At 55.5% G+C, this 49,753-nt stretch carries 60 protein-coding genes; 42 read left to right on the plus strand and 18 right to left on the minus strand.

What is annotated here, in order from left to right; genetic code table 11:
• The first annotated feature begins 76 nt into the window (after nucleotides 1-76).
• Nucleotides 77-334, plus strand: coding sequence for a hypothetical protein (locus ACYVG7_RS07620; RefSeq protein ID WP_460882586.1), 258 nt, complete (start codon nucleotides 77-79; stop codon nucleotides 332-334).
• Between the two features lie 253 nt (nucleotides 335-587).
• On the opposite strand, the gene ACYVG7_RS07625 is transcribed toward ACYVG7_RS07620, so the two are convergent.
• Nucleotides 588-2,312, minus strand: coding sequence for a proline--tRNA ligase (locus tag ACYVG7_RS07625; protein WP_460882587.1), 1,725 nt, complete (start codon nucleotides 2,310-2,312; stop codon nucleotides 588-590).
• 303 nt (nucleotides 2,313-2,615) lie between these two features.
• On the opposite strand from ACYVG7_RS07625, the gene ACYVG7_RS07630 reads away from it, so the two are divergent.
• The 3 genes from ACYVG7_RS07630 to ACYVG7_RS07640 all read left to right on the plus strand — a co-directional run bounded on the left by ACYVG7_RS07630 (nucleotide 2,616) and on the right by ACYVG7_RS07640 (nucleotide 5,023).
• Nucleotides 2,616-3,623 (plus strand): ABC transporter substrate-binding protein, encoded by a 1,008-nt coding sequence (locus ACYVG7_RS07630; protein WP_460882588.1) that lies wholly within the window; start codon nucleotides 2,616-2,618, stop codon nucleotides 3,621-3,623.
• 119 nt (nucleotides 3,624-3,742) lie between these two features.
• Nucleotides 3,743-4,483 carry a PHP domain-containing protein gene (locus tag ACYVG7_RS07635; protein WP_460882589.1) on the plus strand — a complete coding sequence of 247 codons (741 nt, stop codon included), beginning with the start codon at nucleotides 3,743-3,745 and terminating at the stop codon, nucleotides 4,481-4,483.
• 24 nt (nucleotides 4,484-4,507) lie between these two features.
• The gene (locus tag ACYVG7_RS07640; protein WP_460882590.1) at nucleotides 4,508-5,023 is read left to right on the plus strand and encodes a hypothetical protein; all 516 of its coding nucleotides are present in this window, start codon (nucleotides 4,508-4,510) and stop codon (nucleotides 5,021-5,023) included.
• 239 nt (nucleotides 5,024-5,262) lie between these two features.
• On the opposite strand, the gene ACYVG7_RS07645 is transcribed toward ACYVG7_RS07640, so the two are convergent.
• From ACYVG7_RS07645 to ACYVG7_RS07710, 14 genes are all read right to left on the minus strand, one after another.
• Nucleotides 5,263-5,517, minus strand: coding sequence for a hypothetical protein (locus tag ACYVG7_RS07645; RefSeq protein ID WP_460882591.1), 255 nt, complete (start codon nucleotides 5,515-5,517; stop codon nucleotides 5,263-5,265).
• A 43-nt stretch (nucleotides 5,518-5,560) separates the two neighbouring features.
• Nucleotides 5,561-6,268 (minus strand): tRNA (N6-threonylcarbamoyladenosine(37)-N6)-methyltransferase TrmO, encoded by a 708-nt coding sequence (tsaA, locus tag ACYVG7_RS07650; RefSeq protein WP_460882592.1) that lies wholly within the window; start codon nucleotides 6,266-6,268, stop codon nucleotides 5,561-5,563.
• Nucleotides 6,269-6,270: 2 nt separating this feature from the next.
• Nucleotides 6,271-6,642, minus strand: a complete 372-nt coding sequence (gene rcsF, locus ACYVG7_RS07655) for an Rcs stress response system protein RcsF (RefSeq protein WP_460882593.1) — start codon at nucleotides 6,640-6,642, stop codon at nucleotides 6,271-6,273.
• 154 nt (nucleotides 6,643-6,796) lie between these two features.
• Nucleotides 6,797-8,479: a heme ABC transporter ATP-binding protein/permease CydC gene (gene cydC / locus ACYVG7_RS07660; protein WP_460882594.1), complete on the minus strand. Its 1,683-nt coding sequence runs from the start codon at nucleotides 8,477-8,479 to the stop codon at nucleotides 6,797-6,799.
• The gene (cydD, locus tag ACYVG7_RS07665; protein WP_460882595.1) at nucleotides 8,472-10,271 is read right to left on the minus strand and encodes a heme ABC transporter permease/ATP-binding protein CydD; all 1,800 of its coding nucleotides are present in this window, start codon (nucleotides 10,269-10,271) and stop codon (nucleotides 8,472-8,474) included. The genes cydC and cydD overlap by 8 nt, the downstream gene beginning before the upstream one ends.
• A 904-nt stretch (nucleotides 10,272-11,175) precedes the next feature.
• Nucleotides 11,176-11,673, minus strand: a complete 498-nt coding sequence (ssb, locus tag ACYVG7_RS07670; protein ID WP_460882596.1) for a single-stranded DNA-binding protein — start codon at nucleotides 11,671-11,673, stop codon at nucleotides 11,176-11,178.
• Nucleotides 11,674-11,753: 80 nt separating this feature from the next.
• On the minus strand, nucleotides 11,754-12,203 hold the full coding sequence (locus tag ACYVG7_RS07675; RefSeq protein ID WP_460882597.1) for a hypothetical protein: 450 nt from the start codon (nucleotides 12,201-12,203) through the stop codon (nucleotides 11,754-11,756).
• An 85-nt stretch (nucleotides 12,204-12,288) separates the two neighbouring features.
• Complete coding sequence (locus ACYVG7_RS07680; protein WP_460882598.1) at nucleotides 12,289-12,504, minus strand: hypothetical protein; 216 nt, start codon at nucleotides 12,502-12,504, stop codon at nucleotides 12,289-12,291.
• A gap of 45 nt (nucleotides 12,505-12,549) precedes the next feature.
• A complete protein-coding gene (locus ACYVG7_RS07685; protein WP_460882599.1) occupies nucleotides 12,550-12,777 on the minus strand; it encodes a hypothetical protein in 228 nt (75 codons plus the stop codon).
• A gap of 76 nt (nucleotides 12,778-12,853) precedes the next feature.
• Nucleotides 12,854-13,444, minus strand: coding sequence for a hypothetical protein (locus ACYVG7_RS07690; RefSeq protein WP_460882600.1), 591 nt, complete (start codon nucleotides 13,442-13,444; stop codon nucleotides 12,854-12,856).
• Nucleotides 13,445-13,601: 157 nt separating this feature from the next.
• Nucleotides 13,602-14,549: a DNA cytosine methyltransferase gene (locus ACYVG7_RS07695; protein ID WP_460882601.1), complete on the minus strand. Its 948-nt coding sequence runs from the start codon at nucleotides 14,547-14,549 to the stop codon at nucleotides 13,602-13,604.
• Nucleotides 14,516-16,531, minus strand: a complete 2,016-nt coding sequence (locus ACYVG7_RS07700) for a phage N-6-adenine-methyltransferase (RefSeq protein WP_460882602.1) — start codon at nucleotides 16,529-16,531, stop codon at nucleotides 14,516-14,518. Before ACYVG7_RS07700 ends, ACYVG7_RS07695 begins: the two co-directional genes overlap by 34 nt.
• Nucleotides 16,528-16,833 carry a hypothetical protein gene (locus ACYVG7_RS07705; RefSeq protein WP_460882603.1) on the minus strand — a complete coding sequence of 102 codons (306 nt, stop codon included), beginning with the start codon at nucleotides 16,831-16,833 and terminating at the stop codon, nucleotides 16,528-16,530. Before ACYVG7_RS07705 ends, ACYVG7_RS07700 begins: the two co-directional genes overlap by 4 nt.
• 1,558 nt (nucleotides 16,834-18,391) lie before the next feature.
• A complete protein-coding gene (locus ACYVG7_RS07710; RefSeq protein WP_460882604.1) occupies nucleotides 18,392-18,544 on the minus strand; it encodes a hypothetical protein in 153 nt (50 codons plus the stop codon).
• Between the two features lie 319 nt (nucleotides 18,545-18,863).
• Here ACYVG7_RS07710 and ACYVG7_RS07715 point away from each other — a divergent pair, with 319 nt between their 5' ends.
• Nucleotides 18,864-19,085 carry a hypothetical protein gene (locus ACYVG7_RS07715; protein WP_460882605.1) on the plus strand — a complete coding sequence of 74 codons (222 nt, stop codon included), beginning with the start codon at nucleotides 18,864-18,866 and terminating at the stop codon, nucleotides 19,083-19,085.
• Here ACYVG7_RS07715 and ACYVG7_RS07720 read toward each other — a convergent pair.
• Nucleotides 19,082-19,405, minus strand: a complete 324-nt coding sequence (locus ACYVG7_RS07720) for a hypothetical protein (protein ID WP_460882606.1) — start codon at nucleotides 19,403-19,405, stop codon at nucleotides 19,082-19,084. The two genes, ACYVG7_RS07715 and ACYVG7_RS07720, sit on opposite strands and share 4 nt — an antisense overlap.
• 227 nt (nucleotides 19,406-19,632) lie before the next feature.
• Here ACYVG7_RS07720 and ACYVG7_RS07725 point away from each other — a divergent pair, with 227 nt between their 5' ends.
• Nucleotides 19,633-20,166: a hypothetical protein gene (locus ACYVG7_RS07725; RefSeq protein WP_460882607.1), complete on the plus strand. Its 534-nt coding sequence runs from the start codon at nucleotides 19,633-19,635 to the stop codon at nucleotides 20,164-20,166.
• On the opposite strand, the gene ACYVG7_RS07730 is transcribed toward ACYVG7_RS07725, so the two are convergent.
• Entirely contained in the window at nucleotides 20,161-20,907 is a 747-nt protein-coding gene (locus ACYVG7_RS07730) for a LexA family protein (protein ID WP_460882608.1), read from the minus strand. The two genes, ACYVG7_RS07725 and ACYVG7_RS07730, sit on opposite strands and share 6 nt — an antisense overlap.
• Nucleotides 20,908-20,936: 29 nt before the next feature.
• Here ACYVG7_RS07730 and ACYVG7_RS07735 point away from each other — a divergent pair, with 29 nt between their 5' ends.
• Both ACYVG7_RS07735 and ACYVG7_RS07740 read left to right on the plus strand, forming a co-directional pair.
• Nucleotides 20,937-21,125, plus strand: a complete 189-nt coding sequence (locus ACYVG7_RS07735; protein WP_460882609.1) for a Cro/CI family transcriptional regulator — start codon at nucleotides 20,937-20,939, stop codon at nucleotides 21,123-21,125.
• A 19-nt stretch (nucleotides 21,126-21,144) separates the two neighbouring features.
• Nucleotides 21,145-21,654, plus strand: a complete 510-nt coding sequence (locus tag ACYVG7_RS07740) for a phage regulatory CII family protein (protein ID WP_460882610.1) — start codon at nucleotides 21,145-21,147, stop codon at nucleotides 21,652-21,654.
• Here ACYVG7_RS07740 and ACYVG7_RS07745 read toward each other — a convergent pair whose 3' ends face one another.
• Nucleotides 21,655-22,110 carry a hypothetical protein gene (locus tag ACYVG7_RS07745; RefSeq protein ID WP_460882611.1) on the minus strand — a complete coding sequence of 152 codons (456 nt, stop codon included), beginning with the start codon at nucleotides 22,108-22,110 and terminating at the stop codon, nucleotides 21,655-21,657. It abuts the gene before it with no gap.
• Between the two features lie 275 nt (nucleotides 22,111-22,385).
• Here ACYVG7_RS07745 and ACYVG7_RS07750 point away from each other — a divergent pair, with 275 nt between their 5' ends.
• From ACYVG7_RS07750 to ACYVG7_RS07915, 34 genes are all read left to right on the plus strand, one after another.
• A complete protein-coding gene (locus ACYVG7_RS07750) occupies nucleotides 22,386-22,550 on the plus strand; it encodes a hypothetical protein (RefSeq protein WP_460882612.1) in 165 nt (54 codons plus the stop codon).
• Nucleotides 22,543-23,655 (plus strand): hypothetical protein, encoded by a 1,113-nt coding sequence (locus tag ACYVG7_RS07755; protein ID WP_460882613.1) that lies wholly within the window; start codon nucleotides 22,543-22,545, stop codon nucleotides 23,653-23,655. Before ACYVG7_RS07750 ends, ACYVG7_RS07755 begins: the two co-directional genes overlap by 8 nt.
• The gene (locus tag ACYVG7_RS07760; RefSeq protein WP_460882614.1) at nucleotides 23,633-24,118 is read left to right on the plus strand and encodes a hypothetical protein; all 486 of its coding nucleotides are present in this window, start codon (nucleotides 23,633-23,635) and stop codon (nucleotides 24,116-24,118) included. The genes ACYVG7_RS07755 and ACYVG7_RS07760 overlap by 23 nt, the downstream gene beginning before the upstream one ends.
• Entirely contained in the window at nucleotides 24,118-24,312 is a 195-nt protein-coding gene (locus tag ACYVG7_RS07765) for a hypothetical protein (protein WP_460882615.1), read from the plus strand. The genes ACYVG7_RS07760 and ACYVG7_RS07765 overlap by 1 nt, the downstream gene beginning before the upstream one ends.
• On the plus strand, nucleotides 24,305-24,634 hold the full coding sequence (locus ACYVG7_RS07770) for a hypothetical protein (RefSeq protein ID WP_460882616.1): 330 nt from the start codon (nucleotides 24,305-24,307) through the stop codon (nucleotides 24,632-24,634). Before ACYVG7_RS07765 ends, ACYVG7_RS07770 begins: the two co-directional genes overlap by 8 nt.
• On the plus strand, nucleotides 24,624-25,052 hold the full coding sequence (locus ACYVG7_RS07775) for a DUF4406 domain-containing protein (protein WP_460882617.1): 429 nt from the start codon (nucleotides 24,624-24,626) through the stop codon (nucleotides 25,050-25,052). The genes ACYVG7_RS07770 and ACYVG7_RS07775 overlap by 11 nt, the downstream gene beginning before the upstream one ends.
• 9 nt (nucleotides 25,053-25,061) lie before the next feature.
• The gene (locus ACYVG7_RS07780) at nucleotides 25,062-25,871 is read left to right on the plus strand and encodes a BRO-N domain-containing protein (RefSeq protein WP_460882618.1); all 810 of its coding nucleotides are present in this window, start codon (nucleotides 25,062-25,064) and stop codon (nucleotides 25,869-25,871) included.
• The gene (locus ACYVG7_RS07785) at nucleotides 25,868-26,038 is read left to right on the plus strand and encodes a hypothetical protein (RefSeq protein WP_460882619.1); all 171 of its coding nucleotides are present in this window, start codon (nucleotides 25,868-25,870) and stop codon (nucleotides 26,036-26,038) included. Before ACYVG7_RS07780 ends, ACYVG7_RS07785 begins: the two co-directional genes overlap by 4 nt.
• Before the next feature lie 208 nt (nucleotides 26,039-26,246).
• A complete protein-coding gene (locus ACYVG7_RS07790; RefSeq protein WP_460882620.1) occupies nucleotides 26,247-26,495 on the plus strand; it encodes a hypothetical protein in 249 nt (82 codons plus the stop codon).
• Nucleotides 26,458-27,456 carry a DUF968 domain-containing protein gene (locus tag ACYVG7_RS07795; protein WP_460882621.1) on the plus strand — a complete coding sequence of 333 codons (999 nt, stop codon included), beginning with the start codon at nucleotides 26,458-26,460 and terminating at the stop codon, nucleotides 27,454-27,456. The genes ACYVG7_RS07790 and ACYVG7_RS07795 overlap by 38 nt, the downstream gene beginning before the upstream one ends.
• Nucleotides 27,453-27,827 carry a RusA family crossover junction endodeoxyribonuclease gene (locus ACYVG7_RS07800; protein ID WP_460882622.1) on the plus strand — a complete coding sequence of 125 codons (375 nt, stop codon included), beginning with the start codon at nucleotides 27,453-27,455 and terminating at the stop codon, nucleotides 27,825-27,827. Before ACYVG7_RS07795 ends, ACYVG7_RS07800 begins: the two co-directional genes overlap by 4 nt.
• Nucleotides 27,824-28,402: a hypothetical protein gene (locus tag ACYVG7_RS07805; RefSeq protein ID WP_460882623.1), complete on the plus strand. Its 579-nt coding sequence runs from the start codon at nucleotides 27,824-27,826 to the stop codon at nucleotides 28,400-28,402. The genes ACYVG7_RS07800 and ACYVG7_RS07805 overlap by 4 nt, the downstream gene beginning before the upstream one ends.
• Before the next feature lie 325 nt (nucleotides 28,403-28,727).
• Nucleotides 28,728-29,543 carry a TIGR04255 family protein gene (locus ACYVG7_RS07810; protein ID WP_460882644.1) on the plus strand — a complete coding sequence of 272 codons (816 nt, stop codon included), beginning with the start codon at nucleotides 28,728-28,730 and terminating at the stop codon, nucleotides 29,541-29,543.
• A complete protein-coding gene (locus tag ACYVG7_RS07815; protein ID WP_460882624.1) occupies nucleotides 29,540-30,283 on the plus strand; it encodes a hypothetical protein in 744 nt (247 codons plus the stop codon). The genes ACYVG7_RS07810 and ACYVG7_RS07815 overlap by 4 nt, the downstream gene beginning before the upstream one ends.
• On the plus strand, nucleotides 30,264-31,175 hold the full coding sequence (locus ACYVG7_RS07820; RefSeq protein ID WP_460882625.1) for a hypothetical protein: 912 nt from the start codon (nucleotides 30,264-30,266) through the stop codon (nucleotides 31,173-31,175). The genes ACYVG7_RS07815 and ACYVG7_RS07820 overlap by 20 nt, the downstream gene beginning before the upstream one ends.
• 401 nt (nucleotides 31,176-31,576) lie before the next feature.
• Nucleotides 31,577-31,909 carry a phage holin, lambda family gene (locus ACYVG7_RS07825; RefSeq protein ID WP_460882626.1) on the plus strand — a complete coding sequence of 111 codons (333 nt, stop codon included), beginning with the start codon at nucleotides 31,577-31,579 and terminating at the stop codon, nucleotides 31,907-31,909.
• Complete coding sequence (locus ACYVG7_RS07830) at nucleotides 31,896-32,357, plus strand: glycoside hydrolase family 24 protein (protein ID WP_460882627.1); 462 nt, start codon at nucleotides 31,896-31,898, stop codon at nucleotides 32,355-32,357. Before ACYVG7_RS07825 ends, ACYVG7_RS07830 begins: the two co-directional genes overlap by 14 nt.
• A 318-nt stretch (nucleotides 32,358-32,675) precedes the next feature.
• On the plus strand, nucleotides 32,676-32,894 hold the full coding sequence (lysC, locus tag ACYVG7_RS07835; protein ID WP_460882645.1) for an Rz1-like lysis system protein LysC: 219 nt from the start codon (nucleotides 32,676-32,678) through the stop codon (nucleotides 32,892-32,894).
• Between the two features lie 103 nt (nucleotides 32,895-32,997).
• Nucleotides 32,998-33,288 (plus strand): HNH endonuclease, encoded by a 291-nt coding sequence (locus tag ACYVG7_RS07840; protein WP_460882628.1) that lies wholly within the window; start codon nucleotides 32,998-33,000, stop codon nucleotides 33,286-33,288.
• A gap of 95 nt (nucleotides 33,289-33,383) precedes the next feature.
• Complete coding sequence (locus ACYVG7_RS07845) at nucleotides 33,384-33,869, plus strand: phage terminase small subunit P27 family (protein ID WP_460882629.1); 486 nt, start codon at nucleotides 33,384-33,386, stop codon at nucleotides 33,867-33,869.
• A gap of 9 nt (nucleotides 33,870-33,878) precedes the next feature.
• Nucleotides 33,879-35,600, plus strand: a complete 1,722-nt coding sequence (locus ACYVG7_RS07850; RefSeq protein WP_460882630.1) for a terminase large subunit — start codon at nucleotides 33,879-33,881, stop codon at nucleotides 35,598-35,600.
• The gene (locus ACYVG7_RS07855) at nucleotides 35,594-35,785 is read left to right on the plus strand and encodes a hypothetical protein (protein ID WP_460882631.1); all 192 of its coding nucleotides are present in this window, start codon (nucleotides 35,594-35,596) and stop codon (nucleotides 35,783-35,785) included. Before ACYVG7_RS07850 ends, ACYVG7_RS07855 begins: the two co-directional genes overlap by 7 nt.
• A complete protein-coding gene (locus ACYVG7_RS07860; protein ID WP_460882632.1) occupies nucleotides 35,785-37,038 on the plus strand; it encodes a phage portal protein in 1,254 nt (417 codons plus the stop codon). Before ACYVG7_RS07855 ends, ACYVG7_RS07860 begins: the two co-directional genes overlap by 1 nt.
• Nucleotides 37,026-37,958, plus strand: a complete 933-nt coding sequence (locus ACYVG7_RS07865; RefSeq protein ID WP_460882633.1) for a S49 family peptidase — start codon at nucleotides 37,026-37,028, stop codon at nucleotides 37,956-37,958. Before ACYVG7_RS07860 ends, ACYVG7_RS07865 begins: the two co-directional genes overlap by 13 nt.
• Before the next feature lie 69 nt (nucleotides 37,959-38,027).
• The gene (locus tag ACYVG7_RS07870; RefSeq protein WP_460882634.1) at nucleotides 38,028-39,317 is read left to right on the plus strand and encodes a phage major capsid protein; all 1,290 of its coding nucleotides are present in this window, start codon (nucleotides 38,028-38,030) and stop codon (nucleotides 39,315-39,317) included.
• A gap of 58 nt (nucleotides 39,318-39,375) precedes the next feature.
• Nucleotides 39,376-39,702 (plus strand): hypothetical protein, encoded by a 327-nt coding sequence (locus tag ACYVG7_RS07875; RefSeq protein WP_460882635.1) that lies wholly within the window; start codon nucleotides 39,376-39,378, stop codon nucleotides 39,700-39,702.
• A gap of 3 nt (nucleotides 39,703-39,705) precedes the next feature.
• Nucleotides 39,706-40,041, plus strand: coding sequence for a head-tail connector protein (locus ACYVG7_RS07880; protein ID WP_460882636.1), 336 nt, complete (start codon nucleotides 39,706-39,708; stop codon nucleotides 40,039-40,041).
• 110 nt (nucleotides 40,042-40,151) lie between these two features.
• Nucleotides 40,152-40,589, plus strand: a complete 438-nt coding sequence (locus tag ACYVG7_RS07885) for a hypothetical protein (RefSeq protein WP_460882637.1) — start codon at nucleotides 40,152-40,154, stop codon at nucleotides 40,587-40,589.
• Nucleotides 40,589-41,149 carry a hypothetical protein gene (locus ACYVG7_RS07890; RefSeq protein WP_460882638.1) on the plus strand — a complete coding sequence of 187 codons (561 nt, stop codon included), beginning with the start codon at nucleotides 40,589-40,591 and terminating at the stop codon, nucleotides 41,147-41,149. The genes ACYVG7_RS07885 and ACYVG7_RS07890 overlap by 1 nt, the downstream gene beginning before the upstream one ends.
• Complete coding sequence (locus ACYVG7_RS07895; RefSeq protein WP_460882639.1) at nucleotides 41,146-41,562, plus strand: hypothetical protein; 417 nt, start codon at nucleotides 41,146-41,148, stop codon at nucleotides 41,560-41,562. The genes ACYVG7_RS07890 and ACYVG7_RS07895 overlap by 4 nt, the downstream gene beginning before the upstream one ends.
• Before the next feature lie 111 nt (nucleotides 41,563-41,673).
• On the plus strand, nucleotides 41,674-42,438 hold the full coding sequence (locus tag ACYVG7_RS07900) for a phage tail tube protein (protein WP_460882640.1): 765 nt from the start codon (nucleotides 41,674-41,676) through the stop codon (nucleotides 42,436-42,438).
• Between the two features lie 71 nt (nucleotides 42,439-42,509).
• A complete protein-coding gene (locus tag ACYVG7_RS07905; protein ID WP_460882641.1) occupies nucleotides 42,510-46,460 on the plus strand; it encodes a tape measure protein in 3,951 nt (1,316 codons plus the stop codon).
• Nucleotides 46,457-46,840 (plus strand): hypothetical protein, encoded by a 384-nt coding sequence (locus ACYVG7_RS07910; RefSeq protein WP_460882642.1) that lies wholly within the window; start codon nucleotides 46,457-46,459, stop codon nucleotides 46,838-46,840. The genes ACYVG7_RS07905 and ACYVG7_RS07910 overlap by 4 nt, the downstream gene beginning before the upstream one ends.
• A 40-nt stretch (nucleotides 46,841-46,880) precedes the next feature.
• Nucleotides 46,881-49,753, plus strand: a 2,873-nt coding sequence (locus ACYVG7_RS07915; protein WP_460882643.1) for a hypothetical protein, incomplete at its 3' end; no start/stop codon positions are given.

The following is a 49,753-nucleotide window of genomic DNA, read 5'->3' on the forward strand; positions in this document are numbered from 1 at the left end:
AGTAGGCAGAGAAAATCCAAGCAAAACAACACGTTAGACGGTATTATTAATTCGCTTGCCGCTTAAGGTTCTGTACATGAGCGGCGCTTACGGTATAAGTCAATACAAGGATTATATTGGAACAGTCCAAATTCCACATCATGGCTCCAAATGGAATTACATTGATGATATTAATATTAATGAGGGGATGTTCTCCATAATCTCATATGGATTAAACAATAAACATGGTCATCCTCATGCATTTACGACTGCGGGCATAGAAAAGAATGGAGGGAAGGTTTTTTATGTAAATGAACAGGCTGCTAGTCGATTGCACTTTAATATTCAAACTTAGATAAAATATTCCAATGTTCTGTGTCAGTTGAGTGTTGGATTTGAAGAATTGATTAATTATCTTTGATTTTTTATTTAATTTCGCATGTTTAATCCATCAATGTTTCTATACATAAACATCTATCTTTCCGGGCGATTACGCTTCGCTAATCGCCCCTACGGGGAAATAAATATTGATGATTAGAATCGATGAATCATCAGCAATAAAAAAGGATCCCGCAGGATCCTTTTTATTTAACTAAATAAACCCGGGATTAGCGGTTTAATTTGGCCTTGATGATGGATACGACTTCATCGATGGCGACTTCGCGTTTCTCGCTGCCACGGCGCTCTTTATATTCGACGATGCCGCTGTCGATGCCGCGCTCGCCGATGACGATGGCGTAGGGGATACCGATCAGTTCCATATCGGCAAACATCACGCCCGGGCGCTCCTTGCGATCATCGAACAGGACATCGACACCGGCGGCCTTGAGTTCGCTGTAGAAGCGCTCGGCCAGTTCAGCCACGCGATGGGACTTGTGCATGTTCATCGGGATGATGGCGACTTCGAACGGCGCAATGGCATCCGGCCAGATGATACCGGCGTCGTCATAGTTCTGCTCGATGGCGGCGGCCACCACGCGGGAGACGCCGATGCCGTAGCAACCCATCTCCATCACGGTAGACTTGCCACCTTCGTTCAGCACAGTCGCCTTCATGGCTTCGGAGTACTTGGTGCCGAGCTGGAAGATATGGCCGACTTCGATGCCGCGTTTGAGCAGCAGGGTGCCTTGGCCACAAGGGCTTGGGTCGCCTTCGATCACATTGCGCAGATCGGCCACTTCGTAACCGCTGATGTCCCGATCCCAGTTGGCGCCAGTCAGGTGCTTGCCGGTTTCGTTGGCGCCACAGATAAAGTCGGCCAGATGGGCGGCGGCGCGATCGACGATGATACGACCGGCAAAACCCTTGGGACCAATGGAGCCGGCATCACAACCGGCGGCGGCCTTGATCTGCTCGTCATTGGCGAAGGTCAGCGGCTTGGCGACGCCCGGCAGCTTCTCGGCCTTGACGTCGTTGAGCTCGTGGTCGCCGCGCAGCACCAGGGCGATGACCGCCTGTTGCTGCTTGTCGTCTTCTTCGCCCAGCACCAGCAGGGTCTTGGCGATTTGGCTCGGCGCCACCTGGAAGAAGGCGGCGACCTCGTCGATGGTGTGGACGTTCGGGGTGTCGACTGTGGCCAATGCGGCCGTGGCGGCCGGGCGTTCACCAGCCGGGGCCAGGGCCTCGGCCATTTCGATGTTGGCGGCATAGTCAGAGCCGGTGGAGAAGGCGATCAAATCTTCACCGCTGTCGGCCAGCACCTGGAACTCGTGGGAGCCAGTACCGCCGATGGAGCCGGTATCGGCCTGTACCGGACGGAAGTCCAGACCCATGCGGCTGAAGGCAGCGCAGTAGGCGGCGTGCATCTTGCCGTAGGTATCGACCAGACTGGCCTTGTCGATATGGAAGGAGTAGGCATCCTTCATCAGGAATTCACGACCGCGCATCACGCCGAAACGCGGGCGTACTTCGTCACGGAACTTGGTCTGGATCTGGAACAGATTCAGTGGCAACTGCTTGTAGCTGTTCACTTCATAGCGAACGAGGTTGGTGATGACCTCTTCGTGGGTCGGGCCCAGTACGAAAGGGCGGTTGTGGCGGTCGGTCAGGCGGCACAGCTCGGGGCCATATTGCTCCCAACGGCCGGACTCTTCCCACAGCTCGGCGGGTTGTACCACCGGCATGGAGACTTCGATGGCACCGGCATTGTTCATCTCTTCGCGAACGATGTTTTCTACCTTTTTCAGCACCCGCAGACCGGTCGGCAACCAGTTGTAGAGACCGGAAGCCAGTTTGCGGATCATACCGGCGCGCAGCATCAGCTGGTGGCTGATGACTTCGGCATCGGAGGGGGTTTCCTTCAGGGTAGAGAGCAGGTATTGGCTGGTACGCATGGATATCGGATCCTTGGCTTATGCCGGATGTGCGGCGAAGAGAAATTCAGTGGGGCGAAATTCTAACAGGCGGTACGGTTGAACTTAAGGGGAAAATGCGTTTGCCACAAAAAGCCTGCACTCTGGCATCGGGCTGGCTCCCGGGTAGCCGCCGGTGCCGGGGCCAGTTGAAAGAGATGTCTTTGGGCTATGGCTACGGGCTCTGGCAACGGGCTATGCTCAAGACAATCGGGAGTTGGAGATCAGTCTATGACTGCGTGTTGGGTAAATATACGAATCGTGGGCGTTTGCCTGGTATTGGTCATGGCCTTGTCGAGAGCGCATGCCGACCCGAGTTCAGTGCTGTTTCTCAATCCAGGTAAGGCTCAGGAGAGTTTCTGGGGGGATGTGGACGGCCTGATGGCCGCTGCCGCCGAGGATCTGGATCTGCGCTTGGAAGTATTCCACGCCGAGCGGGAACACTTTCGCATGGCCGAGTTTTTAGCGGCCCGCCTGAAACGACCGCCCTTGCCCGATTACGTGGTGCTGACCAATGAGCGACAGGTGGGGCCCAAGCTGTTGCAATTGTTGCACGCCTATCCCATCCCCGTGCTGTTTATCTTGAACGATATCACCCCGCAGCAGCGTAGCGAGTTGGCGCTGGACCCGCATTGGGCCCAGTATCTGCTGCCTGCGGTCGTGCCGGATAATAACTGGATTGGCGGACAAACCATGAGCAAGTTGTTGGCGCAGGGGGCGGCGGGCTCGCCCCAGGTGATCATGATATCCGGTGACAAGTCGACTCCAGCCTCGATGGCGCGGGATGCCGGGGCGAAGGAGGCGCTGGCGCAGCATAAGCCAGCACGCTTGTTACAACAGGTGTATGGCCAGTGGGATGAGCTGACGGCCTACGGCCAGATGCAGGTGCTGCTCCGGCGCTACCCTGATGTGACTCATATCTGGACGGCCAACGACCATATGGCCTTCGGGGCATTGCGCGCCCTCATCGAGGCGGGCCGGGTCCCGGGGCAGAATGTCTGGTTGAGTTCGATTAATATCTCCCCGCGGGTGCTGCAGTTGCGCCAACAAGGACGTATTTCTGTGCTGGGTGGCGGTCATTTTGTGGCGGGTGCTCTGGGGTTGTTACTGATCGATGAACACCGACAGGCGCGCTCTCTGCCTGCGGTCACTGATCTCTCCCTGTTTACCCTGATTGAGCCCGCAACGCCCCTGTTTAGCCGGTTGTTACGGCGGGAGTGGCGGGAGATCGAGTTCAAGCGTCAGAAGGCCCAGACCGAACAATGGACCCGCCTGGATAGCTGGCTGCAGTGAACAGAGCGCGGATATCTGGCCTGCTCCTGAGCGATGGTGCTGAGTTCAATCGGTTGGCAGTGCTTTATGGTATGCTGCCGCCAGTACCAAGGTCAGAGCGAATGGGAGTTTGAGACGTCATGAACTATCCAGTTGATATTCATAGCCACACCGTAGCCAGTACCCATGCCTATAGCACCATCCATGATTATGTGGCCGAAGCCAAGCGCAAGGGCATCCGGTTGTTTGCCACCACGGATCATGGTCCCGAGATGGCCGATGCGCCGCATTTCTGGCACTTTATCAACTTGCGGGTGTTGCCGCGGATCGTCGATGGCGTCGGCATACTGCGCGGTATCGAGGCCAATATTAAGAACGTCTTTGGCGAGATCGACTGCTCGGAGCGCATGCTCGAGGGTCTGGATATTGTTCTGGCCGGTTTTCATGAGCCGGTGTTTGCGCCGAGCGATCAGGAGACCCACACCCGGGCGATGATCAATGCCATTCGCAGTGGCACCGTCGATATCATTACCCATCCCGGAAACCCGGCCTATCCGATTGATATTCCGGCGGTGGTCGCGGCCGCGGTCAGCCATCAGGTGGCGCTGGAAATCAACAATTCGTCGTTTTGTCACTCCCGTCGCGGCAGCGAGGCCAATTGTCAGACCCTGGTCGAAGTGGCGCGGGATCTGGGGGCGACTCTGGTGCTGGGCTCGGATTCCCATGTCGCCTATAGCCTGGGCGATTTCTCCTATGCCCAGCAGTTGATTGAAAAGACCGGTTTTCCTCAGGAGCGACTGCTGAATGGCTCCCCCCAGCGTTTGCTGCAATTTTTGACCCAGCGTGGCCACCCGGAGATCCCGGAACTGATGGCGTGGTAATAGGGACAGGGAGCGGAGGATAGGATGAAAGCGTGGATCATGTGGGCTGGTTTGCTGTTGCTGCTGACCCTGAGCATTCGTCTGCTGGCCGACTATCAACAGCAACATCGCCTAGCGGAGATGAAAGTAGCCCCTGCGGTGCTCGATCATATCGACAGTGAGGCGGCGGACGAGACACAGCGTCCAGCGGATGACTGGCGCGGCAAAACCGGACTTCCCAGCGCCACCGAGGAGCAGCTGCTCGACTATCTGCACCTGAAGCTGGGGGAGTCGGATGATGATCCTTCTGCCTTGCAGGCCGAAGATCTGGTCTATCTGGGGGCGTTCGAGCAGGATGAAGGAGTAGTGCGATACTGGTTGCTGCCCCATGGCTACAGCATTCTCTATGGGACTGTGACCCTGGCCGGCGGCGATACCCCGGCGTTCGGGGTGGCCTCGACGCCGCCAACGGATCAGGATGCCATGTCGGAGTCACCCGAAGATGAAGGGCAACCCATGGAGCCTGATGACGATGAAGAGCGCTCCGATCTGCTGCCCTGAGCGGATAGCATGCTGAAAAAGGCCTCGTAAGAGGCCTTTTTTGTGACTCTATTCCAGTTAGCGGTTGGGAATGAAGAGGGATGGAGTCTGGACGAAAAGCAGACCGGATGCCGCCATCGAGCCTCCAGGGATGGATTTACGGCGTGTCTGCGCTCGATCAGACTCCAGCGCAACACCAAACTGGGATATCGCTTTTATGGGGTGTGGCGATTATGGGGTGTGGCAATAGGACCTGGGGATCAGCGTACTTGGTCATCAATTGCCGCTTGCTGGGCACTCGCCGCGTTCTGCAGCAGTTGTTCCACCTGCTTGGCTTTCTCCAACGCTTCGGTTTGGCTTTGCAGCAGGTTGGACTCTTTGGGTGCATCCTTGGGCGGTTCTGGCTGGGCGGGGGGCGTACAACCGCACAGGATCAGCAGCGTCAACAGTGATGCCAGCTTGCTAAGCGGGTGGCTTGTGGTCTGAATACTTGGAGTTTGGAGATGAGTGCGCATGGTGGTGTCCGGTTGGTGGCGAGGCATCAGTGTGCTGCAGGCATCAGGCTGGATCCAGCGCTATGACCCGATTGATGCCGTTAACCACGCGCCAGCGCACATTGAACTCATACAGATGCACACCATACTCCCGGTCATCATCGGCCTGCTGGCGATAAGCCGGACGTGGATCCTGGGCCAGCACTTCGGCAATAAAACTGCGCAGCTGCGGATAGCGCACCTGCTGCTGGAGCAGGCTGGCCTCGGCCTGGGGCTCGAACTCCACGGACATGAGCGTCGGAGCTTCGGGCGCAAAGCCACCATTGGCCAGGGGCAGGCTGTCGGCGTAGGGCACATAGGGCTTGATGTCGAGGATGGGGGTGCCATCGACCAGATCGACGCCGCCGAGCTCCAGCCACAGACGGGAGCCTTGCTGCTGGACGCCGCGCAACTCGACCACCGAGAGTCCCAGCCCGTTGGGACGAAACGGGCTGCGGCTGGCGAACACGCCAACCCGCTCGTTGCCACCCAGACGTGGTGGTCGTACGGTCGGATGCCAGCCCTGTTCGGCGCATTCATGAAACTGGAAGATCAGCCACAGATGGCTGAATTGCTCGATGCCGCGCAGGGTCTGCGGATCGTTGCAGGGCGGCAGCAATTCCAGACGCGCGCGGGCGCTCTTGACCAGCCCTGGCTGCCGAGGCACGGCAAATTTCTCTCGATAAGGAGAGCTGAGTATGCCGACCGGCTGCAGGGTAAGGGTGTTGGACATGCTTACTTGGGCTCGGCGATTTTCAGCGCCTGGCCGTAGCAGGTGATGCTGGCCTGACAGCCCGGCGTCTGCTCCAGCTCGATGCACTTGGAGATCAGCAACCCATTGCCCCCCAGATCGGCGGTACGCACCCGGGCATCGGTGCGGGCATCGCCGATCACCGGAACTGGCTGGGTGTTATCTTCCTGGCAGGAGTTGCCTTCCACTGTCCCCAGGATCTGGTATTGCAAACTATCCAGCTGCTCCTTCTCCACCAGGGTCACGGTGCCGGGTTTGAAATATTCGGTGAAGTTTTCTTTATCCAGATTGGTGTGGAAGCTGTAGGTGCTGCAACCAGCCAGTACCAGGGTGAGCAGCAAGGCAGAGAATTTCATCACGAGTCCAGTCGACATGCTTGAGAGGGAGCCATTATAGGCGGTTGCGGCCGCCCTCACCACACTCACGGCGCTCGTTGGCGGCATCTGGGCCGCCAACGGTTGGCTCTATGGAGATAGGAGCGCCTTATCGGATCCTCAGGATGGGGATGGTTTACACCGTGACAGGCTGCAGCTGGCCTTGCTCCAGGCGCAGTACCCGATCCATCTGCTGCAGGCCGGTCAGGCGGTGGGTGATCATCAACAGGCTCTTGTCGCGGGCATGTTCGAAGATCAGCGCCAGAATGGCCTGCTCGGTGGCTGGATCCAGCCCTTCGGTGGGTTCATCCAGCAGCAACAAGGGGCCGCGATGCAGCAGGGCGCGGGCCAGGCCCAGACGCCGTTGCTCGCCACCGGAGAGGGGACGGCCGCCATCGCCTAACCAGAGTTGCAAGGCCTTGCGCGGTGTATCCCCGAGCAGCAGGGCGTCCAGTCCGACCGCCTGCAGGATGGCCACCAACTCCTCATCGCTGGCGGAAGGGGCGGCCAGGCGCAAATTGTCGGCCAGGGTGGCGGAGAAGATATGCACGCGCTGGCTGACCACGGCCATGCTGGCCCGCAAACTGCTCTCATCCAGCTCGGCCAGCGGCCGACCGTTGAGTGTCAGCGCTCCTGCGCTGGCGCTCCACTCCCGGGTGATGAGGCCCAGCAGGGTGGATTTACCGCAGCCGGTGGGGCCGACGATGGCCAGCTTCTCCCCCGCGGCCAGCTGCAGGCTGAGGTCAGATAACACCTCGGGCTGCCCTGGATAGCCAAAGTGGACCTGCTGCAGACTCAGCGCCAGGCTGGTCGCAGCGGGATCAAGAGTGGCCGACCCATACCGCAGGGGTTCGGCCTCCTGAAGTACCTCGTTGAGGCGGCGAGCCGAGGCGAGCGTGCTGGCCAGATGCTGAAACGCGGCGACTAGCGGATTGATCGCTTCAAAGGCGGCCAGGGTGATAAACACCATCAGGGCGATCAGCGGATCGGCGTGACGATCGCCAACCCCATCGGCACTGAGCCACAAGATCACCAGCAGCAGCACCCCGGCGCTTAGAGTCAGCAGGGCAGTGGAGAGGCCGCTGAGCAGGTTCATCCGGCGTTGGGCGGCAATCATCCGGCTTTCTGCCAACTCCAGGTGCTGCCGTTGTTCGGCTTCGGCACCGAACAGTAACCACTCGGCCTGATTTTCCACATAGTCCAGGTAGCGGATCCGCAAGCTGGCGCGGCTCTGGGCTAGCTGGCGGCCCGGCGTGCGGCCGAGACGATAGAGCAGGGCGGGCAGCAGCAGTCCAATCAGCAGCAGGCTCAGGGTCAGCGTTTGCGCCAGTTGCAGATCGAAGCGCTGCAGGAAGACAAAGATCGCCAGCAGGGTCAGCAAGGCGGTGATCAAGGGGGTGACCAGACGCAAGTAGACATGGTCCATGGCGTCGATATCGGCCACCAGACGGTTGAGCAGATCCCCCTGGCGGAACCCTTGCAGACGGGCGGCGGGTAGCGGGGCCAATTTTTCCCAGAACAGGATGCGCAACCGGGTCAGCAGGCGGAAGGTGGCGTCGTGGGTCACCACCCGATCGCCCCAGCGGCTGGCGGTACGGACTATGGACAGAAACCGCACGGCTCCGGCGGGGAACAGATAGTTGAAATTCTGACGGCCGACCAGGCTCAGGCCCGCCACCGCAGCGGCGGAGAGGAACCAGCCGGAGAGGGAGAGCAGGCCAATCCCGGCCAGCAGGGTAAACAGCGTCAGCGCCAGGCCACAGCTCAGCAGTAGCCAGTGGCGACGGTACAGGCGCAGAAATGGGATCAGATCACGCATCGGCAACTCCGGTTTCGGTGGTGGATGGGCCGACTGATGCCGGTGTGTTCTGGTGTCCCAGCAAGCGTTGCAGTGGACTATCCGGTTGATTCAGCTCGGCAGCGGTGCCGTGGGCTCGCAGTTGGCCCTGTTCCAGCAGCAGGATCTGATCGGCATTGGCCAGTTGATCGGCTCTATGGGTGACCATCAGCGTGGTGCGCCCTTGCTGCAGCGGAGCCAGGGCGTCCAGGATGCGCTGTTCGTTCTGCCGATCCAGACTGGCGGTGGGTTCATCCAGCAGCAACAGCCGCGACGGGCAGACCAGCGCCCGGGCTAACGCCAGCCGCTGCGCCTGACCGACCGATAATCCGGCCGAGCCATCCCCGATGCCATAATCCCACCCCTTGCTGGCGAGAATATCGCTGGCTCCGGCTTGTGCCACCGCCTGCTGCAGTTGGGCGTCGTCCACCGCGCGGCCCATGCGCAGATTGTCGGCCAGGGTGCCGTGGATCAGCTTGGGATTTTGCCCGAGCCAGGCGATCTCGCGACGCCACAGGCCCAAATCCAGTTGTTGCAGCTCCTGGCCATTGATGCGCAGGCTGCCCTCATAGGGCAGAAAACCCAGCAAGGCGTGGAGCAGAGAGCTTTTCCCCGAGCCAGTCTTGCCGACCAGCACGGTGCGCTGGCCCGCCTGCAGGGTAAAGGAGAGGGGGCCGACCAGGCGTTGTCCTTCCGGGCTCAACACCATCAGATTTTCGGCCACCAGGGTCAGGGGCTCATCGGCAGCCAACTGGCCGCTACCGGACTGGATGGCGGTGACCGGTTCATTCAGGAATTGCTCGATGGCATCGGCGGCCCCCAGGGCCTGCGCTTTGGCATGATAGTGGGCCCCGAGCTCGCGCAGCGGCATATAGAAATCGGGAGCCAACAGCAGCACGAACAGACCGACGAACAACGTGACCTTGGTGCCGTAGTCCCCGAAGCTCAGGTGCTCCAGATAACTGAAACCGAAGTAGACCGCCAGGATGGCAATCGAGACCGAGGCGAAAAACTCCAGCACGGCGGAGCTCAAAAACGCCATCCGCAACACTTCCATGGTGCGTTCGCGAAAGTCTTCCGAGGCGCGGGCTATGCTGTCGCGCTCGGCGTCGGCGCGGCGATAGAGGCGCAAGGTGGCCATGCCACGCAGGCGATCGAGAAAATGGCCGGACAGGCGGCGCAGCGCCTCGAAGTTGCGGCGATTGGCATCGGCGGCGCCGATACCTGTGAGGATCATAAACAGCGGGATGAGGGGGGCTGTGCCGAGCAGTATCAGCCCTGCGGTCCAGTTGACGGGGAACACCGCCAGCAGGATGAGAAACGGCTGCAAGCCGCTCAGCTGGGTCTGGGGCAGATAGCGGGCATAGAAGTCATGGAGGTTTTCGACCTGCTCCTGCAGCAGACTGGCCCAACTGCCGGCCGGTTGGCGTTGCAGATAGGCGGGGCCACGGCGCGCCATCTCCTCTTGCAGTTGGCGACGGATCTGGCGTCGCACCCGGGTCGCTCCGGTGAAAGCGCTCTGCTCCCGGGCCATGGCCAGCAGGGACCGTAACAGCACGATACCCAGCAGCAGCACAAAGGCCATGCCCTGTTCGCGCTTGGGCATGCCGTCGAGAATAAAACCATGCAGCAGGGAGGCCAGCAGCCAGGCCTGGCCAATCAGCAGGCCCGCCGAAAAACCGCCGAGAAGAACCGTGATACTGAGCCAGGGTTTGGCCAGACGGCGTTGCTGACGTAACCAGGTCAGAAGAGTGCGTTGCCGGAGTTTGTCCATATCAAGAATCAGCTACCGAGATAAAATTCAGGGCAAATCTATCTTTACGTTCCAGGCTTGGCAAATGTTCATCGTCCGGTTGGGCGTTTAATTGGTGAAGAGCCTATTTGGGGAGTGCAATAGGGCCAGAATCTGCGGGAGGGGGATCGGGGTCTATTTTGTTCCTGCGGTTGGCCGACCATCAGCTCCGCAAGGGCTGCCGGACGACTTTGGGCGGCGCCCAGATCCGCGGCCGGATTTTCTAACCTCCCGGATCGGCGTTGAAATCACCTGCCATTGTTCAAAGCTTGTGCAAACGCACCGGAATGTGATGCTTCGACCGCTTTGAGCGTTGATTCAGATAAAAAAACGCATATAGTAGTGCCCACACCAAGCGGGTGTAGTTCAATGGTAGAATCCGCACTTCTGCAAGTAAAATCATCTGCAACATATTGAAAATAAACATATAAACAATTCGGCAAAAATCTCAAAAAACTCTAATTTTCGATTCTGTGGCTAGTCTGTGGCTAATTGGCGACTGCTTAAGTATGCGCTCATGCTCCGTGATCAGCGTAACCGTCAGATCACAGGCGAAAAAAAACCGGCTTTCGCCGGTCGGTTTTACTATCTCTCACTCTGCTGTTTCACTGCACCGATGTGCTCCATCGGCAATTCAATAGGCGCTCGTTCCAGGCTCTTGAACCACTCGATAATCTGCTCGGCAGAATAGAGGCTGGGTTTTCCGCGCCCGCTGATCACTGGCTTCACTGGAAAAATTGCGGGCTTCCCATCCTTCCCTGGCTTTGACCACTCGAGCAATGTTCGGTCTGAGACAGCAGCCAAGCGGCAGACTGTCTTTTTAGGGATCAGACCAACTCTTGGTATTTCCAGTGTAACGATTCGAGTTGTTGTTCCCATAGACACCTCACATTGAAAGCAGCAGAGCTCTGCAGCTGATACCGATATAGCCGAACGGCAGATCGTCATCGAAGTCCATTGGCGGCGGTTCGCTGGTGGTCCGGCCGTTCGCCTCTGGTGATGGTGCTGCAGGGGTGTTTGACTGGGCAGGTGGACGCCCGCCGGCTGGCCGTCCATCAAGCATCTGCATTTCACCGACGATGATTTCTGTGGTGTAGCGTTTGACGCCTTGCTGATCCTGCCATTCGCGAGTCTGCAGGCGACCTTCCAGATAGACCTTGGAGCCCTTCTTCAGGTATTCACCCGCAATCTCCGCCAGACGGGCATACATGGTGCAACGGTGCCATTCAGTACGCTCTTGCAGCTGGCCTTGCTGGTCTTTCCATGTTTCGGAGGTAGCCACGGTGATATTGGCCACCGCTTTGCCGCCCGGTGTGTATCGCACTTCTGGGTCTTGGCCCAGGTTGCCGATCAGGATTACTTTGTTAACGCCGCGTGATGCCATTTTTATCACCTTGGTCTTTATCGCGGCGCTCCATCTCGCGCCACTGTTCATCGAAGTTAAACATCGGTTTGAATCCTTAATTACTCGGCATCCACAGCTTTCGCAGCTGATCTTATTAGGTTTTGCAAATTGCAGTGATCGTCATATGTGATGGGCTTTATATAACCATCGCTTCCGGAGCCGCTAAATGCCTTGAGCTCATAGTCAAAAGCAGAGACTTGAATTCCAGATAGGCATTCCAAGATGGATCCGCTGAAGAATTCCATGTCTGAGTTAGTGAGAGCCAGGGCGTCTCTCTCCGTATCGATAAACACCATATTACTAGCGCCATGATCGGAAGCCTGCCGCTCAACGACCGCCGGGGCAGACACGCACCCAGCAACGATTGGTTTCAGGATGCATTGGTATGGGTCGTGTCCAGCCTCATCCAATCCCCAGTAGATATCCGCATCGGTCAGGCCAGCGACCATGCCTGCGTGGATCTTGTTTCCGATACTGAGCTTGCTGATGTCGATAAATGCGTAGAGCATGTCGGTGTCCTTATGTTTTCTGTCTTGCTGGTAAGGTGGCTTCAAGCATCCACCACTGAGTGGCGCAAGGCTTGGAATGAACCGTCTATTTCGGCTCGATGACTCGGTTGAGCACCGCGACTTGGTATTTCAGTGCCGTGATGCTGGCCCCTATATTGCGAGCCTGGGGTGTGTAGCGCGTGAAAACTGGGAGGGTGAGGGCGGTGTAGTATTTTGGCTTTGCCCCGGCTACAGCATCAAGGCAATCGGCATTGCACCGTTTCGCCAGCTGCAGCAGGGCGTTGTCGAGGTCGTACTCCATTGCGGTTCTCCAGCCAGTGGAACAGTCGGCGTCTCCGGTCGATGGTCATGAATAACTCACCCCAGCCGCATCAATCGACGTTTCAACCTGTTTTCGATCCACTAATTCAGTCCCGTCTGGCCAGGTTGTCTCATTGGTTGGTAAATTTACACACAGCGCGGCGCGTGAGGCTTGCCATGCGTAAAGCAATGCATCTTTCATATACGGACCTGTCTTATCTGGGTGGTAATCGCGCTTAAACCACTCTTCAAAATCTTCACGCACCTTGTCCATTACTCACCTCCCGTCAGGCTCATAACCACAACCAGCCCAAACGCGATGGCGGCCAGCGCCTCAATGTGTCGGATCGTCATGCGGCACCGCCTTCGTGCTTCGGAGCGGAGGCGAGCATGGCTTTGTATTCCGCCCTGGTGCCAAAGCCAACGGAGTCACGTGTGGCAGCAGCAATCATCTCAAGAGTGGGCTCCACCGGGACCAGCTGCCACCCCTCAGGCACCATTTTCGCGGCATCAGGAAAATGGTTTACTGCACCGCCTTTGGTCTTGGCGATGGCATCTTTGGCAATTTTAAGTGCCAACGCATCAATGTTTAGATCGTCGATCTCGATGAAATCGACAAGGCCAGATAACGCATCCAGCAGCTCGTCGCGCTGGGCCGCCACGAGAGATAGCATCTGCAACCGGCTTAGGAGTCCATGCTGCTCAGGCAGAACACCACTCAAGGCATGATCAATTGCCAATCCGGTGGCGTTACGTTCGGTCAGCAATTGATTAATACGGTGATTCAATTGATCAATCCGCATATCACGGAATCCAAGCTCGGCCGCAATATCAGACTTGCTGTGCAGTCCTCCTTTGGTCATCGCTGAGACATGGCGGATGTAATAACCGCCGGCTTCATCAAGAGATGAGGCGTCACGTTCGGCATATTGCTTGCTCATGCTGCACCTGCCTTCTTGCAATTCCGTTTGCTGGTGGCCCGTCTATAGACACTGGCTGACCAGTTGAATGTTTTTTCACTCGGTTGGATGAATGACTGGTCGCGCCCGCGAACCGCCATCCTCAGGTTCATGGCATTCACAGATGCCTCTGCTTTGCTCATGCTGCCTCCAGTAGCGCTTGGATAATTCGTTGGCCTGCGACAGGTGGCACTGCGTTACCAGCCATATGAACCGTCAGTCGATGGTTGGCTGGGCGCTTGGTGCCGACAGGGAATGACATGGCCATTAGGTTTTCATCAGCCGTTAGCATTCGCATCCAGTCACCGTCCACGATGGCCCAGCGATCCCGAGTGGTGATGGTACCAATCGGGCGCTGCAGGCTTCGGCCAGACTTGGTGTTGCCGTAGTAGCTCATCACAAAGCGGTCGCCAAACTGCTCTCGGCCATTGCGGATCCGCTCCAGCGTGGCGGTTGCTCGCCCGGGTCGCTCGATGGGAGACCAGCGACCCACATTTAAGTCGATGAACGATGTGGCTGGAACATGCTCCATCTTCGGCAACTGCAGGTGCAGCGGTGCCCGACTACGAGTGCAGATCAGGAACATGCGCACCCGCTCTTGAGGCACTCCAAGATCCGCGCAGTTCACGACATGAGGCGCCAGCTGGTAGCCGAGCGCATTCATGGCGGAGGCCCACGCCGGATAGAGCGTCCAATCAAGGAATTCCGGAACGTTCTCAACGATGGCTAACTCGGGCCGGTGAAACTCCAGTGCCGATACCACAGCCCATGCGGTGCTGCGGCTGGCATCATGCTGTGGGTTGCCGTTGGCCTTGCCCCGCGCCTTGCTGTGACCTTGACAACAAGGGGAGGCCAGTAGCAGGTCATGAGCTGGAACCTTTGACCAATCTGCTTGGTGCAGATCCTGGCAGGCATGAATGGTGTTTGGGTGGTTGGCAGAGTGCCACTCGACCGCATCCGGCCAGTGGTTGGCCGCCCACAGTACATCGACTCCGGCTAGGCTTGCCCCAGTTGACCAACCGCCGAGGCCTGCGAACAAATCAATCGCGGTGATCATGCTGCCTTCCCCTTGTTGATTCTCAGGCATTCAACGTGATCAGTTACCAGCGTCCTCACATAGGGTCTTCCATAAGCATCAAGATGAGCGATTCCCGTTAGCATGGAGACAGAATCTTGAACCTCATGCGATGTGAGCTCGGGACGCATTAGTTTGGTTGCTCTCGTGATGGCTTCAGAGCAGATCCGGATCATCCTCTTGGTTTTTTCTGAGAGGGTTTCGTACTCATTCATCTGCCGCGCATCGCAAATGGAGCACGTTTTGGCAACCTGGCTTAATGTGTACTGTTCCTTTACGCCATAGAGAATGGTCAGCACGACGACGAAATGTTGCCATTGACCATGAATGCCAAAAGATTCATCGTTCTGGATCTTCTCCTGCCATGCTTCGAGCGGCATTGGTGTGCAATCTTCCGGCTCCGATGCCGCCACCTCTTCAACCAGCACTGCACTACGCGCAATCAGTGCTGCATCATTGAGACTGAGCTTCTGGTCATCGACACTCGCCAGCAGCGCTGTGACTGCGGTTTGCCGCTGCTCATCAGACATTGGGGTATCGGTCTCCGCTTGGGCTATAGCCATGCTGCAGCGGCGGATCCGCTCTTTGGTTTCATCGGACATGGTTGTGAACTCGTCCATCAGCTGTTCATCGCAAATGGAGCAGGCAACAGCGACTTGGCGTGAGGTGTACTGGTCCCGAACACCGTAGAGGATGGTCAGCACGACAACGAAATGAGGCCATTGACCGTCATCAAGGCTCAGTGGGCCATCGTTCTGGTACTGCCAGTACCAATCGGCAAGAGGCATCACCGAGGCCGGTTCTGTGTCGTTGCCGGCAGCGTGACTGGCATCCACCATGTCGAGCTGAGCAGATGGCTCTGCCTCTGGCTCTGGTTGGGGTTCCTGCAGCTGGCAGTCTGGGCACTTGCCGTGCCAGCCGATGAACTCTGCTGTTTGGTTACCATCTGGGTATCGCTGGCCGCAGGTGATGCATGTGACCGACTCTGCTTCCGTTTCTAGTTCCTCGTCTGGTTGAGCCTCGGCATTTGTTTGACTGGTGCTTGACTCATCATCCGGTCCGATGTCATGGGGCCACGAGATGTGGTCATAGACCCAGCCTTGATCATCTGCCGCCGCCAGGGCATCTTCAGCGGTATCACAGCCGCCTATGGACGCCATCGCGACATTGTTTTGCAGATATTCAGCGGCCCAATCGCCGGATATGGATTGGTAGATCCGCACTACGCAGACGGGTGCGGGGTCAGAGGTAGTTGCTTGACTAGCATCCGGCAGGGTATCCACCGTTTCGGTGGGGGCTGGGGTATCTTGAGTGCTGAGAGTGCCCCGCAGCTTGCTTACCAGCTGGGCTGCGCGGTAATCAATCATGCCGAGAATGATCTCTCCGGTGGTGATGAGATCATCACGGTTCAGCCGCTCAATGGGGCGGCGCTCCCACTTCCAGTCGCGGTCAAAGATCACGACAGCAGAGGCGAACCCACTGGATGACGGCTTGTCTTTCGCCGGATCCGCAGGCGTGTACCAGTCTGGAGCTTCAAACCCGATGCGGCCGGATATGAACTGAATGCAGTCGGCATCTTCGGGCCACCAACCATCGGAGGTGGCGGCTTTAATCAGCAGCATGATCTTGGCGCCCTGCTCCCGCTGTTCCCGGCAGTAGTCCAGAATCGACTCCATGCCGGTGATGGCGTTGCCATCGGCATCGGATTCCGGTCGAGAGTAGGGCGGGTTAGCAAAGCAGGCACCGCCTTGGCGGCGAGAGTCACCAGCCCAGTCTTGCAGCAGAGCGTTATCTGCAGCGGTGTAGAAGCAGCCCACCAGCGCGTTGCTCATGTCTGCGAACAGGTCGAGCACCACAGGCCCGATCTTCGGTGCGAAGTGATGGAACAGGCCCCAGGCCAGAGGCTTCGGTGTTTGCCACTGATCGCCAATTTCCTTCAACTTGTGACTGTGTCTGCCCTGCAGTTCGAGCAGGCGCTGTGCGTATTGGTTCATGCTGCCTTCCGTCCTTTCTTAATGCCTTCACATGCGATGCATACGGTTTTGATGCCGCATTCAAACTTCTCGGCTATCTCCGCTAGGGTCATGCCTTCGGCACGCAATAGGCGCATCAGGCACTTGTCGTGTTCGGTGACCTTGGGAGGCATCGCCATGCTGATGCCGTATGACTGCGCGGTGCAGCGGAGGTAGCCAATCGACAAGCCCAGCTCTTTGGCCAGTTCTGGCACTGACTTCTTTCCCGCGTGGTCCTCGAGGATTTTGGCGATCTGCTTGCGATGCGTTGAATGGGTTCGCATGTTCCCGCTCCGTGTAAGGCCTACGCCTCGTGACGGCTACACGTCTGTCGGGCATAGCCCGGCGAGGTGGAGGGAATCAGTGGTGGTGTCTCTGAGGTGTTAGCGTCACTTGTTGGGTGTTTAGCGACTGGGTACTGCGGTGTTAGGTTGCCCCGAGTCTGGCGTTTCGACCCTATCGAGCGACAGAGGTCAGCACTCCGAGGACTTGGCTGGTCGTCACCTGCCTTCTTCAAAAAACATGCCCCAAGCCTTTCGACCCTAGCATGCCATCTACGTTTGGTTGTGGTGGCCGGAGCTGATCCCGGCATCATGGGTACTGTTACGGCCATTCATGTAGGCCGATGATGCGTACCTAACGGCGTCCCCATTTACACCAATTGCGCATCAGCACTGCGCATTCACCACAACCGGCTGGGCTCTATGGAAGTGATCGCCATTCCATTGGTTTGCTGCCTAAGCGATTTATCAGCAAGCAGAGCCCATGCGGTTGTGTGCTCACTCTTATTAATCAGAGCTGTGAGCCGCTCCGCCGAATTAGGTGACGAGGAATCGGAATACCTCGCGAGCATGCTGGGTATTAAGCAGCGACTCGGATCAGGTCATCGTTTGCATTTGCTTTAGATGATAAAACAGCCGCTCGATTACTGACAAAACCTACCATCGTTGTGTTGCCACAACTGTGGATTGCATTACTCAAGCGTCCATTAAGCCCCAACGTTGAGCGGCCTAGGCCCGACCAAATGCAATCCCAGTTGTGTGCTCCTTGTATCGCTAGGAGCAACGCTTGCCCACTAGGTTCTCCCGATAGGCGTTGTGGTGCAGGACTCCACCCGATTTCTCGGCTGCATCGTGGCGAGCTTCACAGAGTCAATGCCCTGGTATGGCCCACCTGGCCGTCTAACGATTAACCACAACTGTGGATTGCTCTGCATCTTTGCGTGTGAGCCACAAGATCCGGCAGGCCTACCATTTCAGAGCAATCCCAGTTGTGGCCTCATTACTGAGGCCTCCCGGTTACGTCATCCGGGCGCTTGCTCGCGTCATCCTGTCGCACGACGGCCGCCAATGCCAGTGTCTGAGTAGCAAGCCATCAGACTGCCTTACCGGGTCGCTGTTTATGTTGAATTAACACGGCCGACTTACCGCGCTCACCACACTGGTGACTCATGGCTATTTGGTTATCAGGTTGCCGCCCCGACTGCTTTGATGTGGTTGCTACATGATGCTTCACCTCTTCGTGGTTTCCGGTTCTGGCCAGCCGGCAGGCTTCACAATCGGCTGGGCACCAGCATCAGAGTAGCGACCTTCAATGCTCGGTCTAAAACCCTGTGATACCCATGCGATTGTGGGCGGTGCGGGGCGCTGTTCCCGTTGCGACTCATCACCCAGCCCTAAGGCCAGCAGAGTGTCACCGCCAATCTATTCATCACGCCTGGCTGCTTCGCATCAGCGGCCGTGCTGGTCTAACGTCTGCCGGTCGGTGCGCTGTGTTGTTCACCTGCGGATCCGGGCGTGATGATGAAACCTGATTGTTAAAGAGCGTTTGGCGCAAGGCCGGTTAAAGCTTGATCATGTTGGTCCGCACGGCATCGACATCACCGGTTGCAGCGATATGGGCCTGCACCTGGTACCCGAACCGGCAGATGAACTCCCCAATCTCCCAGCCGAGGTGTTTGCACAGGCGGTAATGGATAATCAGTTCTTCTGCCATGTCCGTATCTCCGTGGTCCGTATTGGGTTGGCTAGGGTGTTACGCCTAACCAGTCCAATCTGGCCTGGCCTCTCACCAGGTGGGGTTAACCCTCTTCTGTCTTTCCAGCGTCAGCCGGTCACCAGTCATTTTTCGGATTGCACCCTGGTCGACTGTCGAGAGTCTTTCCAGGGGAGCGCCGCGGAGGCTGCTGGCCCGGTTGCCGGTGTTATGTCCCCACCGCCGGCTGGGGTCTCTCACCAAATTTGTGCCGGTAATTTCGCCACGGCCGGCCCCGTGGTACTCTCTTAAGTCCCACAACCAAAGAGAGAAAACTGCTATGTCTCTATCAAGAGAAGATCGTCTCGCAATTGCTAAAATGGCTTTGGAACACTTGGCTGCACTCGAGACAAATAACGCCCATCACTACACTGCTGTTATTGCTCGCCAAGCTGGTGTCAGCACTGAATCCGCTACCTTTGAGCAAATGTTCAATGTTGTATTCAATTCAGTCGTTGCAAAGGTTGACGTAACAAATAAGCCGAGCGGTGTAACCTGCTAGCGATCAACCTGCTCTACCTTTAACCCGGTTGCTCTGGCGGAGTTCAACGCCATGAGCAACCTGTCCATCTGTTCGTCATAGCACCCCACGCCTTGTTCCCTCAGCGCCTCAAGCTCATGCTGGATAGTTGCAGATGCTTTGGTGGCTACCTGCAGCAGTTCAGTGGCGTTAATAGCCCGCATTTTTTGCGGCTTTGGAGCTGCGCACTCCTTCACCTGCTCAACCAGTGTGTTGATTTCACCCAGACCTTTAATGGCTTCGCTTACTGCCTGTGCCACTTGGCCGATCTCGTGAGCTTGCGCTGCTACCTGTTGAGTCATCTCTTCTCTCCTATCCTGTTATGTCCCCAAGAGCGGCTACGCTCTGCCAGTGTTGTGCTGGCCCTCCGGCTGGGGTGGATGAATATGTTTGTACGACAATCAATGTAACTACAGGAACATTTGCTGTCAATGTGAAATGTAATGAAAGTTACCTTGGCATTTAAAGCTGTTGTTTTTTGCCGCATATGGATCTATTAAACTGGGGTGATTAACCACAAGGAGGTGTTATGAGTGAGATAGTGGCGTGCCCTAGATGCGGAAACCTGATCGAGGGTGATGTGATTTGTAATCAGTGTGGTTTTGATGGGGGTAAAACTGAAAAACAGAACCCTGTAAAAGATCCATCAACATGGACTGACGATAGTTCAGTTAGCAGTTCAAGTAGCAAGAAAGAATTATTGAATCAGACAATGAAATCAGTAGGAAACACAGCAAACAATAAAGGCAATACCGTTCTTATTTCACTAACTGCAGTGGTGGTGTTTATTTTGGTATTTGCAATTTCAAGCAGCAAGGTACCGATGTGGCCACTGTATCTGTTGTTAGCAATGGTCGCGCCTTTTGGTATCACTGGATATTACGTTGGGCGCAGAACTGGGAATGCATTAGAAGGTTTTTGGTTTGGGGCGATACTTGGCCCACTAGGAATCATTATTGCCTTCGTACTTGAGGATAAAGAACGTGAAAGTTGCGTTATGTGTGGTGAGAAGATCCGCATTGACGCGCATGTATGCCCGTTTTGCGGTGATGCGAAATCATAGACACAGGTCAATCACTACTTGTTTTACAATTCCAACAATGCGGCAATTTCCATTGATAGGGATCGGGTTATAGCGGGCATTCCATGGGACCAGATAACGGTTTGGGCCATCGATCATTAACTCCTTGACGGTGGCTTCATTGCCGCCGTCAAGCATTGCTACTACAACCTTGCCTGCTATATGGTCTGGGTCAAACTGCGGTTCAACAATGATCTTTGCGCCATCTGGAATGCTCTGTCCATCAGCCCGCTGCATGCTGTCACCCCTCACCGTGAGGGCGAATGCGCTTCTTGATACACTGGCCGTTGTCGACACCCAATCAGAGCAGTCGGCTAATGTTGCCGCTTGGCAGGTGTCTGTCCATTCGCCAGCGCGCACCCATGAGATCAGAGGAACTCGCCTTGCGGTGGTGGCATAAAGCGACATTGGTTCCGTAATCTGCTTGTGATCTGTCTTGCCGTACAAGAGCCACTCGATATCACAATTCAATGCCTTGGATAGGCTAAACAGATTTTCGCCTTCAGGCTGAGTAGTTCCATTTTCCCACTTTGTAATAGCCACTCGGCTAACAGAAACCAGTTTGGCAACCTGATCCTGGGTTAGCCCCAGCTGAACTCTTCTTGCTCTAACCCTGTCACCGAAAGCACCCACATCATCACCTAAAGAATTATCCGCCGTGTAACAAATGTTACGCGAGGGATTGGTAACTGTGGTTGCATGTTTATGTAACGATTGGTACATTGAGGCATCCATTCCATTGGGTGTGAACGATGAAAAAGCAAAGTGTTATAGACCATTTCGGTGGCGTGTCTGAGGTTGCCAAGGCTCTCGGCATCAAACATCCAGCCGTTTGTCGGTGGCCTGATGTGATTCCTGAACTCCGTGCCCGCCAGCTGGATGAACTGACCAATGGATCGCTCAAGTTCAACCCTGACGACTACCGCAAGTCCAGCCACTAATTCATTCATGAGGCCAATGATGACACAGTTAGATAAAACAACTACGAGAGTTGAGCGTGACAACTCTCACGCATCTGATCCCATCGAGGCCGTTTACCAGCTTGGACGGCGATACAACATTACTCAGATGGCACGCCTCATGAGCTGCAAACGCCCATCCACGCTGATCAATAAGTTTAATCCAGCATGTGAAGGGCATCACTTAACCCTGTCTGAAGCCATTGCTGTCACCGAGTTTACGAACGACAACGCCATTATTTCCGCTTGGGCTTTGAGCCGTGGGCAGATGCTGGTGGATATGCCTGCAGGTGCGGTGAGTGACGAGGATCTGGTGGAGCAGGTGCTGCTGGCTCAATCCATTTTCGGGCAACTGATGCAGGTTATTCATGATGCTCGCCGTGATGGCGTGATTGATCGGCTTGAGCAAGCTCAGATTGAGCGTGTTGGGCGGGAGTCGGCCCAGCATGTACTGGGCCTTATCTGCTCGACTGGCGCCAATGTTCGCGAACTGAACGCTGGGCGGGGTTAATCAGCTATGAGTCGGCAGATCGCCAGCAAGGAACGAGCACAGTTTTTCCAATCCCGTCAGCTGGTGGCTATCAGGCACACCGAGCGCGATGGAGGCCCGAATGTGTGCTGCATTGCGCAGGGCGCCGAATACCTCGCTGTCGTTGTCCTGGATCGCCATGAATCGCTGCTTGAGTTCTGTCTCATCGCCATCGAAAGCGAGCAGAGCTTTAACGTTTCTGGCCTGCTGCTCGGCACGAACAGCCTTAGCCCCGAATTGACACACCAGGGACACCGCCGACAACAGAGCGATGATCGCTCCGATGTACGGGGCCAGCTCGACAAACCCGGCACACATGGCACCAAGGAATATCTGACCGATGCTCATGCCGCGGTCAATGCGGCCGCACAGCGTGGCTTGCATGGTCTCGAGGTGGAAGGTGTAGCGGATGTTGAACATCAGATTGTAGTTGCTCATGGCGGTGTCCTTTTGGGGTTACTGCTTGGGTGGTGTTGGCGCTGGTGGAGGTGGGACAGGCCGGTAAGGAACCTGGGCGTTGCCTTTGTCTATCAGCATATTGACTCCTGTGTTGTTGGTTGGGAATTGAGCAGCTGAACCATAACACAAGAAGGAAGCCTGACCCAAACAGGTCGCGGCCCGGCGTTAAGGGCACCGAATTGTGGATAAAAAAACGCCCCGCACTGCGCAAACAGTCGGGGCTCGGAACACTAGGTCGCAAGGAGACCGTGAACATGGAAAAGAGTACCGAAACGCAATTGAAACGACAAGGCGCTTGTCTTGTTTTGATGAGTCGCCCAGGTCAAGGCTGGGGCTGGTATTTACGCGGTGAGCGCTTAGATCGTGATGCGGCAGCCCAGGCGCTCAATGCGAAGGTAAGTGAGGTGCGGAATGGGTAGCGTAGTTCGTGCCGAGTTTGGGCGGCCTATGGTTGCCCAGGCAGCCAAGGGGGAGCGGGTGAGTGACAATAAGCGAACCGGCTTTGTGCTGATGTATCGGAGCCTGTTGAGTGTTCCATTCAAGAACATGCCTGAACGGTTTGCCGTGTGGGTCCACCTAATGCTGGAAGCATCCTATGACAGTGATGCTGTGACCTTTAATCGCAACACTATTCGCCGCCAGCGTGGGCAGATTGTTACCTCTGTTGCCAAGCTGGCACAGGAGTGTGGCGTCAGTGAGGACAGCGCTAGGCGCTCTCTGGAGGCGTTCGAGCGCGATGGCATGATCAGTCGTATGACTCAGCGTGGGTCGCGAGGCTACACGGTCATCGCGTTGAGCAACTATGACGACTATCAGCGCGGAATTAACCGCGCATTTGATGAAACTAATTTCGCGGAATTGGATGCCAATTTGAAAGCCGCGCCAGCACTGGGCGCAAGTGGGTATAGCAACGAATTGCCCGCAGATTTAGGCGCGGAATTACACGCCGAATTACACGCCGAAGATCTAAACAATAAAACAAATAAACAAACCATAGATCCAGATCTAAATCCTGTTGGGTCCGAGTTCGCTGACGCGACCTCGACCCAGACCATGCCGACAGATCATCCGAATGATTCACCCCTTCCAGAAACCGCAACCATCCACGCTCGCAGTGGCAAGACCTTGCTGTGGGGCACGGCTGACGACCAGCAGTGCGCTGAGTGGATCCGTGATACCAGAGCCAAGTCGTTTGCCATCCGAGGGCTGTCCGAACCCAAGGCACCCTCTCTGGCTCGCTGGTCAAACGATATTCGACTGATGCGTGAGCATGACGGCCGCAGTCACCGAGAAATCTGTGAACTTTTTGCGTTCGTCTGCAAGACCGGTCGAGAGCTGGAGTTCTGCCAGTCGCCGGACAAGCTCCGGTCCCAGTGGGATGCCCTGCAGCTCAAGCGGTCGAACGCCCAGAGTGGCGTAACGAGCCGCACCAGACCGCTGAGCAACCTCGCAGCCGCACAGCAAGCGTCGATGGCGATGCAAGCACAAGGTCGGGGGCTCTATGACGATGACACCCCGCTGTGATGTGGCGCCAATCACCGGCGCAGTTGCTCGGTCCGATGCCCAGGCCGTTACCGACCGGATGGCCTCGTTCCTGGCTGATGAGCTGTTCCCGCTGATGGCCGGATTGTGGCCAGCCAGCGCCAACCAACTGGACGGAAACGCTCGTGGTGCGGCCATGGCGTTCGGGCAGCTGCTCAAGGGGTTTACTCCGGCGCAGATCCGAGAGGCTGTGATGGCACTGGCCAATGATGCCGATCGGCAGTTTGCTCCTCGCCCGGTTGATGTTCGCCGTGTCTGCGTTGAATTGGCTGGGTGCGATGTGCCGGCTGTTGTCCCTAGTGTGTCGATTCGCGCCCTGGAGATGCAGGCGGAAGCTCTGGTGCTGCGTGGGCAGTTGGTTCGTGAAGAGTTGCCTCGCTATGTCGACGGGCTGATCGCCCGGGTGCAGGGCCGAGGCCACCAGGTAACCGGGAAGGTGATCTGATGTTATGGGTTCTCGGTGTTATCGCTCTGGGTGGGTTGGTGCTGTTGCTGGTGTTGGCGATGGTCAGCACTCCGACACTGGACCCTCGTGATTATGGTGATCACCTCGATCCTGAACTGACAGGCAATGCAGGTGTGAGTGAGTTGGTTGAGCTGGCCGCCCGGGTGCGGAAGGAGAGCAAGGGTAATGAATAACCGTCTGGGGAAAGTCCTTTTCTGGGTACTGAATGCGCTCGTGTTGTTGTTCCTGGCGGCGGCTATGAGCCTGCCAGCTATGGCGGCGCCGGTGGCTGCTGATAACACCATGGGCATGGTTCTGATGGTGACATCAGTAGTGCTGTTCTGTGGGTTCTCCATTTGGCCGACTCGGTTCATCTGGGCACTGACCCTGGTAATCCGGATACCGGTACTGGTGTTGATCTTGTTTGTTGCGGGGATGGGGAAGTTGCTGATGCGCATTGACCATATTGTGGCCCTGACCGGCCGCCGAGTTCTGGAGGTTGGGAATGACCGTTAATACCCATGAGAAAGGGGCCAAAGTCAGGGCTCAGTTGATCCACCACGCGACCGAGTACAAGCAAATTGCACTTGATGGCCGCAAGGTCTACATCGCAGGACCTATGACTGGATTGCCAGAGATGAACCGGCCAGCTTTCAGTGCTGCGGCTGAGTATCTGGAAGGGCTCGGGGCCAAGGTCATGAACCCTGCGATCTTGCCAGATGGCTGGGAGCATCACCAATACATGCGGATCGCTATCCCGATGATGATGGAGTGTGAGGTGGTGGCATTCCTGCCTGGTTGGCAAGACAGCAAAGGAGCCCGGGTTGAGTTTACTCGGTCCCGTGCGTTTGCCCTGGTGCAGGTCGCGCTGGATCTGGGGACGCCTGTTGATGGCCTGCCTGTGGTGCGCAGTCACCGGGCATTGATGGTGTAGGGGGTGATCATGGATCTGATGCGTTTTGACAGTGAGCAGTTTGGGTTGGTGCGGATTGTTACCGATGAGATTGGCGAGCCTTGGTTCTGTGCTGCTGATGTGTGTCGAGCCCTTGGATATAGCAATCCTCGGAAGGCAGTGGCAGACCATGTTGATGAGGGGGATGTAACGAAACGAGACACCCCCACATCAAGCGGCATGCAGTCAATTTCCTACTTTAACGAGGCAGGGCTTTACTCGCTGATCTTCGGCAGCAAGTTGCCAACGGCCAAGGCGTTCAAGCGCTGGGTGACGAGTGAGGTGATTCCCGCCATTCGCAAGACTGGCAGCTACGGGGTTCCGGCCATTCCTGATGTGGCGGCAGTGCAGCGTGACCTCCTGTTTGCTGAGGTGTCGGCCCGCATGTTGAACATGAGCAGTTCTGGTCGGCTGGGGATGCTGCAAAAGATCCAGGCTCAGCATCATCTGCCAAACCTTCTACCTTCTTACGCCATCGATGCGCCGAGTGATGCCGTCGATGGCAGTTCCCGCCCGACATTCTCTGCAACCGAAGGACTCAAGGCCTTCAATGTTCAGATGAGCGCCAAGGCCTTCAACACCATGCTGGCATCCCATGGTCTGCTGGAGAAGATGACCCGGCCAAGCACCAAGGCACAGGGCCAGCAGCGCGAGTTCTGGGCTGTGTCACCCCGAGGGTTGCTGTACGGCAAAAACATCGTTGATCCGCGCAGCCCACGGGAGACCCAGCCTCACTGGTTCCAAAGTCGATTCAAGGATCTGCTTGGCGTTCTCGGCTTACTCGGGGAGAAGGCGGCATGAGTGGACACTACGAGGACGAATGGGAGCAGGCTGAGCTGCAGAAGATGAAGGAGCACCCTGGGCATAAAGGACCGATGCGGCAAATACCGAACCGGCTCCGCGTTGTTGCTCCGGATGTGAAACCGAATCGCCCTGGCCGGTATCGCCCGGGTAAGCCGAAGCCGTGAAGCTCCAACCGCTGACGCAGGAGGATGCCGAGAGAACCAAGTGGCATTTCGAGGCATATGGCTGGTGCTGGCGAATGGATGCAGGTATGGCAACTGCCGAGCAGATCCGGGATGAGGTGGAAAAGTGCCCTGAAGCGTACCGAGCGTATTTCAGGGACTGGCTGAACCGGTACCGGCAGGCATTCAAAGAGAGTCGTGAGAGGCGGGCATGGATAAACCAGCGTGGAGCAGGCACCAGTACCGGATCGGGGCGATGCGGAACACCTTCACCAACAAGGAGCGGTTGGAGATAGGCAAGAAAGCGCAGCGGTTGGTGTCCATGTATCTGCGGTTGTTGATGGAATCAGGCGACAAGGAACGGCAAGAGTATTTCACGGCTCAAGTTAGAGGCCGATTACGAGAGCAGTTAGGGGTTAAAGATGCAGGCAGTTCTGGCGACAGCGGTACCGGTGAATGAGTTGGGGCTTCTAGTCCTGAAGCTGGGCAGTCAGTTGGCTCAGGCCCCTCGAGGGAGTGTTTTGCTCTCTTCGGCGCCGGCGGCATTCGATTCACTTCAACCCGGGTTGGTGAATATTCCTGGAGTTGCAGCAGAGAGCCCGCTACTTGCCGATCGGCGGTTGGTCCCACTGTGGAATGCCCTGGGTGAGCTCAGTGCCCGGCATCTGGATTCTCTCCAGGCCTTCATTCGTCGTGGCCACGGTTGCCAGATGGCCAGTGATGAGTGCCACAAGGAAGTGACGCTGCGAAAGGTTGGCGGGAGCTGGGTTCGGTTGTGCTGGATCCACGACCACGAGTTGGCAGATGAGGCGGTGATTCAAGAAGCGGCGCTGCGCAACCAGGCTGCGTTCTGGCTGCAGGTGATCCGCGGCGGATTGCACCTCCCCACTGGTCATGCCGTGTCTCTTCCTGAGCTGTGCTGGTGGCTGACATTAAACGGGTGGATTGACCGGTTGCCGGAAAGCATCACACGGGCGGTACTTGGGCGCCCTGAATCATCATCCCGGCAGACTCCCCTTGGGTTAATGGATACCGATGATCAGTACCTCCCTGAGCCAACAGAGCAGATCCAGCGGCTGGCTAAGCCTGTGGTTCGCTTCATTGCCGATGCTGAGCCTCCGCTGTCATTCATTCCCAGGCCAAAGCCGATGCGGTGGAAATGCGAAGCCTATACGCGCTTTGTGAAGGTGCAGCCCTGCGTGGTCTGTCAGCAGCAGGCCGATGATCCGCACCACTTAATCGGGCACGGGCAGGGGAAGATGGGCAGTAAGTCGCACGATTTGTTCACGTTTCCGCTGTGCAGGCAGCACCACGACGAACTTCACCGAGATGTATCCGGATGGGAGCGCAAACACGGCAGCCAGCTCGAGCACCTGGTTGCAACACTGGATCGAGCACTGAAAGTGGGTGCGCTTGAATGAACGACATCACGATTGAGTTGCCGTGGCCACCCAGCACTAACCGGATCTGGCGGAATGTTGTGGTCAGGGGCCGACCGCAAACGCTGCTGAGCGTCGAGGGCCGCCAGTTCCGCACCTTAGCAGCCCAGCACTGCCTGATTGCGAGAGCTGCAGGCAAGAATCTGGCAGGTCGGCTTGACGTGTCGCTGGTGGCTATGCCGCCCGATCGCCGGGCTCGGGATCTGGATAACGTCCTAAAGGCGACGCTGGATGCGTTGACCCATGCAGGCGTCTGGCTGGATGACAGCCAAATCGACCGGCTCACCGTAAGCCGGGGAGAGATAACAAAAGGTGGACGCCTGGTGGTGACCATTAAGGGGAGTGCTGAATGAATGTGGCTATCGTTCTGGCCGGGCTGACGCCGCGGGCAAAGCAGATTGACGGGATGGGGTTTGGTGGCAAGCCGGTATGGGATTTTGCCGATCGGGTTGGTTTGCTCAAGGGGCTCAATGGCCCGGCGCTGGACTGGGCTTATTACCGCTACTGTGGCCACGAGGCCAAACTGTTGCCGGTTGTGCGCTACCTGCAAATGAGCATCGACCTGTTTTGTGGTCTCCGGCGATATCGCCTTAAGCGTGAAACCCGCGCCGGGCTGGTGGAGGTAGCACTGCAGGAGTACATGGCGCCGATATGCAATGTGTGTGATGGCGCAGGCAAGGTTCACACCGGGCGCTATACGATGCCCTATGGCGTTGATTGGTCAATTCAGCCAGTGCTGGAGGAATGTCCTCGATGCCATGGTGCTGGCCGGAGTCGGATGTCACAGCGAGCAATGGCGTCGGCGTGTGGGATTGCACACAACAACTGGGGTGCTGCACATGATGCAGTTCTAGCAGATGTGACAAGGCTTCTGGCTGAACTTGATTGGAAGGTGTGGGCTTGCAGCGGGCGGGTGAACCATAGGTAACGATGTGAACAAAATTGAACAGTGCAATCAACAAGCGAAGCGGATCAAGATCGATTATCCAGAACTCGGGTACATGCAACGTCTGGTTGTAGTGGCCAAACAGATGGGGTGCATGGATTACCAAGGTTTAAACGCGAAAAACACCTAGTTGTCAGGTCATCCGACCCGTGATTTAGTACACAGGCTATTTCAATGAGATGATCAGAATGCCGCTTGCAAAAATTTTTTCCAATCTCCTGTTACTACATCGTCAAATGATCGACATGTGTTTACTTTGGTGTATAGTTAGATAAATTCTTACTCATTATTCGGGTTGCCAATCGTGATGACAAATCGTTCAGGTATCCTCCAGAACTCTCCTCTCGTCTATGTACTCACATCCATTCGATTCGCCCCTTGGCCGCTGCTGTCAGAACGGTTTCCGCAGATCCAAGATGCGCTTCGAGACATTGCGCCATTGACCCACGAGTTCCAGTTCCAAGTACCGACTCCTAGTATGTCCATGCAGCCTGAGTTTACGACTTCTAAGATGTGGATGTTGCTGTCTCCTGACCGAAATCTTGGAATTCAGTTTTCAGCTGAGCAGGTTTTCATTTTCACTCGCAATTACACTAGTTACACTGAATTTGAAAAAGTGCTAGAACGTGTTCTAAGTCAGTTGCTGCAACAAATGAGATTTATAGATATTAACGCGATGGGAGTGCGTTTTATCGATCACATAAAAACCTCATCTCAGGAAGAGCTTGAAAAATACGTATCTGCTCAGCTGTTGGCTCCTAGATTTGAAGGTTTTGAGCAGCTAGGTGGATCCAGTATGACTAGCTACCAATGTGGCTTGGATAAGGAGCTTCGTGTTCGCTATACAAACTTCCCAGGACAACCAAGCATTAGTGAAGACCTAATGAACGTACTTTTCATGGCTCAAGATCCGGCGGTTGGAGTGCATGTCGAAAATCTGAAACCCGGAGAATCCTTGATCGATATGGATGCTATTCACCAAGTGAAGCAACCATTAAGAGTAAATTCGGCACAGGATGCGCTACAATATTTGCGAGAACTACACTCGGTCGCAAATGATTTCTTTAGACATAAAGACGTATTCACTGACTACGCGTTTGCGTCATGGAAAGGTGAAAAATGACTGCATTAACCATGAATTCCAGTTCAATGAATTATATTCCTATGAGGTCTCAGTCAGGCTACAAAGCCACGGCTACAGGTTTCATGGAAATGGTTTCCAATTTGTTCTCAAGAGGCGTTAGCTCCAAAGTTACTGCAACTGCAACTGCAACTGCAACTGCAACTGCAACTGCAACTGCAACTGCAACTGCAACTGCAACTGTAAATGCGACTGCTCCACAGATTAATCAAAGATTTGTTATACTGATTGATGGTCATCCGATTATTATATCTACATCGAGAGAGCAGGTAAGAACTGTTGTTCAGGAAAAAATAGAATCTCTGAGCATTGTTGAGCAGTTGAATACGATAAAGGATTTTTTATGCCTGACAGTTACACAGATATCCGAACTGTTTAATGTAACCAGAAAAACAGTTTATGACTGGTATGAAGGTTCTGCTCCTAGACCGAATATCGTCACTCGGATCAACGCTCTTTACAATATTGTTCGTTCGAAATCTGTTTTAGTAGACATGAAGAGCTTGAAAAAGGTCTGGAATCTTCCGCTCAATGGTAGATCGTTTATCAACGTGCTCAACACTGCTGCCAACCAGGATCGGCTTGAAGCAGAACTGAGCGAAATGATCAACGAGCTCGCCCCACGAATGATTTCGAATATTCAAAAACCTCCGACGGACAGTAGACCGCAAGGACATAACAGTGTAGTAGACGGGATTATTCGTGAAGCAGATATCCGATGAAGATCAACTTATTCTTAATGAGCTAAATGCCAAAGGATGGTGGCAGGGATCGCTGATCCACAGAGACAGCATCCCTAACACTTCTCAGGCGCACAGCGATTGCGAATGGTGGATTATCGCATCGCAGGCCTGCAATATTTACAATGATAATTTCGACACGGTACCTGTTATTGAATTGATTGGTGCATCAAAAATACCGAATCTGTCGAATGATTATGCCAATGGATCTAACCCTCGAAAAATTCACCTGACTGCCAGTGGTGAAAACCAAAACTTATTGCTGTTGGCTGATTCACAGAAAAGATTATGGATTCCAAGAAAAAACCTGTGTGAGATCGAGGCACCACAATTCAAGCTCGAAAATCAATACACTCAGCCATTCAGCAATAAAGATCTTTGGTTAGATAAATTCAGTTCTTGGTTATCTCGTGGATACACGAGGATTGCGTTACCAGATGAATTTAATGTGATTCTTGGCCAGAGTAAGATTAGAGAGGAGATCGACAAACTTGCGAAAAGATCTCACTTGGATTTGTATGGGGTATTCCTGACAATCACAAGTGATGAAGACGGACTGAATAAAGAGATTGGAGCGCTCATCGGCCCTTATGATCTTGAAATATTAGTGGCTTGCTACGAAGATGTCGATCCGCTACCGATTAAGACACAATTGGTTCAGCGTCTCTTTAGCGATAAGGTGAAAGCCCCTGGCGAAGAAGATCAAACAATAACTCGATCGGATTTAGCTCGTAAATTAGGTATTCGGATATTTAAAGAATCCGTTGATGTTAGGTCTGTATCAAATATCACGATGAGCGAGTTGCTCGTCAAAAATACAATAAGGTACAACTTGGTTGACTTTCACTCGGTAGCAGATTCTTCACAGCTATGAATTTTCACAGCTACACTAATCAGCTTTCTGCTTCATGAAATACAGCTAGTATGATTAGGCCATTCCTAATGGCAAAACCATCGAATGGTGGTTTATTAAAAGAATTGTATGAGATAACACGAAACAGAAATTGTTTTTGCTAAAATACATCAACCAGAGCGGTTTCCTAGTGGTTCGTTGAGCCTGAGTCTTCGCAATCGTTTACATCCTATCCGAATGGGTAAGCACGTATAGCAAACCACAACATATTGAAGTGAATATGTTGAAACGTACCAGATTTAGTGCTTAAATTCCCATGCTGCGGTTTTTCCGCTCTGAACCCACCTTGTGTGGGTTTTCTCATTTCTGAGCCCTGACTTTTGTCGGGGCTTTTCATTTGTGGCCCCACCGGGGTGGTGGATATGAAGATGCCAAACAGAGACCCTGGCCTGTGGGCCTTCGTGCTGTGGTGGATAGACGCCCACCAGACGACCATCTATGGCGCTTTCCTTGCCTTAGTTACTGCCTACATCCGAGTGACCTACTCGGGTGGGTCGGTTCGTCAGCGCGTCCTCGAGTCCTTGATGTGTGGCGCTATCAGCTTGTCGCTGATGAGCGCGATGGAGTGGATTGGCGTCCCTACCTCTGCCAGTGGGTTCATCGGCGGGATGGTTGGGTTCCTCGGGGTCGACAAGCTCCGATCTGCTGCAGAGTTATTTTTGACAAAGAAGGCGGGCGGCGATGGCCAGAATTAATGAGCATCCGAACGTAGTCGCATTCCTCGATATGCTGGCATGGAGTGAGGGAACGATTGGAAAGGGAGATGATGGGTACAACGATATCGTTGACCCGGCCGGTTTCTTCACTGACTACAGCAAACATCCGAACCTACGGGTCCAGGTTAACGCAAAGATTAAGTCTACTGCTGCTGGGCGCTACCAGCTGCTGTCTCGCTACTACGAGCCGTACCGCAAACAGCTTGGCCTTCCGGATTTTTCCCCTGTCAGTCAGGACAAGATCGCAATCCAGCAGATCAAGGAGCGAAGGGCCTATCAGTTGATTATCACCGGTAAGGTCTCGGAGGCTATATCTCGTTGTTCAAACATATGGGCCAGCTTGCCGGGTGCTGGATATGGCCAGCGGGAACATAAGCTGGCTGACCTGATCCGCATGTACCAGCGCTTTGGCGGTATTGGCCAATGAGTCCAATCACTCGAACCGTTGTGACATGGATGGGTATTGCTCTACTGATTGCGGGCATCCTCATCTACGCCAATTACTACAAAGTGCTAGCCGCCGAGAACCAAGGCAAGCTGAGATCAACTGAGCAGCAACTGGCAGGGCAAAGCAAAGTGCTAGCCGCGTACCGAGAACAGTCGCAGAAGAATGCCGAACTCGTTGCAGAGCAGCAGTCGATGGTTGCTTCACTGAGTAGCGAAGCAACTGTTCGGCGCCAGCGCTTACGTCAACTGGAGTCAGAGAATGAACAGATCAAGCATTGGGCTGACGCTCTGTTGCCTGATGGTGTTGCTCGCATGCGGGTGCGCCCAGCCATTACCGGAGCAAAGGCTTATTACCAATGGCTGTCCGAAGGTAACTCCGTGCGTTCTGCCGGCAGTCAGCCCACAGGCCAACAGGGACCTGAACTCCAACACTGACGACATTGAGCTGGCATGGGCCGAGTGTGCCGCCAAGGTTGATACCATCGTTGATTGCCAATCGGCGATCGATAGCCAATAGACCTGGAGGTAGTGTGCCACCCCGGACACCAAAGGTATGCCGAGAGCGCACATGCAATCGGCTGACAACCGAGAGACACGGATACTGCCAAGATCATGCTCACATGGCTGATGGATGGCGGAATGTGGCGCAGGTTAAGCCTGAAGACCGTGGGTATGACTGGGCTTGGCGCAAGCTGAGAAAGCGCATCCTCGAACGAGATCGCTATCTCTGCCTGGTCTGTCTTGCTCAAGGTGTCGCCACGCCTGCAAACGAGGTTGACCACATCACCAACAAGGCATCAGGCGGCACCGACGACGAGACCAACCTGCAGGCCATCTGCAAGCATTGCCATGAGCTAAAGACGTACGCAGAGGCGCAGGCCGCGAGGCTGATCAGCAAGTCGAGGGGGTAGGGGGGATCAAATCCTTCCACCTTTTCGACTTCCCCACTGCTCCGCCTCGTTAAATTTTCACACCCGCGAAATTAAAAAATTAAACCGGAGGGCCGATGGCTGGGAAAGCAGCCGTTCCAGGCCGAGGCCGGAGGGCCAAGCCAACGGCGAGAAAGTTACTGGCTGGTAACCCTGGTAAGCGAGCAATTAATCAGCTCGAACCAACCTTCACCCCTCTGATGAATGTGGATTGTCCTGATTGGTTGGCTGGTGATGAGTACGCAGCCACGTTGTGGGACATGCTGATCGGTGAGCTGTGTGGCGCTCAGGTGCTTTGCATCACCGACTTGCACAACCTTGAGGCGTTCTGTGCTGCTTACTCTCGATGGCGGAAAGCCGAAATTGAGATGGCAACTCATGGATTGGTTGTAGAAGGAGCTACCGGTGGGCCAATAAAAAACCCAGCTTGCACCGTGGCTAATGAATCACTGCGTCAGATGACCAGTTACGGAGCCTTGCTTGGATTGGATCCATCAAGCCGTTCTCGCCTGATTGGTGGCGGTAAGAAAAAAGGAGAGGCCAACCCCTTCGCAGACTTTTAGGGATGACCTATGGCAGCACGCAAAAGCTATCCGTTCGTCAACGAGGCGAACCAATATGCGCGTGATGTTATCAGAGGAAAGATCCCTGCTTGCCGTTACGTTATCCAGGCTTGTCAGCGTCACCTTGATGACCTGACCAAAGAGAAATCTGCCAAGTTTCGATTCAAGTTCGACAAGGACAAAGCCGAGCGGGCTGCCAAATTCATCCAGCTGCTTCCTCACACCAAGGGGGAATGGGCGTTCAAGCGGCAGCTAATAACCCTCGAGCCGTGGCAGTTGTTTGTCGTCTGCGTGGCTTTCGGATGGGTTCGCAAGGGCAGCGGCCTTCGGCGGTTCCGTGAGGTTTACACTGAGATCCCTCGGAAGAACGGAAAATCTGCCATCTCTGCCGGGGTAGCACTGTACTGCTTCGCGGCCGACAACGAGTTCGGCGCAGAGGTTTACTCGGGCGCCACCACAGAGAAGCAAGCATGGGAAGTATTCCGCCCAGCCAGATTGATGGCCAAGCGCACCCCGTTCTTGCTCGAGCGGTGGGGGATTGAGGTCAACGCATCCAACCTGAGCATCCCTGCTGACGGCGCCCGCTTTGAACCACTGATCGGCAATCCTGGTGACGGGCAATCGCCAAGTTGTGCCGTGGTGGATGAATATCACGAGCACGATGCTGACGATCTCTACACCACCATGGTGACAGGGATGGGGGCTCGCAAGCAGCCATTGATGTGGATCATCACCACTGCTGGTTACAACATTGACGGTCCTTGCTACGACAAGCGCCGGGAAGTCATCGAGATGCTGGCCGGCACGGTGCCGGATGATGAGCTTTTTGGAATCATCTACACGATTGACGAAGGCGACGACTGGACTGATCCGAAGGTACTGGCCAAGGCCAATCCCAACATGGGGATATCCGTCTATGCCGATTATCTGCTAACGCAGCAGAGCAAGGCGATCAAGTCAGCTCGCTTCGCCAACAAGTTCAAGACCAAGCACCTAAATGTTTGGGTGTCGGCCAAGACGGCTTTCTTCAACCTCCAGCGTTGGCAAGAGTGTGAGGACAGAACCCTCACCCTGGAGCAGTTCGAGGGACAGGAATGCATATTGGCATTCGACTTGGCTCGAAAGCTCGACATGAACTCAATGGCTCGGATCTTCTGGCGCGATATCGATGGCCGCCGACACTATTACAGCGTCGCTCCCCAGTTCTGGGTGCCAGAGGACACGGTGAACAATACCGACAACCGCCGCCTGGCGGAGCGGTACCAGAAATGGCAGAACCTTGGTGAGCTCACCGCCACCGATGGCGCCGAGGTCGACTACAGGGAAATCTTGGAAGAGGCCAAGGAGGCGCAGCGGATTGCCAATGTGCTTGAGACTCCGCTTGATCCGATGGGGGCTACCGCCTTGGCACACAGCCTTGCGGATGAGGGGATGAGTCCAATCACGATTACCCAGAACTACCAGAACATGTCCACTCCCATGAAAGAACTGGAAGCGGCGATTCAGTCTGGGCGTTTCCATCATGACGGGAACAGCTTGATGACGTGGTGTATTGGCAACGTCATCGGCAAGAACCTACCAGGCAACGATGACATGGTTCGCCCAGTCAAAGAATCAGCCGATCAGAAGATAGACGGCGCGGTGGCGCTCATCATGGCCATCGGTCGCGCCATGGTTCCCGATCGGGAAGAAGACCGCTCAATTTACGAAACTTCGGATGTCCTATGCTGATCCAGCTCACCATCTTCATTGTTGGCCTGTTAGGGGCGGCATTACTCTCCTATGGCGCTTGGCTGGTCTATCCGCCCGCCGGGTTGCTGACCGCAGGAGTCCTGGCCATGGCCTGGTCTGGCATGATGAGCCGGGCGGTGGCCATGCAAAAAATGGAAGCCAAGCGCAAGCGGGAGGGTAGCTGATGTTTCTACCTATGATGTTTGGCTCTGGTAACAAGGCTGGCAATTTCAGCCAGTGGATGAGCTCCATGGTTGGCCGAACCGCAAAATCGGGTGTGCTGGTCACCCCTGAAACGGCCATCGCTGTGGCCGCTGTCCGTGCTTGCGTCACCCTACTGGCTGAATCGGTCGCCCAACTTCCGTGTGAGCTCTACCGCCGTGATGGTGACAAGCGCGAGCGTGCCACGGATCACCCGCTTTACGACCTGATCCACAACCAGCCAAACCAGAAAGACTCCGCCTTTGAATTCAACGAGCAGCGCATGGGTCATCTTGGCCTGCGCGGCAATAGCTATAGCCTGATCGACCGTGATGGTGCGGGTTTCATCACCGAGCTGATCCCGGTGAACCCTGATAAGGTTGCTGTGCTCAAAGGGCCCGATGGCTTGCCCTATTACCAGTTGCTGGGGGAAGGAAACAAGATCCTTTCTATGCGGCAAGTTCACCACGTCAAGGCCTTCTCTCTGGATGGCTTTGTCGGGCTGTCACCGATCCAGACCAATCCTGACACCATCGGCCTGACCATGGCCGTGGATGAACATGCCAGCCGGGTATTTGCCAATGGCACAACACTGAGTGGGGTTATAGAAAGTCCAACGGGCGGCGCCAAGTTCGAATCTCAGGCAAAGCTGGATGCCTTTCTCAATAAGTTTGTTGAGCGCCACTCCGGGCTGCGCAATGCCTTTTCTGTTGCGCTGCTGCAGGAGGGAATGCAGTACAAGCAATTGGCCATGAACAATGAGCAGGCTCAGTTGCTGGAGTCTCGCAAATTCGGCATCAGCGAGATTTGCCGTCTGTACAAGGTACCTCCCCACATGATCGGGGATCTTGAACGATCTACCAATAACAACATCGAACACCAAGGTCTCCAGTTCGTCATCTATACCCTGCTGGCGTGGCTCAAGCGGATAGAAGGAGCCATGATGCGAGACCTGCTCTTGCCAAGTGAGCGGCGCGATCTCTACATCGAATTCAATGTATCCGGCATGCTGCGTGGTGATCAGAAGTCGCGTTACGAATCCTATGCCTTGGGTCGCCAGTGGGGATGGCTCAGCGTCAACGATATCCGCCGCCTGGAAAATCTGTCACCTGTCGCTGGTGGCGACATTTACCTGACGCCGCTCAACATGATCCAGACCGGAAAGCTGCCGGACGGAATAACCAAAGCCACCGCCGAACAACTCAACGAGATCGAGGCCATTCTATGCCGAAACTGATTAACTACCCCCATTTGGCGGACATGGCATTTGGCCAGCCGCTCTACGCTACCTCGAGCATCGTTGCCTCGGTGAAAACCCTGCTGATCCCTCGGCTGCTGGGTCAACATGCTGACATCTTTGCCGCTGACCCAATGCCATCCGAGCCAGTCGTCGCATTGGAGGCACAAAGCGAGTCTCGTCACCAGGTGGCTGGAATCGCCATCATCCCAGTGCATGGGATTTTGGTTGCTCGGCGTGGACAGATCGACAATACCTGCAGTGAACTGACCAGCTATGAGCGTCTTCGGGGGGCTATTGCCACAGCCTTGGCGGATGAACGAGTCAAGGAGATCGTTCTGGATATCAACTCAGGGGGAGGCATGGCAACCGGCTGCAAGGAATTGGCCGACTACATCTATGCCAACCGGGCTACCAAGCCCATCACGGCCCTGGTGAACCACGGCGCCTACTCTGCAGCCTACTTCATTGCCGCCGCCTGTAATCGGGTGGTGGTGAGCGAAACCGGAGGTTGCGGATCGGTTGGTGTCATTATGGAACACATGGAGGTCTCCAAGTGGGAGGCCCAAGTCGGCCTGACGTTTACCACCTTCTACCGTGGCGAGCGCAAGAACGATGGATCCCCTCATGAACCTCTCAGCGAGGGAGCCGTCAGCGCCATCAATCACCGACTGGATCAGGCCTACGACCTGTTTGTCAACTCAGTCAGCAAGTACCGGGGGCTGGATGTCGCGGCGGTTATTGCTACCCAGGCTGCCTTGTTTTCCGGTCCTGATGCAATTGCGTGTGGGCTGGCTGATGAACTGGCAAGTCCGCAGGATTTCATCAACGCCCTGGCCTCCAAGGTCTCCGTCTCGAACAAACAAAACCAGCGTATTGGCCTGCGGGCCAGAGCGATGGATCAACAACTCACGCTCTAGCCCTGCGGCGGAGCACACACAACCAAGCCCCGAAAGGGGCTTTTTTTATGCCCAAAAGGAACCATCGATATGCTTAAAATCGAAGCACTCCGCCGCCAGCGCGCCGACATCAACGCCAAAGTGCAAACCTTGGCCAAGATCGAAGCCGATGGCACTGAACTGACCGCAGAGCAACTGACTGAATTCAATCAGCTCTCTGCAGAATTTGACAACCTCAGCGCCCAGATCAACCGCCTGGAAGCTGCCGAGCGCATGAATGCCGCGCAGGCTAAGCCGGTACAGGCTATCGCCGTTGTCGGTGCCAGCGCTGCTGTGCATGTAAAGCCAGAGCTCAAGCAATATGAAGGCGCCAAGATGGCCCGTCTGGCCATGTCGGTTGCCGCTGGCGGTGGCGATCTGCAACTGGCCGAGCAGTTTGCTGCCAAGGAAATCGGCGATGCGGATGTGGCGATGGCTATCAGCACTGCCGCTGGTTCTGGCGGGGCTCTGGTCCCTGAGTCTTTCCACTCGGAAGTTATCGAACTGTTGCGCCCCCGCACTGTGATTCGCCGCTTGGGGGCTCGATCCGTCCCGCTGCCTAACGGCAACCTGACTATGCCTCGCATGGCTGGTGGGGCAACGGCAAGCTATGTTGGTGAAGGTGCTGACCCAAAAGCTACCGGTGCTAACTTCGATGATGTGAAGCTCTCCGCCAAGACCATGATCACCATCGTGCCAATGTCCAATCAACTGATTGGTAATGCCGGCTACAACGTCGAGCAGTTAGTGCTGGGTGACATGCTGTCAGCCATGGCTGTTCGTGAGGACAAGGCATTCCTGCGCGATGATGGCACTGATAACACCCCGACTGGGTTCAAAGCCATTGCTACCGCGGCCAGCCGTACCAAGCCTTGGAGCGGGACCGCGACTCTGGAAGCGATCGACGCTTTCTTGGATGGCCTCATTCTGATGCTGATGGCTTCTGACTCGCTGATGATTAATCCGGGCTGGGCGCTGAGCCCGCGCAGTTACATGAAACTGTTCGGTCTGCGTGATGGGAATGGTAACAAGGTCTATCCGGAGCTGGCGCAAGGGCTGCTCAAGGGTTACCCGATCGCCCACACCAATACCATCCCGGTAAACCTCGGCGCCGGAACCAATGAGTCTGAAATCTACTTCGCCGACTTCAACGACGTGGTGATCGGTGAGCAGGACAACATGACCATCGACTTCTCTCGCGAAGCCACTTACGTCGACTCCACTGGCACCCTCGTTACAGCCTTCTCCCGTAACCAGTCTGTGCTGCGCTTGGTCGCCAACCACGACATTGGTTTCCGCCACCCAGAAGGGTTGGCGCTGGGCACTAGTGTCACCTGGTAAGACAACGGGGCCCCGGGAACGGGGCTCTTCCTCCTCCGCTATCACTTAAGGAGCCGTCATGGCTAAACAACCAGTCGCCGATGCAAAGCAAGGCGAACAGCTTGCACAACAGAGCCAGTCAGAACAGGGGGCTCCGAATCCAGCTCCAGGTGCTGGGGTGGGTGAGCAAGACAAAGACATCATCACGAAGGCGGAAGAATCGGGCCTACAAGACCGGCAGTCTGATATTGCGCCGGTTACAGAGAAGGTCGTTGTCACCCTGCTGGGGCCGTACAAGAACTACAGCAAGGGCGATATCACCAGCTTCTATCCGGAAGTTGCACAGCACCTTATTAAATCGAAGCTCGCCGAGCCATATCTGGTTCAGGAACAGGGCCAGGAGTAATACATGCTGATCAGTCCTGAGGAGGCAAAGCGACAGTGTCGGCTCGAACTGGATGACGCCACAGAAGATGATCATCTCGGGCTATTGATTGCTGCGGCGATTACCCAGATCGAGAACGATATCAACAAGCAGCTAATTCCAGCTGACCAAGAACCCGCAGTGAGTTCAGAGGTGTCGATTACTCAGCAGCTAACGCCGACACTGCGGATGGCAGCCCTCATGCTGATCAGCCATTGGTACACCAACCGGGAGGCGGTAGTGACTGGCACGATCGCCACCACCTTGCCGCTGGCCTATGCAAGCCTGATCAACCCATACCGGGATCTGGCAGTTGGCTAGGAGGACGCATGCTTAAAAGTGGAGACCTCAACAGCCGGTTGACCCGGTTTGGGACTGGCTCAGGTTCGCCGCCCAGTTGGCCAAACCTTGGATCTCTATGGGCAAAGCTGGTGGCCCCAAAATCAGCAGGGCGTGAATCTCAATCCAGTATCTATGCCAGTGGCACCACGTTCATCACGATACGGCCTCGCGCCGGTGTTCTGCCTGGACAGTTACTCAAGCATGGGGCTGATTGGTATCTCATCGAGGACATCAGCGTCACGCCTGGTGAGATGCAGCTTGCAGCCAGAAAGCTGGCCGGTGAGCCAGCGCAATACATCCCGAAAGGTGGTGAGCCTTATGCCATATCGGCGTGGCTGGCCATGGAGAATATTCTTGTTGGGGCTCGCTCCGAGCCTCGCCAGCAAATCGATCTGATCCTGCCTGAGCTTGTTTGGCCCTTTGCCAGAATTGGCGATCTAATTGCCATGCGCGGACGGAGCTTTCGGATCGAAGGCAAGGTGGAAGGTTCAGATAATGGCACCACAATTCGCGTGATGGTGAGCTGATGTCAGGCGGAACAAGTCGTGCCAGGCGACCGAAAGCCATCACCCTGGTCGGATTGAATGAGCGCATGGAGGAGTTCAAGGCGTTACCTGCGAAGCTCAGGCAGCAGATTGCTGGCATCATCAATGAGCAGGCGAAGGAGACCCGGGCCGACCTGATCCAGCGCATTACCGCAGATGGATTTTCCGAGGCGTCGGTCAAGGCTCGAATCAAGATTGGTAGAGCCTCATCAAAGAAGGATGAGGCAACCATCTCGCTCGACACAAAAAGAGTACCTTTCTCAAGGGTTAAATTCACAACAGCCACAGAAGATAAAACAGGAACTCGGGCAAGTGTTTTCGTGCAGCGAGGCGGCAAGCGAGTTCAAGTCTACGGGTTTGTGAACCCATACGGCAAAAAGCAAAAGCCACTGATCCGTTATGAAAAGGCGGGGAAAAAAGTGCTTGTGCAGTCGTCTGGCGTCGGGTTGAAGCAGTGGTGGGATGGGATCATCACCGAGCAGTACATCACGCAGATTCAAAAAAGCCTCGAAATTAGAATCACACAGGAGATCGGCCTATGACCGCAGTTACCGTGATCGTTGACGCTCTGCTGACAAAGATTCGTTTGATCTCTGAGTTCAGCAAACCAGATTGCGTGTGTGATGGCATTCCTCAAATTGATGAATACACCCCGCTGCCGGTGTGTCACCTACGAGAACTCAAAGAAAGAGGAATCGAACGGCGCGGGACCGGATGGAAGCGGTCGAGGGCGTTACAGCTCGACCTGTATCAAGATGTTTCTGATGGCCGAGCCGCCCGAGATGCACTGCTCGATTCCGTACTGAACACGCTCGTTCCTTTGACATTCGGAGTTCCTTTGGAAGGAACCTCTTTGCTGAAGCTGAGCGTTGGAGAGATCACCCTGGAACCTGAGGAAATACAATCTGAGCTGTACCTAACCTCGATTCCTATCACCATTGAGTACACCACCTGACGTGATGCTCGCCAATCTCTAAACCTCAACCCGCTTCGGCGGGTTTTCTATTTCTGCACACTCACCACCCGCTCTGGCGGGTTTTTTATATCCGCATAGGAGATGCCCGCCATGGGTAAATTTGTTGATACAGGCCTGCTGTTGGCAGGTGATGTTTTCATGTCAGAGATCCTGTCTGCTGGCGTTTATGGTCCGGCATCCGGGCCGATCAACGTCAGCCAGTTGCAACTGACTCCACCGACCACCGAGGAGAAGAGCCGAGCCTCAAATAAGAAAGAGAGCTTCGGCCAGACCTTGGATGCTGTTCAGGTGCCGAAGGATCCGGCCAAGGTGTCCATCAAGTGGGATACCGCCAGCAAAGCTCTGCTGGCTGACGCCGTTGCAGGTAAAGCGGAATCGTTCGCCACTACATCCAAGACTGTGGCAGATGAGGCGGTGACTCTATCTGCTGATGGTTATCTGGAGCTGGCCAACCAGAACATCGATACCACCGGTTGGTCTGTGAAGAAAACCTCCGACAGCACTCCGCTGGTGGAGGGCACTGACTACGAAGTGAAACGCGATTTGGGATTGATCATGGCGTTGACGGAGGCGGCGGCCGTAGCGGTAAAGGTCTCCTACAAGACCAAGGTTGTTTCTGGAACCAAGGTATCGGGTGCCACCGAGATCACCAAGCCACGCCGGATCCTGGTGGATGGTGTCAACCTTGCAACCAACGAGCGCGTGCGTGTTGTCATCGAACACGGAGTGTTTACCGCCAAAGGTGCCACCGACCTGATGAAGGGCGACTTCATTGAAGGCGAGCTGGAGGGAACGCTGGTCACTCCGGCTGGCAAGACAGCGCCATGGACTATCGAAGTATTTGACGTGGCTTAAGCCGGGTCACCACTGACGATTATCCCACTACGACAGGGCGCTATGCGCCCTTCTTTTTTTGTGAGTCGAGCATGTCAAACCTGAGCGAAATCCAACTCAAAATCATTGCCGGCATTGATGGCCTTGTCGAGATCGGCAAGCTCATCAACGAACTGGATGCCCTGGGAGGCCAGACAACGGAATCGAGCGCTGAGGTTGAAAAGCTTGTTTCCACCCTGGATAACCTGCGCCAGCAGGACCAGCTGATCTCTAAATTCCAGACCCTGAAGAAGGGCACCGCTGATCTGAGCTCAACGCTGGATGAAGCCCGCACTCGGGCAACGTCGTTGGGTAAGGGGTTGGCGGATTCCAAGCAGCAAGTGGCATCGACCAATGCCGAATATCGCTCCAGCAAGACCGCCACCCAGGCGCTGGCTGATGAGTGGCAAGCCGCCAAGGTCAAGGTTGATCTGCTAACCAAGGGCATCAAAGACAGCGCCAGCCCAACTCGAGCCCAGCGTGATGAGTTGAAGGCCGCCAAAGAACAAGCAAAGCTTCTCGGCGAGCAATACAAAGCCTCGAGCAAAGAGACTGCGACACTCGATAAGGCCCTACGCTCTACCGAGCAAGCACTGAAATTGCAGACCCGGGAGTTCAATGCTGCCCGCAAAGAGGTGAATCAGCTTGATGAACAGTACATCAAGCAGAGCGGAACCCTGAATGGTCTGCGCACCCAACTGCAACAGTCTGGCCTGAATACCAAGCAGTTGGCCGCAGAACAGCGAGGATTGAAAGCGGCAACTGAACAGGCCGAGCAGGAGATCGCGGGGTTAGCGAAACAGCTACGCAATCAGGCAGGCGATCAGCAATGGGTAAATGAGCAACTCAAAGCTGGCGAACAACAGCTCAAAGAATATGGAGCTGCAGCAGACAAGACAAAAAACAGCACTGCTGATCTTCATGAAAAAACAGGTGGTTTTACATCCAGCGTTGTTTCTTTGACTGGAAAGCTGGTTGCACTGGCTGGGGCTTATGTCGGGATCCAAGCCATCAAAGATAGCTTGGTGTCCTTGTTTCAAGCAGGGGATAAGGCAGAGCAGCTTGGAATTCAAATGACTGCCGTAATGGGGTCTATTGAAAATGGGCAACAAGCAACCGCATGGATCAAGAAGTTTGCTAAAGACACCCCGCTCCAGCTGAATGAAGTCACTGAAACATTCATCAGATTAAAGTCCATGGGCCTAGATCCTATGGATGGCACGATGCAGGCTGTTGTTGATCAATCATCGAAGTTAGGCATCGGGTTCGAGGGGTTGCAGGGCGTAACCCTTGCGCTTGGCCAGGCATGGTCGAAAGGAAAGCTTCAAGCAGAAGAGATGAACCAGATGATAGAGCGTGGCGTTCCCGTCATGGCTTTATTGTCTCAAGCTACTGGCAAAACGACCGCAGAGTTACAAGCCATGTCGCAAAGCGGCCTGCTGGGTCGCGATGCTATCAAGGCTTTGATTTCGGAGATGGGCAATCAGTCTGTCGGCGCAGCAAATGCGCAAATGAGCACCATGTCCGGATTGTTATCAAACCTCGGGGATAGCTGGACAGAATTCAAAACTTCGGTCGCCAACGCTGGTGTGCTTGAATGGGCAAAGAACCAACTCCAAGAGCTGAGCAATACCATCAACCAGATGGCGAATGATGGGCGACTACAGCAATACGCGAAGCAGGTATCTGATTGGCTGGTAACAACTGGCGAAGCTACCAAGCAGTTCATCCTAGATATTGGCGGCAGTTTTGATGGGTTAATCGCAGGGACAAATGCTGCGGTACAAAGCCTCAGAATTGTATTCAACCTGTTCACTGGTACGGTAAAAGGTCTTGCTGTTGAGCTGTTAAAGCCAACGTATGCCATTGCGAAAATACTGGATAGTGTTGCCGATCTTGCTGAGGCCATGGGCCAGAACGGACTAGCAGGAAAGATCCGGGAATCATCTGGATTGATGAAGGCCGAGTACAACGCCTTCGCTACCTCTCTTCAAGAGGATGCGAATGACATCATTGATGCCACATCCAAAATGGCTGGCGGGCAAGAAAGCGCGTCAGTGATCATGGCGAAGGCCATGCAGAATACCGAGGCACAATCAAAGTCCAGCATCGGTGCTATTCAAAGCCATTATCTTGGCCTGCGCGAAACGACAGAGCAGACTAATTCGGCAATCTCAGATCTGTTCGCAAAAGCGGGGATCGATCTTGAGCAGGCATCAGGCCGAGTTAGCTCAACTGTTCAAGATTTCGTTTTTGGCTTGAACGCTATTGCTAATTCCGCGGAGGTCAACGGACAGGCCACTAAAGCGTATTTAGATAAGGCATTTGATTCCGCACATAACGTTGCGGAAATAAAAGCCCTGACGAATAGCATGCAGGAATTGCATGATAAGGGGAAATTGGTAGGTGCTCCCTATATCGAGTCATTGGCACAGGCTACAGAAGCGGCGAAGAAACTGTCCAAAGAATCCGCTGCCGGTGCGGCTATCTATATCGACCTTCTGAATAAGCAGAAGGAGGCAGCCAAGGAGGCGTATGCCTCCGGGAAAATGTCCGCTGAGGAATATCGGCAGACGGTCGGGAAGGTGAACAAGGAGCTGGAAAAGACTACCAAACAGCAGAAGGCTAATGCTGATGCGGCGGATGAAGCTGCAGGTAATTATGAACAACTTGGCATTAAGTCAGCAGCGGCCTTGGAGAAGCTGGCGGCAGAAAACAAGAAGGCTTATGCCGGTATAAAATTGACGGGTGATAGCCTTGCCGTCCAACGTCAGGCATTTCTGGTCTACGCCGAATCAGAATTGGAGGCCGCGGCTGCGACTGGGCGATATGCCGATGCTTCGCTTTATGCCCAAGCCGCTACGCTGGGCCTGTCTGATCAACTGGTGGCGCTGATCCAGTCGATTGATGCCACAGGCTCCAGTGCAGACCAGACCAGTGAACAGTTGCGTGAATTGCTACGCCTTCAGAATCAAGTAAATGGAACTGGTGAAAAACCCCAGAAAACCGTCACCGAGCAGAATGCTGAGAACATTCAAAAAGCCATGGAGGCGACCAGAGCAGGGGCTCAGGCCGCTGCAGCCTACATCGGCAACTACAGCTCTGCTCTGCAGCAAATGGCCAAGGACATGAGCGCCCAAACTGAGTCCATGATGAGCAACATCATGGGCTGGACGCGGGGGAGTTCCGAAGCCAGTAGCGCCGTCTCTACGTTGAATCAAAAGCTCGCTGACAATGCTGCACAATGGCGAGAAATCCGCTCAGCCGTCACCCTCGATGACATTCAGGGGCATATCAAAGATCTGGGGTTGGCATATCTGGCATCCGAACGGGCCTATCTCAAGCAGGCACTGGCCGCCGAGAAGATGACGGCTCAGCTGACTGATGTCGATAACGTCACTGCCAAAAGTGTCAAACGCGCTGAGGGGCTGTACAACAACCTGGACATGCTGGACGAACAGGACCTTTCTGGCCTGCGCTCCGCGATCGACTCCGCTCGCTCGAAGATGGACCAACTCGAGAGCAGTGCCCGGAATACGTTAAACAGCTTGCGGGATGAGCTGGACCAGTACAACGGTGCTCTGGATGCCATCGAGGAGCGGGACTATGAAACCAAGCTGGCTGCCTTACAGGCCCAGCTGGTGGCAGCGAAGACGGCTCAAGACGCTCAAGCTATAGCCGACACCAAGGAGTCGATGGCCATCCTCAAAGAGCTGCACAAGCAGAAGATGCAGGACATCGCCGAGGAAGCAGCCGCAAAACGAGCAGCTGCCGCCGAAGAAGCGGCCAGCGCCGCCACTGCCAAGAAATCAGCAACAATATCAACTGGCTCCAGCAGCGCTAACGCAACGAGTACATCCAGCACCCAATCAACCGCAGTCAGCAAAACGATTGAGCTCAAACTCGGCCAGAGCTCGGCAAAAGTGCAGGTGACGCCAGAGCAGGAGCAAAACCTGGACAAGTTGCTTGACCAGCTCGCCGCCGCTAAAGGGATCACGCTATGAGCCAAACACTGAATGGTCTACCGCTGGGGCAGGGCGAAAACCTGATCTGGAGTGATGAGCTCGATTGGACGCCACTGGAGCAGACAAAAACCTATGGACAGACCGGGATGCTGCTGCAGCAGAGCGGGGTGAAGAAGGGCGGACGACCAGTGACCCTGACCGGCGACTGGGTCACCCGTGAGCAGCTGGACGCCCTGATCGCGACCCAACTGCTGGGCACTCCGTTGCCGCTGGTTCTTGGCAACCGGACGTTCTCGGTTTATTGGGACGCCACTCAAAAGCCCATCGAGGCGTCTCCAATTCTTGGGCCCGATACTGAGCCGTGGGAAGACCCAAACCTGCAATACGAAGTCACTTACCGATTCTTCACTGCCGAATAACCAAGCCGCCGAAAGGCGGTTTTTCATTTAAGGATGCCGCATGACTATCCAACCCGCTGATCTCGTATTGCTTGAATCAGAGCGCATGACCGATGAGGCGTCCGGCGGCGGGCGCCCGACCGGTAGAACAATCCCGGACAATACGCTCAACGCCATTTTTCAAAAGACATCGCGCCGGGATCGCACCGAGGGTCGCACCAACCTGACCAAGGTTTTCTGTGCTGTACGCACCGCGACCGCAGAGTCTTATCAGGGGAGTCACTTTGCCGTCACCCGTGACGCTGAGGATGCCCACATCAACGTGGTCTGCTTACCAGGTACTCCCACGGATACCCGTGCTGAGGCCCGCGCTCGCATTGAGGCCTATTTAGTTCCTGGTGTGTTCAGCAACCTCTATCTGCTGGGTGACCAGTATGCGGGTCAGCGCACCATCCTGTTGTACCAGGAGACCAAGGAGCAGTTGCCAGAACTGGGATCCACCCTGTTCCTCAAGCAGCTGGATAAAACCGGTGCTGTCGTGGCCACCGACTACGTCAAGATCAAGAGTTACGATGCCGAGGTCCGCCAATTCATATATGAAAAGGGTGGCGAGTTTTTTACCATCACGCGTCGTCAGCTGACCGTCAAGCTAGCAGGCAAGCTGCGGATCAACCTCTTCGGCGGGGTTCCATATCCGACTGGTACATTAGTCAGCGGCGATACACCTGCCGCAAAGGTTTACTTCACCAACGTAGCGGATACTGCCCAATTCTACGGCGTATCTGCTCTGGCCCAGCCAGCGGTGGCTGGCAGCGCATCGGTCCGAGTGAAAGATGTCTACAAGCCGATCGTACCCAGCGCCTACTCTGAGACCAACGTCATCGAGCAGCAGGCCCTCTCCGATCTCGCTCAGTTAGCAGCATCTGGACCAGCCACCTCGGCGGCGCTGACTTTTGCGGTGGTCGCCGGTAATCAGTCACGGGCGTTTATGCCACGCATCCCGATGCGGGGATCTGTGCTGACCATCGACAGTGGCGTTTACAAGGATGATGGCTCAGGTAGTTTCAAATTCGTCTCCGGCGCGGACAATTTCAGCCAGATCTCCCTGTCTTATGAGTCCGGACAGATTGACGCCTATCGCAAGACCAGCGTGTTCACCAGTGGTGCCCAGATCGCCTACACCCCAGCAGCCCGCATGATTGGCGCGGCAGTGAGTGTCGAGAAGGAAGTCACCGTGGCCAACCGCACCTTCAGTTGGATTTGGTCCTATCCGAATAACCCGCCTGAAGCGGGATCCGTGGTGATTTGGTATCGCAGCTTGGGTAAGTGGCAACTGATCCAGGATGACGGTACCGGCCGCTTGACCGGTGCCGGCACCGGAACGGTTACCGCGAGCGGCACTATCTCGGCCACGTTCAGTTCGCTGCCGGATGCCGAAACCAGCATAGTGCTGATGTTCCTGCCGATCGGGGCCCTGGAGTACACGCCTCTGGCAGGCGCCATCACGGTTGCCAAAAAGCAGGTGCTGGCACTGCCTTATGTGCCGCAGCCGGGAACATTAGCCATCACCTGGACCTCAGGCGGCCAGAGCAAAACCGTTACTGATAACGGCAGCGGGGTGCTCGCGGGAGATCTGACCGGCGCAGGGTCTGTTAGCTACGCCGGTAAATCCGCCACCTTTGTTCCCACCGGTCTACCAGACGATGGCGTGTACCATGTTGCCTATACTCGCGGTCCGTACCGCCTGGCCAACGTCACGATCCCGGATGATGCGTCCACCATGGCCAGCTTCAGTGCCGGTGCCCCCCTGTCACCTGGTAAAACGTTGATTCGGTATCCGTTGCGACGCCGAACTTCAACTGGCTCGCCGGAAACCGTGACGATCACCTTGGTTGATGATGGTACTGGCAAGCTGCAGCGGGACGGGGTGCAGGTCGGCACTATCGATTACGCGGCTGGTACCGGCTCTTTCTCATGGGCCAAGGAATACACCTACACCGTGACCAGCTATGTGTTCAATGGTCTGGCGATGCAGAAGCAAAAAGAGACCATCACCGCCACTGAGCTGAATGGTGGAGCGGGTACGCTAGAGGGGTTACCGAGCAACGAGAGTGCAGGGGTGACTGAGAACATTACCGTAAATATGCCGGAGCTCTCGTTCTCCTTGGCGGCGCCGAATCTGGTATCTGGCAGCCTGATGTTTACGGATGGCGGCAACATCTATATCGAGCGTGACGGCATATTGTGGAAGAACCCGGATAGCCGAACCGGAGCCGGTAGCCGTGTGGGCCGTGTCGAATTGGCGGCCAGCCGGGTTGTGATGAGCGATGCCAAGGGCGTCACCGGGAACATCCTGATCAATGCCGGTGTGGCTCTGGTCTCTCGGCCGTATCTATCCAGTGCAGTATGGAAAACACCAGGTGCCCCGCTCAAATCGGGTGGATTGGAGGTAAAGGCCATCGCCGCTGATGGGACGACGCTGGTTTCCAGCGATCCAGGTACTGGCACACTCGCTGGGGCACTGGGTTCCGGTCAGGCCGACATCAGCACGGGGTTGATCTCTATGCAGTTTGCTCAAGCGGTAGAGGCGGGGAGCCTGACCTATTCAACGGTGATCTTGACAGCCATTCCCCTCGACTCTGATGCCATCGGCATTGACCCGGTGCGCCTGCCTCCGGATGGAAAAGTGCCAATCTATCAGGATGGGGTCGGCGTGGTCATTGGCCATACCGCTACCCTCGACATCGGCACTCCGACTGCCAACCAGGTGATTGATTGCGGCCGCGACTATCTGGCTGAGGTCTGGATCACCGATTCTGCTGGCAGCAAGCTGGCGGTCAATCAGTACGCTGAAAACCGGGATACCGGCATCGTCACCATGGCCAGCTCGCTGGCGCTCATCGATGCGGCCGGTACTGCACTGGTGCCTCCGCT

Source organism: Pseudaeromonas pectinilytica, assembly GCF_054780855.1.

Bases quoted from the DNA above. Each gene is read 5' to 3' on its own strand.
- ACYVG7_RS07620 (WP_460882586.1), top strand. From the start codon at position 77: ATGAGCGGCGCTTACGGTATAAGTCAATACAAGGATTATATTGGAACA.
- ACYVG7_RS07625 (WP_460882587.1), bottom strand. From the start codon at position 2,312: ATGCGTACCAGCCAATACCTGCTCTCTACCCTGAAGGAAACCCCCTCC.
- ACYVG7_RS07630 (WP_460882588.1), top strand. From the start codon at position 2,616: ATGGCCTTGTCGAGAGCGCATGCCGACCCGAGTTCAGTGCTGTTTCTC.
- ACYVG7_RS07635 (WP_460882589.1), top strand. From the start codon at position 3,743: ATGAACTATCCAGTTGATATTCATAGCCACACCGTAGCCAGTACCCAT.
- ACYVG7_RS07640 (WP_460882590.1), top strand. From the start codon at position 4,508: ATGAAAGCGTGGATCATGTGGGCTGGTTTGCTGTTGCTGCTGACCCTG.
- ACYVG7_RS07645 (WP_460882591.1), bottom strand. From the start codon at position 5,517: ATGCGCACTCATCTCCAAACTCCAAGTATTCAGACCACAAGCCACCCG.
- tsaA (WP_460882592.1), bottom strand. From the start codon at position 6,268: ATGTCCAACACCCTTACCCTGCAGCCGGTCGGCATACTCAGCTCTCCT.
- rcsF (WP_460882593.1), bottom strand. From the start codon at position 6,642: ATGAAATTCTCTGCCTTGCTGCTCACCCTGGTACTGGCTGGTTGCAGC.
- cydC (WP_460882594.1), bottom strand. From the start codon at position 8,479: ATGCGTGATCTGATCCCATTTCTGCGCCTGTACCGTCGCCACTGGCTA.
- cydD (WP_460882595.1), bottom strand. From the start codon at position 10,271: ATGGACAAACTCCGGCAACGCACTCTTCTGACCTGGTTACGTCAGCAA.
- ssb (WP_460882596.1), bottom strand. From the start codon at position 11,673: ATGGCATCACGCGGCGTTAACAAAGTAATCCTGATCGGCAACCTGGGC.
- ACYVG7_RS07675 (WP_460882597.1), bottom strand. From the start codon at position 12,203: ATGCTCTACGCATTTATCGACATCAGCAAGCTCAGTATCGGAAACAAG.
- ACYVG7_RS07680 (WP_460882598.1), bottom strand. From the start codon at position 12,504: ATGGAGTACGACCTCGACAACGCCCTGCTGCAGCTGGCGAAACGGTGC.
- ACYVG7_RS07685 (WP_460882599.1), bottom strand. From the start codon at position 12,777: ATGGACAAGGTGCGTGAAGATTTTGAAGAGTGGTTTAAGCGCGATTAC.
- ACYVG7_RS07690 (WP_460882600.1), bottom strand. From the start codon at position 13,444: ATGAGCAAGCAATATGCCGAACGTGACGCCTCATCTCTTGATGAAGCC.
- ACYVG7_RS07695 (WP_460882601.1), bottom strand. From the start codon at position 14,549: ATGCCTGAGAATCAACAAGGGGAAGGCAGCATGATCACCGCGATTGAT.
- ACYVG7_RS07700 (WP_460882602.1), bottom strand. From the start codon at position 16,531: ATGAACCAATACGCACAGCGCCTGCTCGAACTGCAGGGCAGACACAGT.
- ACYVG7_RS07705 (WP_460882603.1), bottom strand. From the start codon at position 16,833: ATGCGAACCCATTCAACGCATCGCAAGCAGATCGCCAAAATCCTCGAG.
- ACYVG7_RS07710 (WP_460882604.1), bottom strand. From the start codon at position 18,544: ATGGCAGAAGAACTGATTATCCATTACCGCCTGTGCAAACACCTCGGC.
- ACYVG7_RS07715 (WP_460882605.1), top strand. From the start codon at position 18,864: ATGTCTCTATCAAGAGAAGATCGTCTCGCAATTGCTAAAATGGCTTTG.
- ACYVG7_RS07720 (WP_460882606.1), bottom strand. From the start codon at position 19,405: ATGACTCAACAGGTAGCAGCGCAAGCTCACGAGATCGGCCAAGTGGCA.
- ACYVG7_RS07725 (WP_460882607.1), top strand. From the start codon at position 19,633: ATGAGTGAGATAGTGGCGTGCCCTAGATGCGGAAACCTGATCGAGGGT.
- ACYVG7_RS07730 (WP_460882608.1), bottom strand. From the start codon at position 20,907: ATGTACCAATCGTTACATAAACATGCAACCACAGTTACCAATCCCTCG.
- ACYVG7_RS07735 (WP_460882609.1), top strand. From the start codon at position 20,937: ATGAAAAAGCAAAGTGTTATAGACCATTTCGGTGGCGTGTCTGAGGTT.
- ACYVG7_RS07740 (WP_460882610.1), top strand. From the start codon at position 21,145: ATGACACAGTTAGATAAAACAACTACGAGAGTTGAGCGTGACAACTCT.
- ACYVG7_RS07745 (WP_460882611.1), bottom strand. From the start codon at position 22,110: ATGAGCAACTACAATCTGATGTTCAACATCCGCTACACCTTCCACCTC.
- ACYVG7_RS07750 (WP_460882612.1), top strand. From the start codon at position 22,386: ATGGAAAAGAGTACCGAAACGCAATTGAAACGACAAGGCGCTTGTCTT.
- ACYVG7_RS07755 (WP_460882613.1), top strand. From the start codon at position 22,543: ATGGGTAGCGTAGTTCGTGCCGAGTTTGGGCGGCCTATGGTTGCCCAG.
- ACYVG7_RS07760 (WP_460882614.1), top strand. From the start codon at position 23,633: ATGACGATGACACCCCGCTGTGATGTGGCGCCAATCACCGGCGCAGTT.
- ACYVG7_RS07765 (WP_460882615.1), top strand. From the start codon at position 24,118: ATGTTATGGGTTCTCGGTGTTATCGCTCTGGGTGGGTTGGTGCTGTTG.
- ACYVG7_RS07770 (WP_460882616.1), top strand. From the start codon at position 24,305: ATGAATAACCGTCTGGGGAAAGTCCTTTTCTGGGTACTGAATGCGCTC.
- ACYVG7_RS07775 (WP_460882617.1), top strand. From the start codon at position 24,624: ATGACCGTTAATACCCATGAGAAAGGGGCCAAAGTCAGGGCTCAGTTG.
- ACYVG7_RS07780 (WP_460882618.1), top strand. From the start codon at position 25,062: ATGGATCTGATGCGTTTTGACAGTGAGCAGTTTGGGTTGGTGCGGATT.
- ACYVG7_RS07785 (WP_460882619.1), top strand. From the start codon at position 25,868: ATGAGTGGACACTACGAGGACGAATGGGAGCAGGCTGAGCTGCAGAAG.
- ACYVG7_RS07790 (WP_460882620.1), top strand. From the start codon at position 26,247: ATGGATAAACCAGCGTGGAGCAGGCACCAGTACCGGATCGGGGCGATG.
- ACYVG7_RS07795 (WP_460882621.1), top strand. From the start codon at position 26,458: ATGCAGGCAGTTCTGGCGACAGCGGTACCGGTGAATGAGTTGGGGCTT.
- ACYVG7_RS07800 (WP_460882622.1), top strand. From the start codon at position 27,453: ATGAACGACATCACGATTGAGTTGCCGTGGCCACCCAGCACTAACCGG.
- ACYVG7_RS07805 (WP_460882623.1), top strand. From the start codon at position 27,824: ATGAATGTGGCTATCGTTCTGGCCGGGCTGACGCCGCGGGCAAAGCAG.
- ACYVG7_RS07810 (WP_460882644.1), top strand. From the start codon at position 28,728: ATGACAAATCGTTCAGGTATCCTCCAGAACTCTCCTCTCGTCTATGTA.
- ACYVG7_RS07815 (WP_460882624.1), top strand. From the start codon at position 29,540: ATGACTGCATTAACCATGAATTCCAGTTCAATGAATTATATTCCTATG.
- ACYVG7_RS07825 (WP_460882626.1), top strand. From the start codon at position 31,577: ATGAAGATGCCAAACAGAGACCCTGGCCTGTGGGCCTTCGTGCTGTGG.
- ACYVG7_RS07830 (WP_460882627.1), top strand. From the start codon at position 31,896: ATGGCCAGAATTAATGAGCATCCGAACGTAGTCGCATTCCTCGATATG.
- lysC (WP_460882645.1), top strand. From the start codon at position 32,676: ATGGTGTTGCTCGCATGCGGGTGCGCCCAGCCATTACCGGAGCAAAGG.
- ACYVG7_RS07840 (WP_460882628.1), top strand. From the start codon at position 32,998: ATGGCTGATGGATGGCGGAATGTGGCGCAGGTTAAGCCTGAAGACCGT.
- ACYVG7_RS07845 (WP_460882629.1), top strand. From the start codon at position 33,384: ATGGCTGGGAAAGCAGCCGTTCCAGGCCGAGGCCGGAGGGCCAAGCCA.
- ACYVG7_RS07850 (WP_460882630.1), top strand. From the start codon at position 33,879: ATGGCAGCACGCAAAAGCTATCCGTTCGTCAACGAGGCGAACCAATAT.
- ACYVG7_RS07855 (WP_460882631.1), top strand. From the start codon at position 35,594: ATGCTGATCCAGCTCACCATCTTCATTGTTGGCCTGTTAGGGGCGGCA.
- ACYVG7_RS07860 (WP_460882632.1), top strand. From the start codon at position 35,785: ATGTTTCTACCTATGATGTTTGGCTCTGGTAACAAGGCTGGCAATTTC.
- ACYVG7_RS07865 (WP_460882633.1), top strand. From the start codon at position 37,026: ATGCCGAAACTGATTAACTACCCCCATTTGGCGGACATGGCATTTGGC.
- ACYVG7_RS07870 (WP_460882634.1), top strand. From the start codon at position 38,028: ATGCTTAAAATCGAAGCACTCCGCCGCCAGCGCGCCGACATCAACGCC.
- ACYVG7_RS07875 (WP_460882635.1), top strand. From the start codon at position 39,376: ATGGCTAAACAACCAGTCGCCGATGCAAAGCAAGGCGAACAGCTTGCA.
- ACYVG7_RS07880 (WP_460882636.1), top strand. From the start codon at position 39,706: ATGCTGATCAGTCCTGAGGAGGCAAAGCGACAGTGTCGGCTCGAACTG.
- ACYVG7_RS07890 (WP_460882638.1), top strand. From the start codon at position 40,589: ATGTCAGGCGGAACAAGTCGTGCCAGGCGACCGAAAGCCATCACCCTG.
- ACYVG7_RS07895 (WP_460882639.1), top strand. From the start codon at position 41,146: ATGACCGCAGTTACCGTGATCGTTGACGCTCTGCTGACAAAGATTCGT.
- ACYVG7_RS07900 (WP_460882640.1), top strand. From the start codon at position 41,674: ATGGGTAAATTTGTTGATACAGGCCTGCTGTTGGCAGGTGATGTTTTC.
- ACYVG7_RS07905 (WP_460882641.1), top strand. From the start codon at position 42,510: ATGTCAAACCTGAGCGAAATCCAACTCAAAATCATTGCCGGCATTGAT.
- ACYVG7_RS07910 (WP_460882642.1), top strand. From the start codon at position 46,457: ATGAGCCAAACACTGAATGGTCTACCGCTGGGGCAGGGCGAAAACCTG.